Raw genomic sequence first — 55,111 nt, forward strand, 5'->3', positions numbered from 1 at the left:
GAAAAGTGCCGTTGGCCAGGGCGCGAAGCCAAGTGCGGGAATGGCCCCGCCGGGGCAGAAGCCGGAGATGCCCCAGCCCACGCCGAACAGGGCCGATCCGCCGATCAGCCGGGCGTCGATCGTGCGGGCGGTGGGGAGGTGGAATTTCGTGTCGAACAGCGGGGCCTGGCGGCGCCCGAAGATCACGCGGTATCCGATGAATGTGGTCATCAGCGCTCCGCCCATCACGAAGGCAAGGCTGGGGTCCCAGGTGCCGAGAGGGTCGAAGAAGTTCAGCACCTTGGCCGGATTGGCCATCCCCGACACGGCGATGCCGATCCCGAAGACGAGACCCGCGACAAGGGCAGACAGGATGCGGTTCATGGGATCAGTCTCCGAAGACGTGGCGCATCAGGGTGACGGTCAGAAAGGTCGTGGCCATGAACGTCAGCGTCGCGACCAGCGAGCGCGGCGACAGTCGGGCCAGACCGCAGACGCCATGCCCCGAGGTGCAGCCCGACCCGTAGGTCACGCCAACGCCGACAATGACCCCACCGATGGCCAGCAGCACGCCGGTCGTGGGCGAGGCGAAGGCGAACTCGGCCCCCATCAGCGTCGCGATCAGCGGGGCCACAATGGCTCCGGCCAGGAAGGCCAGACGCCACGGGCTGTCTGGGCTCCGCGGCTCCAGCACGCCGCCAAGCATGGCGGTCATGCCGGCGATGCGGCCGTTGAAGCCCATCAGAATCACGGCGCCGAGGCCGATCAGGACTCCGCCGATGAAAGAAGCGAACGGGGTGAATTCAGTAACCGTGCTCATGCGGACTCCGCGTTGTGGAAAGTGCTTCCGAAGATTGGCACCGCGCGCAATCTGGAGGATTTCAAACCCCGCGCAGGCGCTGCCCCTCGGGCAGTATGGGCCGCCGGGCTGCGGACCGGCAACTGCCAACAGTTGACCCCCGGATCATGGCTTGTCGACCGGGCGGGCCCGGATGCCGAAGGTCGCGCAGACCGGGCAGACACTGAACAGCGCCGTGCCAAGCATCATGACACCCACGGCTGCCACGGCGAATTTCGAGGCACCCCAGTCGGCAGGGACCCCAGACAGCGGCGGCACGAACGGGTATGCTACCACGACCGCCCCGAGGCCGAGGCGCAGTGTGCGGTCAAGGGACCCGGCGTATGTCATTCCTTTCCCCTTGCTCAGTAACAGCATTGCTTTGTACTTTCGAAAGTTCTAAAGCGTCAAGCATGGAAACTAACATCCTGGATGCAACAATCAACCCGATGGCGGCGAAGGCCGAGGAGGTTTCCGCCATGCTTTCGGCGATGGCCAACCCCAGGCGCCTGCTGGTGATGTGCACCCTGCTGGCGGGCGAAAAATCGGTCGGCGAACTGGCAGCCATCGTTCACCTCAGCCCGGCCGCGCTTTCGCAGCACCTGGGCAAGATGCGCGCCCTGCGTCTGGTGACGACGCGGCGCGACGGCCAGACCATCTACTATCGCCTGGCCAGCGCCGAGGTGGCGGCGGTGCTGGAAACGCTCTACCGGCTTTACTGCTCGCCCGACGGCTGATCCGGGGTCCGGTCCGGTATCTGTCCCGTCTGGACGCAGACCCCGGTCTGGCCAGATTATGGGCCGCGGGGCTGGCGCACGGGCTGCAAGGCGCCCGGACGACTGCGGCGATCAGCTCCATGCGCACTGTCGAGGAACGGTTGGCGGCGTGGCTCGCCAGTGGCAGGCCCTTGCCGCCCAAAGGCCAATGGCCAAGCCTTGCCGAGGCCCTGGGCGCCACCCGCGAGGCGCTGTATCGGGAACTGTCGAAGCGGCGTTTCGCCGGATAGGGCACAACGCAAGTCGTCAGCCGTTCCGCCAGACCTTCACGGACGACGCCCGCAGGATGGCCACAAGGACCGGCAGCAGCTTCGCCTCGGGCACGAGGCTCCGCCAGGGCCGATCAACCTGCCGAAAAGGCCGACGGCGGCCCCTACATGCCCCGTCCGACCCTGGGGCTGTTCCCGTCTTCATGTCCCCCGCGGCGCCCAAAGGATGATGGCGGCGCCGGTCAGGCAGACCAGGCTGCCGATCACGTCCCAGCGGTCGGGGCGCGCACCCTCGACCGCCCAAAGCCAGATCAGCGACGCGACGATGTAGATGCCGCCATAGATCGCATAGACCCGGCCCGCATGTTCCACATCAACGCGCGTCAGCAGCCAGGCAAAGGCGACCAGCGCCACCACACCGGGAACAAGCCACAGGGCAGACTGTCCCTGCCGCGCCCACATCCAGAAGGCAAAACACCCGGCGATTTCCAGAAGTGCCGTCAATGAGAAGATGACTATCGCGGTCAAGGGCTGCCCTCGCGGTGTGAACCGGCTTCAGTTGCCTGCGTCCCTGCCCTAGCGTCAATCGACGGCGCGGTCTGCGGATTTTTCTTTTGCGGATCTGGCTGCATTCGTCAGGGGTGATGCCGGAACCTGCGGCATCTTGACTGATCGCCTTATGCCGATTGACGCATGGATCGCCAGGGAGTATATGCGCAAAACAGCATATGCGTCCGAGGACATGATGCCCATTGCCCTTCTCTCTGCCCTTGCCGAACCGACCCGCCTTGGCGCGATGCAGATCCTTGCCGATGGTCAGGAGCATTGCGTCTGCCAGTTGATGGCGCGGCTTGATGCATCGCAAAGCCGGATGTCGCGGCACATGCAAACCTTGAAACAGGCGGGTCTGGTGGTGGACCGGCGCGATGCGCAATGGGTGCGCTATCGGCTGAACCCCGATCTGCCCGGGCCCGCCCGCGCCATTCTGGATGCGGTGCTGGCCGCCGCCGCAACCGAACAAAGGACCGCCGCATGAGCGCCGATATCTCCTCCCCCCGTCCGGCGCGCCCCGACTGGCTGTGGCACGCGGGGCTTGTCGCCTTTGTTGCCGTCTGGTGGCTCGTCTATCGCCAGCTCATCCCGCTGGCCGAAGGGATCACGTCGCTGTTCCCGGTGGACCGGCACAGCCACACCGGCGAGGCGCTGGCGTTCTTCTTCTACGACGTGCCCAAGGTGATGATGCTTCTGACGCTGATCGTCTTCGCGATGGGTGTGGTGCGCAGCTTCTTCTCGCCCGAACGCACCCGTGCCCTCCTGGCCGGCAAGCGCGAAGGCGTGGGCAATGTGCTGGCGGCGGGGCTTGGCGTGATGACGCCTTTCTGCTCCTGCTCGGCGGTGCCCTTGTTCATCGGGCTCGTGTCGGCGGGCGTGCCGCTGGGCGTCACGTTCTCCTTCCTGATCGCCGCGCCGATGGTGAACGAGGTGGCGCTGGCGCTCCTGTTCGGGCTGGTCGGCTGGCAGGTGGCGATGACCTATGCCGCCTTCGGTCTGGTCATCGCCATCGTCGCGGGATGGGTGATCGGCAGACTGCATCTGGAAGGCTGGTTGCAGGACTGGGTGCGTGACATCCATTCCGGCGCGACCGCCCCCGACGCCTCCGGTGACACGCCCCTGACGCTGGTGGACCGCTATCGCCTGGGGATCGAGGCCGTGCGCGAGATCTTCGGCCGAGTCTGGTTCTGGATCATCCTCGGCATTGGCATGGGCGCGCTGATCCACGGCTATGTGCCCGAAGACCTGATGGCCCGCATCATGGGCGCGGATGCCTGGTGGTCGGTTCCCGCCGCCGTGGTGATCGGCATCCCGATGTATACCAATGCCGCCGGAGTGATCCCGATCGTCGAGGCGCTGCTGGGCAAGGGTGCCGCGCTTGGCACCGTGCTGGCCTTCATGATGAGCGTGATCGCCCTGTCCCTGCCCGAGATGATCATCCTGAAACAGGTGCTGACCCTGCGCCTGATCGCGGTGTTCATCGGCGTGGTGGGCTCGGGCATTCTTGCCGTCGGCTATCTCTTCAACTTCCTGTTCTGAAAGGACAAGTCATGGAAATCAAGGTTCTCGGCCCGGGCTGCGCCAAGTGCAAGGCTACCGCCGACCTCATCACCCGCGTGGCGGCAGAGGCGGGCAAGGAAGTCACCATCGAGAAGATCGAGGACATGCGCCAGATCGTCGGCTTTGGCGTGATGACCACGCCCGCTGTCGTGGTGGGCGGCAAGGTCGTGCACAAGGGCTCCGTCCCGTCGCACGATCAGGTTCTGGCCTGGCTGAATTAAGGGAGATTGAGATGAACGAAACCGTCCAGAAAGAGCTGGCGCAAGCGCGCGAGGTGTGCCCCACCACCTCGCAACGGCTGTTGAAAGAGGGCGCGCTGCTGGTTGACGTGCGCGAGCCCGACGAGGTCGCGCAAGTGGGCTTTGCCGGCTGCGATGTGGTCAACATCCCGCTCAGCCAGTTCGAGGACCGCTGGCAGGAGGTGCCGCGCGACCGCGATGTAATCCTGGCCTGTGCCGTGGGCGCGCGCAGTCTGAAGGCCACCTATTTCCTGATGTATCAGGGCTATGATCGGGTGAGCAACATGCAGTACGGCATGACCCGCTGGGCCGCGAAGGGCTTTCCCGTCACCGGATCGGCCGAGGCGGCGGGGTCGGCCGAAGCAGCCTCCTCCTGCTGCGGCGGCGCGGCTGATGCGGCATCTGCCACCACGTCCTGCTGCGGCAGCGGCACAGCCGGGACGGGCAGCTGCTGCTGACATGGGCCCGGGCAGGATCGTGCGCGGCCCGGAAGGCTTTCAGCTGCGGCACCGTCATCTCTCTGCCCGCCGCAGCGACAACCCGGGTCCCGGGTGCGCGGGATGATCTTGATCGCCGATCGGATCGCCATGGACACTGACGGGACCAGGGCCTGGCTGGCGCTCTTGCACGGGAACCTGCAAGACGATGGCCCGATCCTCACCACAATGGCGGGCGCCACCGATCTTTCCGGCACCATCCGATTGAAGGACTGACACGATGGCCCACGATCACGCACACGCCCATATTCCCCCGGCAGATCTTGGCCCTGCCTTCCGCTGGGCGGTGGGACTGAACACCGGCTATGTCCTTTTCGAAGGGGCGGCAGGGGTGCTGACCGGCTCGCTGGCGCTTCTGGCCGATGCGGCGCACAACCTGACCGATGTGGCGGGGCTGTTGATCGCCTGGGGCGCGGCGGTGCTGGCCAAGCGGGCGGGCAGCGCCACCTACACCTTCGGCTATGGCCGTGCCACCATCCTGGCCGCGATGCTGAACGCGATTGCCATTCTGGTGGGCGTGGGGGTCGTGGTCTGGGAAGCTGCGCACCGGTTTCAGACCGTGGTCGAGGTGCCGGGGCTGACGATCCTTCTGGTGGCGTTGGTCGGCATCGGGGTGAACATCGGCTCGGCACTGCTGTTCATGAAATCGCAAAAGGATGACCTGAACGCCAAGGGCGCCTATCTGCACATGGCCGCCGATGCGGCGGTGTCGGGGGCGGTGGTGCTGGCGGCAGCCGGGATCATGCTGACCGGCTGGCAATGGCTCGACCCCGCCGTGGCCATCGCGGTCAGCCTGCTGATCGCCTGGACCAGTTGGGGCCTTCTGCGCGACGCGCTGCGGCTTGGGCTGGACGGGGTGCCGGAGGGCATCGACCGACAGGCGGTGGCGACCTTCATCGGCGACCAGCCCGGTGTGACCAATGTCCACGACCTGCACATCTGGGCCCTGTCCACCACGCGCACCGCGCTGGCCGCGCATGTGGTCTGGGACGGCCCCGACGCCGACGCCTTCCTCGACCATGTGACCGACGAGCTGGAGCATGACTTCGGCATCAGCCACGTCACCCTGCAGATTGAATCCGCCCCGTGCGAACGCGCGGGGGCCTGCCTGGCGGCGTGACGCGCCCCGTATCTCTGGATGACGCCGCTCTCTCTGCGGAAACCTCAAGCCTCAAGCGATCCCGTTTGTCGGCCTCACATCCGCACGGATCTTCAAGGCTCACCTGTCACGCCTGCCCCTGGGCCCTGCGGGCCAGCAGCAGGGAAAGCGTGATCTGGGCGGCGGCGAGCGCGGCGAGGTCGACCACGAACACAAGGTCGAAGAACAGTTCGAACCAGGTGGCCTTGCGGCCGTATTCTTGGGTCGGAACCAAGGAAGCCCTTGTCACGGTTCCTCCGGATGCCCGGCAAGGGACCGGGCCCTGCGCGGCTTGCGCGGGCCCGGACCGGTTTCGCTCAGCGCCCGAGCGTCTGGACGACGAGGTCCGCCGCCGCCCCGCCCGAGAACTGCTGCTGGCCGGTGATCAGGTTGCCGTCGCGGACGGCAAAGGCCTTGAACATCGAATTCACCACGAAGTTGGTGCCTTCCAGCTTCTTCGCCTCCTCCTCGATCCAGAAGGGCTGGATCTTCTGGCCCACCCAGGCGTCGGCGAACTGCTCTTCGCTGTTGGCAAAGCCGGTCCAGGTCTTGCCCTTGACCAGCAGATCGCCGTTCGAGAGGCGGGTTTTCAGCAGAATGCAGGTGCCGTGGCAGACGATCGACACGATCTTGCCCGCCTCATAGGCGCGGGCGACGAAGGCATGCAGCGCAGTATCGTCGATCATCGTGACCATGGGCGACTGGCCCCCGGCCAGGAACACCACGTCATAGGCGGTGGGGTCCACCTCGGCGATGGACTTGGTCGCCTTCAGCAGCGCCGCGTGCTTCTCGGATTTCTTGAAGCCCAGCGAGATCAGGTCATGCGCGGAATAGCCCGACGCATCCTCGGGGTCCGAGAAGCTGTCGGCCACCAGATCGCCGCCCTTGGGGCTCACGATCTCGACCTCATACCCCGCTTCCGAGAAGGTCCAGTAGGGGTGGGTCAGTTCGGCCCACCAGAAGCCCACCGGCCAGCCCGTGGTGGGCGAGGTGCCGGGGTTGGCGGCGATCATCAGGACTTTCTTCTTCGAATGCACGTCGATGGAGGCAGACATTTTCGTTTCCTTTCAGAGGGTTCTGGATTTCGGATAGATGAAGCGCGCGATCAGCGGGGTCAGGCGGGGCATGATGACGTAGGTCATCAGCCCGACCTGGATCGTCACGGTGACGAGCACCCGCAGGGCCAGGGGCCAGCCGGCCATCAGCAGCCCCAGCGTCAGGTTCAGGATCAGCACCAGCGTGAACACGACTGCGATCAGCACCAGCGCCATGCGGTGCGGACTGGGTTGCGGAACCTTCGTGCCGGGCGGCGGGTCGAACCAGAATTCAAGGCCCGTCATCCGCTCCCAGGCCGCATCGGCGGCAAACAGCGGCGTGGCCTCGGCCAGCATCCGCTGCCGGAAGTCCGACCGTTCGAAGGCGTCAAGGTGGTCGACGCTATCGAAACGGAAGACACTGCGGTATTCGCCCCCGACACTGGCAGGGCGGTGGAACTCGGCACCCAGATACCCTTGAAACTGCTCCACCGCCCCGCGTGTCAGGCGTTCCAGCCAGACCTCATAATCCTTCTCGCGCCCCGGTTTGACCTTTCGACGCACGACGATGGTGACGGGATCGGTCATGCGCTGACGGCCGCGAAGGCCCAGCTGCGGCCCTTGCCGCGGAACAGGGCCTGGTTGATCCAGACCATGCCGAAGGGCTCCAGCAGGCGGGATTTGGTGATGTCGCCTGCGTCCAGTGCCTCGAACCCGAGGTCGGTGAGCAGCGCCGCGACCTGCGCCTTGGCGCCCGCGTCGTCGCCTGCCATGAACATGACCGGGCGGTGCGGCAGATGGTCGTTCTTCGCCATGATCTCGGCGCCGACCTGGTTCAGCGTCTTGACGACATGCGCACCCGGCAGCCATCCCTGCACGATCTCTCCGCCAGAAGTGCTGTGCCCCCACGTCAGGCCGAGCGCGCCATCGACCATGCCCAGCGGGTTCATGCAGTCGATGACCGTCTTGCCTGTCAGCGGCCCAAGCGCCTTGACCGCAGATTCGGCCGCACCCCAAGGCAGGGCGAGGACGATGATGTCGGCCTCTGCCGCAGCCTCTGCGGGCAATTTCGGCGTCGCCCCCGTGGCGGCGGCCAGCGCTGCAAGATCGTCTGCCTGCGAGTCGCGCGCGCCCAGAAGCACAGTGTGACCCTTGCCCCTCAGCCCCCGGGCGATGGCGCTGCCGACATTGCCGGTGCCGATGATCGCAATGCGCATCGCTCATTCTCCTTGCTTCATTCGCTGCAACAGAGATATGCGGACAGTGAAAGCATTGAAAATGAAAAGGGATCATGTCTGAGTTAAGCACATCCGAACTCCGCCGTCTGGACCTGACCTTGCTTCTGGTCTTTCTGGGCCTCCTGCGGCATCGCAAGGCACTTGCTGTCGCGGCGGAACTGGGTCTGACCCAGTCCGCGATCAGCCAGTCCCTGCGTCGCCTGCGCGACATCTTCGGGGATGACCTGTTCCTGCGCCGCCCGCATGGGATGGAGCCGACCGCCACCGCACTGGCGCTGGAGGCTCCGGTTGCCGCCGCCGTTGATGCCTTGCGAGGGGCGCTGGGTGCAGCCCGCAGCTTCGACCCGGCGACGGCAACCGGATTGCTCCGCATCGCCGCGCTTGACGCCGAACAGGCCGTCGTGATCCCCCCGCTGGCCGCGCAGCTCAGCCGGCTGGCTCCCGGGCTGACCCTGTCGATCCTGCCGCTCGGGCGCGGCGCCGCGATGGAGGCCCTGGCCGAAGGGCGGGCCGATCTTGTGCTGGGCTATGTCTGGGACCTGCCAGAGACGATCTGCGCAGAGCCGCTCTACGATGAATCCTTTCTCGTGGCAGGTCGCCCCGAGGCGCTGCCGCAGGCCCCGCACATCGGCCTGGACGCCTACTGCGCTGCCGACCACGTTCTGATTTCCCCGGGCGGCGACCTGCGCGGAGTGGTGGATGGCCAACTGGAAGCCATGGGTCGCAGCCGCCGCGTGACCCTCGGCCTGCCGGCCTTCCTGCCGGCCCTTGCCGCCGTCGCGGCCTCTGGCGCGCTTGTGACCTTGCCCGCCCGCGTCGCGCGCGCCTTTGCACCCGGTTTCGGACTGGCGACAGCAGAGCCACCGATCCCGGTGCGAAAATTCCCGGTATCGGCCTTCTGGCACCGGCGCAATGAGTCCGACCCGAGGACGGCCTGGATCAGACAGCAACTGCGCGACATCAGGACCCATGCCCTTGCCCTTCAGGCATGAGAGCGCCACGCCTGCATCGGCATGGGCAGGTGCGGGTCCATTGGTCCCGAGAAAAATCCCCTTCCCTTCCCCGATTTCCCCCGTATAGTCCCGCCCCATGACCACGGGACCCCACATCCTTGCCATCGACAGGGCCGCCTGCCCTGCGCTGCCCCGTGGCCTTCTCCTTCTTAGCCGCCTCTGAGCGTGCCCCCGGGCGCGACCGCTCAGAGGTGACCAGCGCCCCGAAGGACCGCAAAGCTAAGACAAGGACCAGACCCATGACCCAAGACAAGGTCGTCATCTTCGACACCACGCTCCGCGACGGCGAACAAAGCCCGGGCGCGACCATGACTCACGAGGAAAAGCTCGAGATCGCCTCCCTCCTCGACGAGATGGGGGTGGACATCATCGAGGCGGGCTTCCCCATCGCCAGCGAAGGCGACTTTGCCGCCGTGACGGAAATCGCGAAACGGGCGAAGAACTCCACCATCTGCGGCCTCGCCCGGGCGAACTTCAAGGACATCGACCGCTGCTGGGAGGCCGTTCGCCACGCGAAATCGCCGCGCATCCACACCTTCATCGGCACCTCGCCGCTGCACCGCGCGATCCCGAACCTCGACATGGACCAGATGGCCGACCGCATCCACGAGACGGTCACCCATGCCCGCAACCTCTGCGACAACGTCCAGTGGTCGCCGATGGACGCGACGCGGACGGAACCCGACTATCTCTGCCGCGTGGTGGAAATCGCGATCAAGGCCGGGGCTACGACGATCAACATCCCCGACACGGTCGGCTACACCTACCCGATGGAGTCGGCGAAGATCATCCGCATGCTGCTGGAGCGGGTGCCCGGTGCCGACACCATCATCTTCGCCACCCACTGCCACAACGACCTCGGCATGGCGACGGCGAATGCTCTGGCGGCCGTCGAAGCGGGCGCCCGCCAGATCGAATGCACGATCAACGGCCTGGGCGAACGCGCGGGCAACACCGCGCTGGAAGAGGTCGTGATGGCAATGCGGGTCAGGAACGACATCCTGCCCTACCGGACGGGCATCGACACGACCAAGATCATGAACCTGTCGCGCCGGGTCAGCCAGGTGTCCGGCTTCCCGGTCCAGTTCAACAAGGCCATCGTCGGCAAGAACGCCTTCCTGCACGAAAGCGGCATCCATCAGGACGGCGTCCTGAAGAACGTCCAGACCTTCGAGATCATGCGGCCCGAGGATATCGGGCTGACCGCGAAGAACATCGCCATGGGCAAGCATTCCGGCCGGGCCGCGCTGCGGGCGAAGCTCAAGGAGCTGGGCTTCGATCTGGCCGACAACCAGCTGAACGATGTCTTCGTCCGCTTCAAGGCTCTGGCCGACCGCAAGAAGGAAGTCTATGATGACGACCTGATCGCGCTGGTCTCGGATGAACAGACCAACGATGCCTACGAATACCTGCAACTGAAGAAGCTGCGGGTCGTCTGCGGGACGGAAGGCCCGCAAGAGGCGGACATGATCCTGTCGATCGACGGCAAGGACCACCACATCGACGCGACCGGCGACGGGCCGGTGGATGCGGCCTTCAACTGCGTGAAGATGCTCTTCCCCCACAAGGCCCGCCTTCAGGTCTATCAGGTCCATGCTGTGACCGAGGGGACGGACGCGCAGGCCACGGTCAGCGTCCGGCTGGAGGAGGACGGGCGGATCGTCACCGGGTCCTCGGCCGATACCGACACCATCGTCGCCTCGACCCGGGCCTATATCAACGCGCTGAACCGCCTCATCATCCGGCGGCAGAAGACGGCGCCGGGCGAGGATGTGAAGACCGTCTCTTACCACGGCGAGTAAGCGATCGGCCCCGGTGCGCCGCGCGCGGCGGCTGGGGCCACCTTCATGAAATCAAGGACTTGTCTGCGGGCGTTCAGGGATCGTTAGCCATGATGCCCGCAAGCTAAAGCGAACCGAACCAACCCCTCAGTGCGTTGGCATGGGCGAAAAGCGCCGGGTCTTTCGACCAATGGTCAAGCAGGTCCGACCATCGCAGCGCCACGAAGGTCACGTCGTCGCCCTTCACCGCGCGGGCGAAGTCGGCGACCTCGGCCCGGTGGCGGGTGATGGCGTCCGGCGAGACCGGCTTGCCGCTGGCCCACTGGGCAGGCTCGGCATGGAGGTAGACCAGCACCGCCCCCCGCGCCCGTTTGACGCTTTGCGTCCGCAGACCGTAGGCGTGTTTCACCAGTTGCACCGCATCGAGATGCCGGTAGGTCTGCTTGCCATCCGCCAAGGCCCGGCGCATCGCGGTGAACCGGGCCATGCCATTGCCCCAGTCGCGGCTGTCACAGGCCTCGGAGAAACTGGCGGCCTTGCCGGGGCGGAAGGGTTCGTACCGCTTCGATTCCACCCCGACCAGGGTCGTCGGCGTGGTGATCACGGCATCGAGCCAGGGGTGGCGGCCCCCGGTCCAGGGAAAGCGCATCTCGGCCTCGATCTCCACCGCTTCCGGCTGGCCCATCGGCACGCCGGGCAGTGGCGGAAGGGCCTGCGGGCGGTTCAGGAACCAGCCGAAGGCGTTGGCGACAAGGGCTGCCGAGGACTCCGGGCTGTCGAACTTGCCCGAGGCCAGTTCGCTGGCGGGGGATCGCTTCAAGGCGGCCAGAACGGCCTCGGCGGGAACGCCGGGCAGGAAGGCGGCGTCCGTCATCCCTTCATCTCTTGCACCGTATTCCCGCCGTCCACAACCAGCATCGCCCCGGTGACATAGGAGGCTTCGTCCGAGGCGAGGAACAGCGCGCAGGCGGCGACTTCCTCGGGCCGGCCGGGGCGGCCGACCGGGGTGCGGGTTCCGGCGACGATCTCGTCCGGGCTGGAGCTTTCGGTGGCGATCCAGCCCGGCAGGACCGCGTTGCAGGTCACCCCGCGCGGCCCGTATTCCAGCGCGATCGACCGCGTCATGCCGGTGATCGCGGCCTTGGCGGTGGCATAGGCGGATGAGCCGTCGATGGTCACCACGGGCCCGGTGACGGAGGAGATGTTGACGATCCGGCCGAACCGTCGCGCGGCCATGCCGGGCAGCGCGGCGCGGCAGCAGTGGAAGGTGGTGTTGATGTTCAGCGCCATGTGATGCGCCCAGACCTCGTCGGTCCAGTCGGCCAGATGCCCGCGCGGCACGTCGAGGCCGGTCTGCACCATGCCCGCGTTGTTCACCAGAATCTCGACCGGGCCCAGCTGCGCCTCGACCGCCGCGAACAGGCCCGCGACCTGCGCCGGGTCGGTCAGGTCGGCGATGTGCGACATCGCGCCAAGCTCTTCCCCGCGGGCGTGGATACGTCCGGTCGTGGCCGTGACGCAGACCCTTGCACCCCCGGCCGCCAGCGCCCGGGCGATGGCGAAACCGATTCCCCCCGGCGCCCCGGCCCCCGTCACCAGTGCCACGCGCCCTGCCACCCCTGTCATCGCCGCCCCCATGTCTTTCGCCGATCCTTGCCACCATATCGGAAAACTGAAAGGTTGTCCGGCCGGAATAGCCAAAATCACGCGCAAAAGATCGGATTTCTGCAAGCACGCGGAAGTGTGCGGATTGCAGCCAGCGGGGCTTTCGCTTCCCTGCGCGCTGCCTCTATAAGAAGCAGCCCCGTCGGAAACTCCGAGTCGGGGCCAAAATCGTTGCTTGCCCCAGGACCACCAAAGGACCGCACATGTCGCTTTTCCCAAGCCTGTTCTCGTCTGACATGGCCATCGACCTCGGCACCGCGAACACGCTGGTCTATATCCGCGGCAAGGGGATCGTGCTGAACGAGCCCTCGGTGGTGGCCTATCACAACAAGGACGGCAAGAAGGTCGTTCTGGCCGTGGGCGAGGATGCCAAGCTGATGCTGGGCCGCACGCCCGGCACGATCGAGGCGATCAGGCCCATGCGCGACGGGGTCATCGCCGATTTCGAGGCGGCGGAAGAGATGATCAAGCATTTCATCCGCAAGGTGCACAAGCGGTCCACGATCAGCAAGCCCAAGATCATCGTCTGCGTGCCGCACGGGGCGACCCCGGTGGAAAAGCGGGCCATCCGGCAGTCGGTGCTGTCGGCGGGCGCAAAGCGGGCCGGGCTGATCGCCGAACCGATTGCGGCGGCCATCGGGGCGGGGATGCCGATCACCGAACCCACGGGGAACATGGTGGTGGACATCGGCGGCGGGACGACGGAAGTCGCGGTCCTGTCGCTGGGCGACATCGTCTATGCCCGGTCGGTGCGTGTGGGCGGCGACCGGATGGACGAGGCGATCGTCAGCTATCTGCGGCGCCACCAGAACCTGCTGATCGGGGAAAGCACTGCCGAACGGATCAAGACCTCGATCGGCACGGCCCGGATGCCTGACGACGGGCGCGGGTCCTCGATGACGATCCGGGGCCGCGACCTGCTGAACGGGGTGCCGAAGGAGACCGAGATCAACCAGGCCCAGGTGGCCGAAGCCTTGGCCGAACCGGTGCAGCAGATCTGCGACGCGGTGATGCAGGCGCTGGAGGCGACGCCGCCCGACCTTGCGGCGGATATCGTCGACCGGGGCGTGATGCTGACCGGCGGCGGGGCGCTGCTGGGCGAGCTGGACCTGAGCTTGCGCGAACAGACCGGGCTGTCGATCTCGGTGGCCAACGAGTCACTGAATTGTGTTGCCCTGGGGACCGGGAAAGCGCTGGAATATGAAAAGCAGCTTCGGCATGTGATCGATTACGACACCTGAGGCCCGCTGGCCGATGGCGATGGAAGGCTGACCCTTGGCCAGGAACCGCACCGCACCCGAGGACTATTCGCGCCCGCTGCGCAGGCTTCTGGTCTGGCTGGCAGTGCTGATGCTTTTGGGCTTGTTCATCCTGTGGCGGATCGACAGCCCGCGGGTGGAACGGTTCCGCGCGGCGCTGGTCGACGCGGTGGTGCCGAATTTCGACTGGGCGATGGCCCCGGTGACGGCGGTCGCGGGGATGATCGACGATTTCCAGTCCTACACGCGCATCTACGAACAGAACCAGGAGCTGAAGCGCGAGTTGCAGCAGATGAAGGCCTGGAAAGAGGCGGCGTTGCAGCTGGAGCAGAAGAACGCGCGGCTTCTGGACCTGAACAAGGTGCGGCTGGACCCGAAGCTGACCTATGTGACGGGCGTGGTGATGGCGGATTCCGGCTCGCCCTTCCGGCAGTCTGTCCTTCTGAACGTGGGCGCGCGGGATGGCATCCGTGACGGATGGGCGACGATGGACGGGATCGGTCTGGTGGGCCGGATTTCCGGGGTCGGGCCGCGGACCAGCCGGGTGATCCTTGTCACCGATTCGAACAGCCGGATCCCGGTGACGATCCAGCCGTCCGGGCAGAAGGCGCTGCTCTCGGGCGACAACTCGCCCCTGCCGCCGCTGGAGTTCATCGAGGACACCGACGAAGTCCGCCCGGGCGACCGGGTGGTGACTTCGGGCGATGGCGCGGTGTTCCCGGCCGGGCTTCTGGTCGGGCAGGTGGCGCTGGGGACCGACAAGCGGCTGCGGGTGGTGCTGGCGGCGGACTATCAGCGGCTGGAGTTCCTGCGCGTGCTGCGCAGCCACGAGCTGGAGCCGATCACCGATCCCGGCAGCCTGGTGGCTCCGCCGGCGGGTCAGCCCCTGCCCGACGGTTCGACCGGGGCGGCCGAGGCGGCAGCCGGAGCCCCGCCCACGGCAACCGAGGGCGGCAATGTCGAGGCCGCCGGGTCGGGCGATGCCGAGGGCCCGGTGACGGAGGCCGGCGATGGTTGAGTTCTGGCGGCAGGAGCACTGGATCTTCCGCGGGCTGTTCCTGGTCATCGCGCTGCTTCTCTTGTTCCTGCGACTTCTGCCGCTGGGCAACGCCCCTGGCGCGCTGCCGGGACCGGACATCCTGTTGTGCGTGACCCTTGCCTGGATCGTGCGGCGCCCCGATTTCCTGCCGATGCCGCTGATTCTGGCCGTCTTTCTGCTTGAGGACCTGATCCTGATCCGCCCCCCCGGCCTCTGGACCGCCATCGTGATCCTGGCGACAGAGTTCCTGCGCGGCCGCATCCAGCTGACGCGCGAGCTGAGCTTTCTGGTCGAATGGCTCCTGGTCTCGGGTCTCATGCTGGGCATGATGCTGGTCTATCGGATGACTCTGGGGCTGGCCTTCGTGCCGCAGGCGCCTTTCGGCTTTGCCATCGTGCAGGTCCTGTGGTCGATCGCGGTCTATCCGGTGGTCGTGGGCCTGTCGCGGCTGGCGCTTGACCTGCGCAAGCCCGCGACGGGCGAAGTGGACGATTTCGGGAGACGCTTGTGAGACGGACGGCCCGCGAGACCGAGGCAAGCAACCGCACGCTCAACCGCCGCACGCTGATGCTGGGCGGCGCGATGGGTGCCATGATCGCCGTTCTGGGCGCCCGGATGCGCTATCTTCAGGTGGACCAGGCCGACGAGTTCAAGCTACTGGCCGAGGAGAACCGGATCAACATCCGCCTGATCCCGCCCGAACGCGGCATCATCATGGATCGCAACGGCAAGGTCATCGCCGGCAACGAACAGAACTACCGCGTCGTCATCACCCGCGAGGCGGCGGGCGATGTCGATCTGGTGATGCGCCGCCTGGCCACCATCATTCCGATGACCGCCGAGGAGATGCAGGCCAGCATCGACGCGGTAAAGGCCGTCCGCGCCTTCGTGCCGGTCACGGTTGCCGAGCGCCTGTCCTGGGAGGATTTCTCGAAAGTCGCGGTCAACGCCCCCGCCCTGCCCGGCGTGGTGCCCGAAGTGGGCCAGTCCCGCCGCTATCCGCTGGACACCGATTTCGCCCATGTCGTGGGCTATGTCGGCCCGGTCAGCGAGAAGGACCTCGAGGGGTTGGAGAACCCCGATCCGCTGCTGCGCATCCCCAAGTTCCAGATCGGCAAGATCGGCGTCGAGAAATGGATGGAGGACACGCTGCGCGGCCATGCCGGGACCAAGCGGATCGAGGTCAACTCGGCCGGGCGGGTCATGCGGGAACTGGAGCGGCAGGAGGGTCAACCCGGGTCGGATATCCGGCTGACCATCGACGCCGATATCCAGAACTTTGCCCAGGCGCGGCTGGGCGAGGAAAGCGCGGCGGTCGTGGTGATCGACGTGACCAACGGCGACATCATCTGCTGCGCCTCGTCGCCCTCGTTCGACCCGAACCTCTTCGTGCGCGGGATCAGCCACGCCGAGTACAAGCTGCTGACCGAAAACGATCACCGGCCACTGGCGAACAAGACGGTGTCCGGGGCCTATCCCCCGGGATCGACCTTCAAGATGGTGACGGCCCTGGCGGCGCTTGAGGCCGGGGTGGTGAACGCCGATACCAAGGTCAGCTGCCCCGGCTATATCGAATTCGGCGGGCGGCGGTTCCACTGCTGGAAGCGTTCCGGCCATGGCACGGTGCGGCTGGCGCGCAGCCTGGCGGAAAGCTGCGACGTCTATTTCTACGAGATCGCGCAGAAGGTCGGCATCGACAAGATCGCCGAGATGGGCCGCAAGCTGGGCCTTGGCCACAAGTTCGAGCTTCCCATGTCCGCCGTGACCGAGGGCAACATGCCCGACAAGGCCTGGAAACTGACCCGGCACAAGCAGGAATGGCGGATCGGCGACACGATCAACGCCTCGATCGGACAGGGCTATGTGCTGACCTCGCCCCTGCAACTGGCGGTGATGACCGCCCGGATCGCCAGCGGTCGCGCCGTGGCACCCCGGCTGGTGCGGATGATCGACAACCAGGAACTGCCGGTGGCCGAGGCCCCGCCGCTGGAGGTCTCGCCCGAATACCTGGCCGCGGTCCGGTCCGGGATGCACGAGGTGGTGAACGGAGAGCACGGCACCGCCAAGTCCAGCCGCATCGTGGACCCGACGATGGTGATGGCGGGCAAGACCGGCACCAGCCAGGTGCGCAACATTTCCAAGGCCGAGCGCGAGGCCGGGGTGATCTCGAACGACGACCTGCCCTGGAACCGCCGCGACCATGCGCTGTTCGTGGGCTTTGCGCCCTATGATGCGCCGCGCTATGCGGTGGCTGTGGTGGTCGAACACGGCGGGGGCGGCTCGACCGCTGCGGCCCCCATCGCCCGCGACGTGATCCTGCGCGCGATGTCGGACGGCCTGCCGTCGCTGGATGCCTATCCCGCCAGCCAGCGCGGCCGGATCGAGACCATGCTGAAAGAACTGCCGCTGCGCGATCCGGTGACGGGCCGGCCGCAGGACAAGACCGCGACATAGGGGCCGGACGATGAGCTTTCTGGAATACCGCGTCAAGCAGGCTCCGACCGGGCTGCGCAAGGTCCTTTATCTCAACTGGCCGCTGGTGATCCTGGTGACTGCCGTCGCCTCGGTCGGGTTCCTGATGCTCTATTCCATCGCGGGCGGGAACCTCGACACCTGGGCCAGGCCCCAGATGGAGCGGTTCGGCGTCGGCATGGTGCTGATGTTCATCGTGGCTCTGACGCCGATCTGGTTCTGGCGGTCGATGTCGGGGGTGGCCTATGCCGTGGCCTTCCTGCTTCTGATCGTGGTGGAACTGTTCGGCACAGTGGGCATGGGCGCACAGCGCTGGATCGACCTGGGGTTCATCCGCCTGCAACCGTCCGAGATGATGAAATTCACGCTCGTGATGCTGCTGGCGGTCTATTACGACTGGCTGGACCCCAAGCTGGTGTCGCGGCCGCTGTATGTGCTGATCCCGGTGGTGATGATCGTGGCGCCGACGGTTCTGGTGCTGATGCAGCCGAACCTTGGCACCTCGTTGATGCTGATCCTCGCCGGGGCCACGGTGATGTTCGTCGCCGGTGTGTCGCTGTGGTATTTCGGCGCGGTCCTCGCGCTGGGGGTATCGGCGATCGTGGGCGTCTTCACGCTGCGCGGCACGCCCTGGCAGTTCCTGCACGACTACCAGTACAAGCGGATCGACACGTTCCTCGACCCCTCGGCCGATCCGCTGGGCGCAGGCTACAACATCATCCAGGCCAAGATCGCGCTGGGGTCCGGCGGGTGGAGCGGCAAGGGCTTCATGCAGGGCACGCAGAGCCGCCTAAACTTCCTGCCGGAAAAGCACACCGACTTCATCTTCACCACTTTGGCCGAGGAATTCGGCTTTGTCGGGGCCTTCTCGCTTCTGGCGCTTTATGCGCTGATCATCGGGTTCTGCCTGGTGGCGGCATTCCAGAACCGCGACCGGTTCTCGGCGCTGCTTATCATCGGTGTGGCGGCGAACTTCTTCTTCTACATCGCGGTGAACCTGTCGATGGTGATGGGCATGGCCCCGGTGGTTGGCGTGCCCTTGCCGCTGCTGAGCTATGGCGGGTCGGCGATGATGGTGCTGCTGGTCGGCTTCGGCCTGGTGCAGAGCGCGCATGTGCACAGGCCGCGCTGAATGAACCTTCTCCGGCGCCACGGACGGTTTCTGCTGTCCTTCTGCCTTGGGCTCGGCGCCGGACTGGGTGGCTGGGCCCTGTCCTTCCCCCCCGTCTTTGCCCTGCTTGCGGGGGCGGATGTCCTGTTCCTGACCTACCTCCTCCTCACCGCCCGGATCGTCGGTCAGACCAGCGCGGATGACCTGCGCCGCCATGCCGAGGAGGAGGACGAGGGCGTGGCCCTGATCCTGTTTCTGGCGGGGTTTGCGGTGCTGGCCAGCGTGGCGGCGATCACCATCGTGCTGAACGCCGACGAAAGCAGCCTGTACGCACGGCTGGCCGCGTTGGTCAGCCTGCCGCTTGGCTGGGCTACCGTCCACTCGCTGATGGCCTTCCATTACGCCTACCTGCATTACCGCTCTGCGCCCCCGGGAGAAGGCCTGGACTTCCCGGGCAAGGGCGATCCCGACGCATGGGATTTCCTGTATGCCAGCTTCACCATAGGCATGACCGCCCAGGTTTCCGATGTCGAGGTCACCACCCGCCCGCTGCGCCGGGCGGTTCTGGTGCATGGCGTGGCAAGTTTCTTCTACAACACCGGTATCCTTGCGCTCGCGGTGAACGCCGCCGTGACGGCCGGTCCGTAGCGCCGATTTCTTCGCAGAAATCGGACCGGAGCCTTTGAAGGCTCCGAACCGGAATTTTGGAAAATTCCGGCGCGCGCCCGGACATGGGCGCAACGGAACAGGGTTGACAATCGCTGAATGTCCACGGCCAACCTGTTGAAAATCCTTGCCCCGAAATCCTGCCCACGCGTGGGCACCCCGAAAGCCTCACCCATGCTGACCGTCCTCTTCGCCGCCCCCGCGCTCTGGCCCGAATACGAACCCCACCTGCCCGCCGCCCTGGCCGAGGCCGGTCTCACCGCCCGGATCGTCACCGAGGCCGCCCCGGCCGAGGTCGACTACATCATCTACGCCCCCGCCTCGCCCTTGCAGGACTTCACCCCTTACACCCGCACGAAGGCCGTCCTGAACCTCTGGGCCGGGGTCGAGAAGATCGTGGGCAACCCGACCCTGACCCAGCCCCTCTGCCGCATGGTCGACCCCGGCCTGACCGAGGGGATGGTGGAGTGGGTGGTCGGTCACACCCTGCGCCACCACCTCGGCATGGACCGCCACATCGTGAACCCGGGCCATGTCTGGGACCCGACCTGCCCGCCGCTGGCCCGCGAACGTCCCGTGACGATCCTTGGCATGGGCGCGCTGGGATCGGCCTGCGCCGAGGCGCTGCGGGCGCTCAACTTTCCGGTCACAGGCTGGAGCCGCACCGAAAAGCCCGGCCAGCTGCACGGCGCGCAGGGGCTGCGCCAGGCGCTGTCCACTGCGCAGATCCTCGTCACGCTTCTGCCGAAGACGCCCGAGACCGAGAACCTGCTTGACGCCGACCGCCTTGCCCTGCTTCCCAGGGGCGCGGTGATCCTGAATCCCGGCCGGGGAGCCCTGATCGACGATCAGGCCCTGCTGGCGGCGCTTGACGCAGGCCAGATCGGCCATGCCACGCTGGACGTCTTCCGTGTGGAACCCCTGCCGCAGGACCACCCCTTCTGGTCACACCCGAAGGTCACCGTCACCCCCCACATCGCCGCCGATACGCGGGCCGTCACATCGTCCCGCGTGATCGCCGAGAACATCCGGCGGGGCGAGGCGGGCGAGCCCTTCCTGCATCTGGTGGACCGCGCGCGCGGCTACTGATCCCGCTCATCGCCGCCGACCGGCAGGAAGGGGTTGCGGAAACGCCGTGACCTGTGAATGATTGATCAAATTCACGGGCGGCAATTCCCGTGACGGGGAGATCATCGCATGCGGTCAGAGCCGCAGGATACGGAAGGCGGCCCCTGCTGGCCGCGCAAGCCCGAGTTCGGCGGAGCGTCGGCGGTCTCTCGCCTTCGACGCCGGGGCAAGGCCCCGATCCCCGACCGACAAACTCAGGAAAGAGGCACGACATGCCCGGTAATCTGACCCTTGACGAATTGAGAAAGGCCGTGAAGGCCGGAGAGATCGACACCGTGATCGCGGCCGGCATCGACATGCAGGGCCGCCTGATGGGCAAGCGCTTTCACGCGCAGTTCTTCGTGGACGGCGGCTGGGAAGAAACCCATTGCTGCAACTACCTTCTTACCGTGGACATGGAGATGACCACGGTACAGGGCTACAAGTCCTCAAGCTGGGAAACCGGCTATGGCGACTATGTGCTGAAGCCCGACCTGCGCACGCTGCGCAGCATCCCCTGGCTGCCGGGCACGGCGCTGGTGCTGGGCGACACGCAGGACCATGCGACGCATGCCGACGTCCCCCACGCGCCGCGCTCGATCCTGAAGCGGCAGGTGGAACGCGCCCGTGCGATGGGCTTCGAGCCGATGATGGCGACGGAGCTGGAGTTCTATCTGTTCGAGAACAGCTACGAGAACCTGCGCGACGGGGGGCTGAACGCCCTGCGGACCGTGGGCGGCTACAACGAGGATTACCACATCTTCCAGACCACCAAGGAAGAGGACGTGATGCGCGCGGTCCGCAACGGGCTTCATGGCGCGGGGATCCCGGTGGAGAATTCGAAGGGCGAGGCCGAAGCGGGGCAGGAAGAGATCAACTACCGCTATTCCGACGCGCTGGATACGGCCGACAACCACGTCATCATCAAGAACGCGATCAAGGAGATCGCCTGGGCCAAGGGCAAGTCGGTGACATTCATGGCCAAATACGACCACCGCCGCGCGGGGTCGTCGAGCCATATCCACCAGTCGCTCTGGTCGCTGGACGGGAAGGCGAGCTTTGCCGACAAGAAGGACAGCCACGGCATGTCGGACCTGATGAAGCATTATCTGGCGGGTCAGTTGCACCATGCCCGCGACATCACCGCCTTCCTCGCGCCCTATGTGAACAGCTACAAGCGCTTCACCGTGGGGATGTTCGCACCGACCAAGGCGGTCTGGAGTGCCGACAACCGCACGGCGGGCTTCCGCGTCTGCGGGGTGCACACCAAGGCGGTACGGGTGGAATGCCGGATTCCGGGGTCGGACGTGAACCCCTATCTGGCCTGTGCGGCGCTTCTGGCGGCGGGGCTGGACGGGATCGAGAAGAAGATGGAGCTGGAGCCGGAGATGCGCGGCGACATGTATTCGGCCAAGGGCATCCGGGAAATTCCGAAGACCCTGCGCGAGGCGGCAGAGCTGATGCACCGGTCCACGATGCTGCGGCAGGCCTTCGGCGACGATGTGATCGACCACTACCACCACGCCGCCCAGTGGGAGATTTCCGAGACCGACCGCGTGGTCACGGATTTCGAACGCGAGCGGCTGCTGGAACGCGCATGACCGTAGGGTGCGCATTCATGGCGCACCTTCCACACCGAACGGTGCGCCATGAATGCGCACCCTACGAGGACTGACATGAAACCCATTCAACTGATTTCCCCCGTTGACGGCCGGGTCTACGCCGAACGGATGCCGCTGACGCCCGAGGCCGCCGAGGCCGTCGTCGCCCGCGCGAAGGCCGCGCAGAAACCCTGGGCCGCGCGGCCCCTGGAAGAGCGGATCGCGCTGGTCAAGGCCGGGGTCGCCAAGCTGAACGCCATGTCCGAGGTCGTGGTCGAGGAGCTGGCCTGGCAGATGGGCCGCCCCACCCGCTATGGCGGCGAGTTCGGGGGCGTGAACGCCCGCACCGACTACATGGCCAGTATCGCGGCAAAGACGCTGGCGCCCGAGATGGTGGAGGACAGCGCCCAGTTCCGCCGTTTCCTCGCCCGCGAGCCCGTGGGCGTGGTCTTCATCATCGCGCCGTGGAACTACCCTTACCTCACCACGATCAACACGCTGGTCCCCGCGCTGATCGCCGGGAACACGGTGGTGCTGAAGCACGCGAGCCAGACCCTGCTGGTGGGCGAGCGGCTGGCCGAGGCCTTCCATGCCGCAGGGGTGCCCGAGGACGTGTTCCAGAACGTCGTCCTCGACCACGCCACCACCGAGGCCCTGATCGCCCGGCGCAGCTTCGGCTTTGTCAACTTCACCGGCTCGGTCGCGGGCGGGCAGGCCATCGAGCGTGCCGCTGCGGGGACCTTCACGCCGCTGGGGCTGGAGCTTGGCGGCAAGGACCCGGGCTATGTGCGCGAGGATGCCAACCTCGACGTGGCGGTGGACGTGCTGATGGACGGGGCGATGTACAACGCCGGCCAATGCTGCTGCGGGATCGAGCGGATCTATGTGCATGAGAAGCTCTTCGACAGCTTCGTCGAGAAATCCGTGGCCTGGGTCGGCCAGCTGAAACTGGGCAACCCCTTCGACGCCTCGACCACGCTTGGCCCCATGGCGCACAAGCGCTTCGCCCAGGTGGTGCGCGACCAGACGGCCGAGGCCATTGCGAAGGGGGCGAAGCCGCTGCTCGATCCGAAGAATTTCGCCGATGACGGCGGCGCCTATCTCGCGCCGCAGATCCTGGTGAACGTCGATCATTCGATGCGGGTGATGCGCGAGGAATCCTTCGGCCCCGTGGTCGGCATCATGCCGGTGAAGACAGACGAGGAAGCGATCCGGCTGATGAACGACAGCCCCTATGGCCTGACCGCCAGCATCTGGACCGAGGACTATGCCACCGCCGAACGGATCGGCGCGCAGATCGAGACGGGGACGGTGTTCATGAACCGGGCCGATTACCTGGACCCGGCACTGACCTGGACCGGGGTCAAGGACACCGGGCGCGGCACCTCTCTGAGCTATCTCGGGTTCCATTCCGTGACCCGGCCGAAATCCTATCACCTCAAGAAAGTCTGACGCCATGAGCCACAACGTTCCCAGCCGGAACTGGTCCTATCCCACCGCGATCAAGTTCGGCGTCGGCCGGATTTCAGAGCTGGCCGACCACGCCAAATCCATCGGCCTGCAAAAGCCGCTGTTCGTCACCGACAAGGCGCTGGCAAGCCTGCCGATCACCCAGAACGCGCTGGACGTGCTGGAGGCCGGAGGTCTGGGCCGCGCGCTGTTTTCGGAGGTGGACCCGAACCCGACCGAGAAGAACATGGAGGCCGGGATCGCCGTCTATCTGGCGGGCGGCCATGACGGGGTGATCTGCTTCGGCGGCGGCTCGGCGCTGGATCTGGGCAAGATGATCGCGCTGATGGCGCATCAGCCGAAGAAGCTGAAGGTCTGGCAGCTGGAGGACATCGACGACTGGTGGACGCGCGCCGATGCCTCGAAGATCGCGCCGATCATCGCGGTGCCGACCACGGCCGGGACGGGCTCGGAAGTGGGCCGGGCGGGGGTGCTGACCAACAGCGAGACGCACAAGAAGAAGATCATCTTCCATCCGAAGCTGATGCCCGCGATCACGATCTGCGACCCGGCGCTGACCGTGGGGATGCCGAAGTTCATCACCGCAGGCACCGGCATGGATGCGCTGGCGCATTGCCTTGAAGCCTATTCCAGCCCCTTCTATCACCCGATGTCCCAGGGCATCGCGCTGGAAGGGATGCGGCTGGTGTTCGAGAACCTGCCGAAGGTCTATGCCGACCCCAATGATCTTGACGCCCGGGCGCACATGATGTCGGCGGCGGCGATGGGGGCGGTGGCGTTCCAGAAGGGGCTGGGGGCGATCCATGCCTTGTCCCACCCGATCGGGGCGGTCTACAACACCCACCACGGCACCACGAACGCCGTGGTGATGCCGATGGTGCTGGACTTCAACCGCAAGGCGGTGAAGGACAAGCTGGCCAGTGCGGCGGCCTATTGCGGGATCAAGGGCGGTTACAAGGGGTTCTATCAGCGCATCCTCGACCTGCGGGCCACGCTCGACATCCCGGAGAACCTGACGAAGCTGGGGGTCAAGGACCCCGATCTGGACATGCTGACGAAGATGGCGCTGGAGGATCCGTCCTGCGGCGGCAACCCGGTGAAGATGACGAAGAAGAACACCCGGGCGCTGTTCGAGGCCTGTCTGTAGGGTGCGCTACAGCGCACCATCCGCCGGTGCGCCTTGGCGCACCCTGCGAACGGCTTGCCATGTTGACCCGTGAGACGACCGATATTGCCGTGATCGGGGCCGGGGTCATCGGCCTGACCATCGCGCTGGAGCTGATCGACCAGGGCCACGAGGTGGCGCTGGTCGATCCCGGTCCGCCGGGCATGGGCGCCAGCTACGGCAACGCTGGCACCATCGCCGGATATGCGACCAGCCCCGTGGGCACCCCCGCCGTGCTGCGGTCGCTGCCCTCGCTCCTGTTCTCCCGGACCTCTCCGCTGGCGATCCGCCACCGCGCGCTGCCGTCGCTGGTGCCCTGGCTCCTCCGCTTTCTCTGGCAGTCGTTGCCCGCGCAGACCGAACGCAATGCCCGCAGCCTTGCCGCGCTGCTGGCCGGGGCGGCGGAGCTGTGGGACGATCTGGCGCTGCGGGTGCAGGCCGCGGGCATCCTGCAAAGGCGGGGCTGCCTCTATCTCTACGAGACGCCGCAGGCCTTCACCCAGGCCTGGGCCGAACTTGACCGGCGCCGAAAACTTGGGGTCGAGGTCGATCTGATCGGCCCTGACCGGCTGGCCGCGCTGGAGCCGAACCTGCCTCCGGGCCTGGGCGGGGCGGCGCATTTCACCGGGGCGACCTTTCTGGACGATCCCGGCCGGATGATGCGCCTGATTGCGGCGGCCGTGCTGGAGAAGGCACGCCTGATCCCCACGCGCGCCGAGCGGCTGGAGCGGCGCCCGGATGGCGTGGTGATCGAGGGGGTGGGGCTGCATCTGCATGCGCGACGGGTGGTCATCGCGGCAGGTGCCCATTCCCGGGCCCTGGCCGCACAGGCGGGCGACCGCATCCCCCTGGACACCGAACGCGGCTATCACGTCGAATGGGACATGGCCGAGCCGCTGCTGAACCGCCCGGCCTGCCCCACGGCGCGGGGGTTCTATTTCTGCCCGATGGCAGGCCGACTGCGGGTCGCGGGCACGGTGGAACTGGGGGGCATGCACCTGCCGCCCTCGCCCCACCGCATCGCCAGGCTGGTCGAGGGCGCACGGGCCTTCTTTCCCGACCTGCCGCAGCCGGACCGGGAGTGGATGGGCTTTCGCCCCTCGATCCCCGACAGCCTGCCGGTCATCGGCCCCTCGCGCGGCGGGGCCGAGGTGATCCTGGCCTTCGGGCACGGCCATCTGGGGGTGACGCTGGCACCGATCACCGCGCGGATGGTGGCGGGGTGGATCGACGGCCATGCGGCAGGGCCGGACCCCGCCCCCTTCCTGCCGACGCGGTTCTGATCCGGAAAATCCACGCGCCCCCTTGACCTTCCCATCATGGGAAGCCCCATATGCCATCACGTCCCTGACCGACAGGAGGCGGAGAATGACGGCACCTCTGAAAGACCTGACCCCCAAGACCTTGACGGTCGACCTGCCCATCGAGGGCATGACCTGCGCCTCGTGTGCAGGGCGGGTGGAGCGCGCGCTGAAGGCGGTGCCGGGGGTGACGGCGGCGCGGGTGAACCTGGCGACGGAACGGGCAGAGGTCGAGGGCACCGCCGCGCCCGAGGCGCTGATCGGCGCGGTGGAACGGGTGGGCTACAAGGTCCCCGCCCCGGCGCAGGAGCTGGCGATCGAGGGCATGACCTGTGCGTCATGTGTCGCGCGGGTGGAACGCGCGCTGAAGGCCGTGCCGGGGGTGACGGGGGCGACGGTGAACCTGGCGACCGAAAGCGCGCGGGTCGAGGGCGTGGCGGACAGCGCGGCGCTGATCGCGGCGGTGCAGGGCGCGGGCTATGCGGCGCGGCTGGCCTCGGCCACAGTCGAGTCCCCGGCGCAGCGGCAGGCGCAGGAAGCGAAGGGCCTGGCCCGCGACCTGACCCTCGCCGCCCTGCTGACGCTGCCGGTCTTCGTGCTGGAAATGGGCGGGCATATGGTTCCGGCGTTCCACCACTGGGTGATGACGACCATCGGGCAGGGCACAAGCTGGCTGATCCAGTTCCTGCTCACGACGCTGGTGCTTGCCGGTCCCGGGCGGCGGTTCTTTGCGCGCGGGATCCCGGCGCTGCTGAAGGCGGCGCCGGACATGTCCTCGCTGGTGGCGGTGGGGTCGGGCGCGGCCTGGGGCTATTCGACGCTCGCCACCTTCCTGCCGGGGCTGATGCCGCCGGGCACCGTGGCGGTCTATTTCGAGGCCGCGGCGATGATCGTGACGCTGATCCTGCTGGGCCGTCTGCTGGAAGCCCGCGCCAAGGGCCGGTCCTCGCAGGCGATCGCGCGGCTGGTCGCGCTGCAACCCGCCGTGGCGCATGTCCGGCGGGAGGGGCGCGTCGTCGATCTGCCCGTGGCCGAGGTCCGGCCCGGCGACCTGCTGGAGCTTCGGCCCGGCGAGCGGGTGCCTGTCGATGGCCGCGTGGCCGAGGGCGCAAGCTGGATCGACGAAAGCATGGTCACGGGCGAGCCGCTGCCGGTCGAGAAACACGCCGGTGCCCGGGTCATCGGCGGCACGGTGAACCAGACCGGCGCGCTGGTGGTCGAGGCGGTGGCGGTGGGCGCGGACACGATGCTGGCGCGCATCATCCGCATGGTCGAGGCGGCGCAGGGCGGGAAGCTGCCGATCCAGGCGCTGGTGGACCGGGTGACGCTGTGGTTCGTGCCGATGGTGATGGCGCTGGCGGCGCTGACCTTCCTCGTCTGGCTGGCCTTCGGTCCGGCGCCTGCGCTGCCAATGGCGCTGGTCAACGGGGTTGCGGTCCTCATCATTGCCTGCCCCTGCGCGATGGGGCTGGCGACGCCCGTGTCGATTCTGGTCGGCACGGGGCGGGGGGCGGAACTGGGGGTGCTGTTCCGCAAGGGCGAGGCCTTGCAGGCGCTGCACGACGTCAAGGTCGTGGCCTTCGACAAGACCGGCACGCTGACCGAGGGCAAGCCGGTGCTGACCAGCTTCCTACACGCGCCGGGCGAGACGCGGGAGGCGCTCTTGCCCCTGCTCGCCGCCGTCGAGGCGCAGTCCGAACATCCCGTCGCCCGCGCCATCGTGGCGGCGGCCGAGGGGATGGCCCTGCCGTCCGTCGAGGGGTTCCAGGCCCGGCCCGGGCATGGCGTTTCGGCCCGGGTCGGGGGGATGGAGATCGCGCTGGGGTCGGCGCGCGAGATGGACAGGCGCGGGGTGGACATCGCGGCCTTCGCGGCCGAGGCGGAGCGGCTGGCCGACCGGGGCGAAACCCCGCTTTATGCCGCGCGGGACGGAAAGGCCGTGGCGCTGCTGGCGGTGGCCGACCGGGTGAAGGACACGACCCCGGCGGCGATCGCCGCGCTGAAGGCGATGGGCCTCAGGCTGGCGATGATCTCGGGCGACAACGCGCGGACGGCGCGGGCCATCGCGCGCGATCTGGGGATCGACGAGGTGGTGGCCGAGGTCACGCCGGAGGGCAAGGTCGAGGCGATCCGCACGCTGAAGGCGCAGGGCGCGCTGGCCTTCGCGGGCGACGGGATCAACGATGCCCCGGCGCTGGCCGAGGCCGATGTCGGCATCGCCATGGGCACCGGCACAGACATCGCCATCGAGGCGGCGGATGTGGTGCTGGTCTCGGGCCGCCTGCCGGTGCTGGCCGATGCCATCGGCCTGTCCCGCGCCACGATGCGCAACATCCGGCAGAACCTGTTCTGGGCTTTTGCCTACAATGCCGCCCTGATCCCGGTGGCGGCGGGAGTGCTGTATCCGGCCTTCGGCATCCTGTTGTCCCCGGTCCTGGCCGCCGGGGCGATGGCGCTGTCCTCGGTCTTTGTCCTGACCAATGCCCTGCGGCTGAAACGCTATGGAGCGCGCAGATGATGACCATCGGTGAAGCCGCCGTCGCCAGCGGGGTCTCGGCCAAGATGATCCGCTATTACGAGGAAACCGGCCTGATCCCGCCCGCCGGGCGCACGGCCTCGGGCTACCGGACCTATGGCCCGAAGGAGGTGCAGATCCTGCGCTTTGTCCGCCGGGCGCGCGATCTGGGGTTCCCGATGGACAAGGTCGCGGATCTTCTGGCGCTCTGGCGCGACCGGACGCGCGCCAGCGCCGATGTCCGCCGCCTGGCCGAGGCGCAGATCGCCGCGCTGGAGGCGCGCATCCGCGAAATGGAGGCGATGAAGGCCACGCTTTCCCATCTGGTCCAGGCCTGCGCCGGGGACGAGCGGCCGGATTGTCCCATCCTGGACGAGCTGGGCGGCAGCCCCTGCCGCAGCGCCGGGGGCTGAGCCCGGCCCCGCTTGCACCGCAGCGCGCAAGCGGCCAAGCTGGCCCGGCAGGACAGGACCGCACCGCATGACGCATCGCATAGCCGCCGAGGGCATCCGTTTCGACTTCCTCCCGCGCGGGGGGGTGCTGGACGGTCTGACCGTCCGGGATCAGGGACGCGACATCGCGCCCTTGCACCGCGCGCCCTGGACCGAGGCCGAGGTTCCCGCCGATGCCCCGCCGCATCAGGCATGGCTTCGGGGCGATTTCCTGGCGGCACCGATGGGCGCCTCGGAGCAGGGGTTGCACGGGCTGAGCGCGAATGGCGACTGGCAGGTGCTGCCATCGCCCGAGGGCTGCCTGCGCGCGGTGCTCGGCGGCGCGGGGCAGGGGGCGACGGTGGTCAAGGAACTGTCGGTCAGCGACGGCCATCCCTTCGTCTATCAGCGTCACCTGTTCATCGGCGGCTCGGGCGCGCTGCCGGTGGCGAACCATGCCATGGTCTCGGTTCCGAACGGGGCGAAACTGTCCTTCTCGCGCAAGCGCTGGTGGGAGACGCTGGCCGAACCGCTGGAGACGGTGCGGGGCCGCTCGGCCCTGGCCTATCCGCGCCGGGCCGAGGATGCGGCCGAGTTTCCGGGGGCGGATGGCGGGACGGTGAACCTGCACCGCTATCCCTGGGGCGGTAGCCACGAGGATTTCGTTGCGGGGGTGGAGGACCCGGCCTCGCGCCTGGGCTGGACTGCCGTCGTGCGGCCAAAGGAGGGCGATCTGTTCCTGTCGCTGCGCAACCCGGCGCAGCTGCCGATGACCATGCTGTGGCATTCGAACGGCGGGCGCGACCATGCGCCGTGGAACGGACGGCACCGGGGCTGTCTGGGGGTCGAGGAAGGCGCGGCCCTGCCGATGCTGGGACTGTCCTCGCGTGAAACACCCGATCCCCTGTCCGCCGCCGGGCAGCCGCCGCTGCTGCGGCTGGACCCGCAGGGCACGGTCGAGGTCCGCCACATCATCGGCTGCATCGCCTGGCCGGAAGGGCAGTCGGTCGCGGGCGTGATGCTGGAGGGCGATCAGTTGACGATCACCGGCGACTGGGGGGCGGAACGCAAGGTGCCGTTGCGGGGCGGCTGGCTGGGTGGTCCTGCGCCCGAGGCCGTGGCGCCGAAGAAACCGTCCCTCGACTGGGACTTGTAAGCTATTCCGCAAAGCCCGGCTTCTGCGCCCAGGCCCAGGCATCGCCGATCATCTGCCGCAGGGTGGACCGGGTCGGCTCCCAGCCCAGGTCGTTGATCGCATGGGTCGAGGAGGAGACCAGCGCCGCCGCATCGCCGGGGCGCCGGGCACCGATCACCACCGGCACCTCGCGGTTGGTGACAAGACGGCTTGCCTCGATCACCTCGCGCACCGAAAAGCCGCGTCCCGTGCCCAGGCAATAGACGCCGTTCCCCCGCCCGGACAACAGACGCTGCAAACCCAGCACATGCGCATCGGCCAGGTCCGAGACATGCACATAATCCCGCACGCAGGTCCCGTCGGGCGTGGGGTAATCGGTGCCGAACACCGTCAGCGCCGGGCGCTTGCCCGTGACCGCATCCAGCATCAGCGGGATAAGATGGGTCTCGGGCACATGCTGTTCGCCGATCTCGCCTTCGGGGTCGGCGCCGGCAACGTTGAAATATCGAAAGATCACATGCGAAATACCGGCGGAAACCCCGAAATCGCGCAGCATTTGTTCAATTGCCAGTTTCGAGCCGCCGTAGGCGTTTATCGGGCGCTGCGGCGTGTCCTCGGTCAGAAGCACGCCGTCCTGATCGCCATAGGTCGCGCAGGTCGAGGAAAAGACGAAGTTCCTGACCCCTGCCGCCGCACAAGCCTCGAGGAGGTTCAGCGCCCCGGTGACGTTCACCCGCCAGTATTTCCCGGGGTCCTGCATCGAGTCGCCGACCAGCGAGAGGGCGGCGAAATGCATCACGGCGACGGGGCGATGTTCGGCCAACGCCGCGTCGATCGAGGCGCGGTCCATCAGGTCGCCCCGAACCAGCGGGCCCCATTTCACCGCTCCAGACCAGCCGGTGGACAGGTTGTCGAACACCACCGGCAAGAACCCCGCCCGCGCCAGCGCCTTGCAGGCATGCGATCCGATATAGCCCGCGCCGCCCGTCACCAGGATCCGATCTGTCATCGTGTGTCGCCTCACGCCCGTCACGCCCGGGCAGAGGTTTGCGTTGAAAGCTCCGGCGATGTCCAGCGCATTTCCGGGTATGCCGCGGGCGCGGTCAGACCAGCAGGAGATCGCCGAAGGCCAGCGTGCCGCCCTCGTCCAGACTGAACAGCGCAATGGCATTGGCCGAGGACCCGCCGTCGAGATCCAGGAACAGCGCGCGGAAATTGGTGTCGTAGTAAAGCACCGGCCCGCTGCCGAAGCTGCCCGGAAGTCCGGCCCCTGTCTGCCACATCCCGGCCAGGGTCGCCCCCACCGCTATGCCCAGCGCCGCCCGGTCCAGCACCACCCGGTCGGTGCCCGAGGTGAAATCGAGGAAGTAATCCTCGGCATCGGTGCTGTCGATGACGAAGTGGTCCGCCCCTGCCCCGCCGTGATAGACATCGCGGCCCACCCCGCCACGAAGCCAGTCGTCGCCGTCGCCCCCGTCCAGATGGTCGGCGCCATTGCCGCCGTACAGAAGATCGTTGCCCTCCTGCCCGTAAAGCCAGTCGTCGCCCGCCCCGCCAGACAGCGTGTCGTCGCCAATGCCCCCGTCCAGGTTGTCGCCGCCGTCGCCGCCATCCAGAAGATCGTTGCCCTCTTGCCCGAAAAGCGCGTCGGTCTCGGTCCCGCCGTAAAGCGAATCGTCGCCGAAGGAGCCATAGAGCCAGTCCACTCCCTGCCCGCCGTAAAGCAGGTCGTTCCCATAGCCGCCGTCCAGATTGTCGCCACCGTTGTCCCCGAACAGCGTATCGTTGCCGAAGCCGCCAAACAGCGCATCGGTGTCGTCGCCGCCCTCCGACCGGTCGTCGCCATCGCCGCCGAACAGCCAGTCGATCCCGGCGCCGCCGTAGAGACGGTCGTTGCCCACCTCGCCCTGAAGGTTGTCGCCGCCGGTGTCGCCGTAGAGGATGTCGTCGCCCGTCCCTCCCCAGAGCGCATCGGTGTCGTCCCCGCCATAAAGCAGATCGTTGCCCGCATCGCCGTAAAGCCAGTCGAGCCCCGCGCCGCCGTACAGCGTGTCGTTTCCTGCCCCCGCCGCGATCGTGTTGTCCAACGTGTTGCCGGTCCCGGTGACGCTGAAACCCGAGGTGAAGACCAGGATCTCGAGGTTGGCGCCCAGCGTGTAGCCGGCCAGCGACGTCCGCACCATGTCGGTGCCCGCACCCGCGGCCTCGACAACGACGTCGCCCGTGCTGTCGACGACATAGGTGTCATTGCCAGGCCCGCCTTCCATCCGGTCCGACCCCGCCCCGCCATCCAGCCAGTCGTCGCCATCCCCGCCATAGAGCGTGTCGTTGCCAAGCCCTCCCTCCAGCCGGTCGTGCTCGGCCTCGCCGTAGAGAAGATCGTTGGCGTCGCCACCATAAAGCGTGTCGTTGCCCGTCCCGCCCTCCAGCCGGTCGTTGCCCGTGCCACCGTCCAGAAGGTCGTCGCCGTCGCCGCCATAAAGCGTGTCGAGCCCGTCGCCCCCCTGGAGCGTGTCGTTGCCTGCCCGCCCTTCCAGCCGGTCGTTGCCCAGCCCGCCGATCAGCAGGTTCGCCTGCCCGTCGCCCTGCAGCGTATCCGCCCCGGAGCCTCCCAGCAGCCCCTCGATTCCGACGAACAGGTCCCCCGCCGCCTCGCCGGTGGACAGCGACGGCGTCTCCATGTCGACCCGCAGGCCCGTGCTTTCGGCATAAGAGGCGATGTCGAACCCCGCCCCGCCATACAGCAGGTCGGTGCCCGTGCCCCCCATGAGCGTGTCGTCGCCGTCCCCGCCGTACAGCGTGTCGTTGCCCGCCCGCCCGAAGAGGGCATCGTTGCCGCCCAGCCCGAAAAGCCGGTTCGCCCCGGCATCGCCCCGCAGGATGTCGGCGAAACCGGAGCCCTCCAGATCCTCGATCGAGACATAGACGTCGCCCAGCGCGTCGCCGGTGTTCAGGCTGGGGGTCGCGAGATCGGCGGTCAGTCCCGCCGTCGCGTCGGCATGGCTGACCAGATCGGTGCCCGCCCCGCCCTCATGCCGGTCTGCGCCCGCGCCGCCGATCAGCGTGTCATCGCCATCCCCGCCGTACAGCGAATCGTTCCCGGCACCGCCGGACAGAAGATCGTTACCCCCCCATCCCCGACAAGCTGTCGTTTCCCGCCCCGCCAAAGACCTGCTCGCCCAGGTTCGAGCCCGAAAACGTGTCGGCAAAGCCGCTGAGGATGAACCCCTCTATCGAGATGAACGTGTCGCCCAGCGCTTCGCCCAGGTTCTGGCTGGGGGTGACAAGGTCAATACGGACGGCACTTGTTGCCGTCTCGTAGCTGGCAAAGTCGATGCCATTGCCGCCGTCCAGCCTGTCGCTGCCTTCGCCGCCGATCAGCGTATCGTTTCCTTCGCCGCCATACAGGCTGTCAGCCCCGCCGCGACCATCCACCCGGTCGTTGCCCTCCAGCCCGAGGATGTTGTTGGCCTGCGCGTCGCCCGCCAGAGTGTCGTTGTAGCCGGATCCTTCCAGGTCCTCGATCGAGACATAGCTGTCGCCGGCCGCCTCGCCCGTGTTGGCCGCCGGATTTGCCAGATCCGCGACCAGACCGGTCACCGACTCGCGATAGCTGGCCCGGTCGCGGCCGATCCCGCCATCCAGCAGATCCGCCCCGAGGCCGCCCAGCAGCGTGTCGTTGCCGTTGCCGCCGAAAAGGCTGTCATTGCCCGCTGCGCCAGAGAGCTTGTCGTTGCCGTCCAGCCCCTCGATCCGGTTGGCGGCGGAAGTTCCGGTCAGAGTGTCCGAGAAATACGATCCGATGATGCCTTCGATCGAGATGTAGGTCTGCCCCGCCGCGATGCCGGTGTTCTGGTTCAGCGCTTCCAGGCTGACGCGGACCGCGCCCGTCGCGCCGGTCAGGACGATGGTGTCGAACCCCGCGCCGCCATCGATCGTGTCGGCTCCGACAGAGACGAGGAACATGTCGTCGCCACTGGTCCCGACCAGAAAGTCGATCTGGTTGGTGCCATAGCGCAGGTTCGGGGGGTCGGGTGGCGTGGGCATCGCGTGCCACAAGCCGATGAAATCGGTCAGCTGGAAATTGCCCGGAACCAGAGGCACCCCGTTCGGCGTGACCAGCTCCAGCACTTCGTCGCCATAGGTAATGATCGCGCCGGTCAGGGTCGCGGTGATGGTCAGGGCGGCGAGCGAATGGATCCGGCCCCAGGCCGACAGGTCGATCTTGTCGATGCCGAACTGGTAATCCGCGATGACGTCGAACTGGCCATCGGCGCCCAGCACGAAGATATCCGCCCCCGCGCCGCCGAAGATCGTGTCGCCGCCCCCGCCATCCGCCAGAATGTCGTTGCCCGCCCCGCCTTCGATCAGCTCGGACCCGTCGCCGCCGATGATCATGTCGCCACCCGCCGAGCCGGTCAGCGTGGCGTCCGACAGATTGCCGGTCAGGATCGGCGACAGGGTCCCCGGGTCGATCTGCAACCGCGTGATCCCGGCGCCTTCGGTGGCGATGAAAAGCTCGATCACGCCGCCCACGACGCGGGCGGTCAGCGCGGTGATGTTGTCGATCGGCAGGCCCGGTCCGCCCGGAAGCTGCCCGCAGGCCAGCAGCCGCCCGTCCGGCATCAGGGTCATCACCGTCAGGCCGTCATCGCCGCCGCCCGTGATGACGAAGACCCGGTCGCCGACCTGCGCCGTCGCCACCGCCTGCGTGGCCTGAAACCTGGTGTCCAGCGTGTCGATCACATGGTCGGTGACAAACATCGTGCCATCCGCCGTCAGCCCGATGACGCTGATCGACGACGAATTGGTCGAGGCGACGATGAGGTAGGTCGTCCCGCCCATCTCGACCACCCGGACCGCCGAAGGTTCGTTGATCCCCAGCCCCTGCGGTGCGCCCATCGCCGTGGCATTGCCCAGCGCGCCGTTCGCGCCTACCGGAAAGGCCCGCACGACATCGGCCTCCAGCGACAGGCTGACCAGGAACTTCTGGCTGCCCACCGTGACCGGGATCATGCTGCCGATGTCGACGCCGGGATGGGGGCCGTCCAGCACCTTGCTGCCCACCAGCGTCATCGTGCCGTTGGCCGCGACCGAATAGGTGTAGATGGTGCTTTCGCCCATCCGGGCGGCGTAGAAATAGGTGGCGCTGCCAAGCTGCATCACCGCCTGGGCCGAGATCGCGCCGGACAGGCTGCCGGGCAGCTGAATCGGGCTGTTCAGCGCCCCGGTCGCCGTGATGGCGAAGGCATTGACCCCGGCCTGGTTCGCCCCGGTGACGATCAGATGGGGCGTGCCGTTGATGGTCACCGTCTCGATCGTGGCTTCGGCTGGCAGCGACACTCCGGGCGCGATGTTTTCCTGGTCCAGCAGCGTCATGGTGCTGCCGATTTCCAGCGCCAGCACTCCGCCGCCCGCGCGGGTCGCGGTGTAAAGCAGCGTCTTGCCACCCTGGACCACGATCTCGAAGTCGCAGATACCCGAGATCACGTTCAACGGCGCGGCCGCAAACGTTTCCACCACCAGAAAGTTTATCACTTCCGGCCCCACACACACCCAATTACCCAAGGGTGAGGATGCGGCACGAAGTCCTAATGCGCGATGAGCCGATCAGGGCACAATCGGGGCGATTGGTCGGGATTTTCGGAAAAGTCCTGCGGAAGGGCGCGCAGAAGGTCAGCGACCGACCCCCACATAGGCGGTAAAGCCTGCCTCTCGGACTTCGGCCGGATCGTAGATGTTGCGCAGGTCGGCCATCTGCGGCACCGCCATCTTGCGGGCAAGTTTGGCCAGATCAAGACCGCGGAATTCGTTCCATTCGGTCAGAAGCACCAGAAGATCGGCATCGTTGGCCGCCTGATAGGGGTTCTCGACCCATTTGACGCCGGGAAGCAGCGCTTCGCCCTCGTGGCGGCCCTGCGGATCGCTGACCCGGACCCTGGCGCCCGCCCCCACAAGGGCAGGGATGATGGTCAATGAGGGCGCCTCGCGCATGTCGTCGGTATTTGGCTTGAAGGTCACGCCCAGAACCGCAATCGTCTTGTCGCGCACCGATCCGCCGCAGAGATCGACGATCTTCTCGATCATCCGGCGCTTCACTTCCTCGTTGACCTTGATGACCGTCTCGACGATCTGCATCGGCGTGGCATGTTCCTGACCGATCCGGGCCAGAGCCTTGGTATCCTTGGGGAAACAGCTGCCGCCGTAACCGGGGCCTGCATGCAGGAACTTTTCGCCGATGCGCCCGTCCATGCCCATGCCCTTGGCCACCGTCTTCACATCCGCGCCGACTTTTTCGCACAGGGCGGCAATCTCGTTGATGAAGGTGATCTTGGTCGCAAGGAAGGCATTCGCCGCGTATTTTATCATCTCGGCGCTTTCAAGCCCGGTGTAGACCATCGGAAACTCGCGCAAGCTGAGCGGCCGGTAAAGCTCGGCCATCACCTTGCGGGCCTTCGGCGTCTCGGCCCCCACCACCACCCGGTCGGGACGCATGAAATCGTCGATCGCAGCCCCCTCGCGCAGAAACTCGGGGTTCGAGGCGACATCGAATTCGGCCTTGGGGTTCGCGTCGCGAATCGCCTCGGCCACCTTGCGATTGGTCCCGACCGGCACGGTGGACTTGGTCACCACCACGGCATAGCCGGTCAGTGCGCGCCCGATCTCGGCCGCAGCTGCCATCACATAGGTCAGGTCGGCATGTCCGTCCCCGCGCCGGGTGGGCGTGCCGACCGCAATGAACACCGCCTCCGCCCCATCTACCGCGGCCTTCAGGTCCGTCGTGAAAGTAAGCCGCCCGGCGGCGGAGTTCTTGGCGATCAGCGCCTCCAGACCGGGCTCGAAGATCGGGACTTCGCCGCGGTTCAGCCGATCGATCTTGTCGGCATCCCTGTCGACGCAGACCACGTCATGGCCGAAGTCGGAAAAGCAGGCCCCAGAGACCAGCCCCACATACCCCGTCCCGATCATCGCGATGCGCATTGTGCCGCCCCTTCAAAGCTGGCCGCATGTCTATGCAGCAGCCGAAAGGGTGTCAAATCCCGCGCTTGTCACCTTGCCGCCTTCTGCAAGCAGGGCCACCACGTCTGGCGGGCCCCGCTCTGGTGTCAGGCGCGCTCGGGCTTCGGGAACCGCGCCTTCACCGCGGCCACGGCGGCCAGCCAGTCCTCCCGGCTTGCCTCGTCGCGCTGCCACTTGAAGAACAGCGGATCGGCCTCTGCCGCAAGGGCGAGCCGAAGGGCCTCGTCGCGGGCGATCAGTGCCGCCTGATACTCTGCCTCGCGCTGCGCCGCGCTATCCTCGGGCGAGGGATCGACCTCCGCCGCCGGTGGACGAGCAACCCATTTCCCGCGCGAGGTGCGTCGATGCGTTGCCAGAAACTCGACCGTAAGGCCCTCGACCGATTCGCTGCCCTCGCGCGGGTCGCTGCCGATCCAGCCGGGGACGCCATCCTTGGTGAACAGAACGTGCAGGGTCATGTCAGTAGTCGCTTTCGATATAAAGGCTCATGGTCGCAAAGCCGATCACCGAGGACGTGCCGCCCACGCTCATGTAGCCATAGGGCGTCAGCAGCGTCGTGGTGGCCGGGATGTCGGTGGTGACGATGCCCGTTGCGACCGCGCCAGTCACCAGGTTCGTCACCTCATAGCCAAGGGTCTGCGTCGTCCCCGGAGGCGCGAAAAGCGCGATCTCATAGACTGCGGTGAGATCGGTGCCGGGCTTCGGAAAGCCGGACCCGAGGTCGATCTTCGTGGCCGTGCCCGCGCCGTCGTTGTGCATGAACTGGATGTTGGTGTCGGCGCTGTCGTAACCCATGCCGAACATGTTCGTCAGCGTGGACGGGTTGACATCCGTCGGCGCGGCGGTCGTGTTGCGCATGCCCACAAAGGCCCGGTGCGTCGCGGTTGCCACGCCGGTCGCCGGTCCCCACCGCCAGACCAGATGGAACCCGCCCAGGCCTGCGGATGGACCGCCCAGGGTCCATTGCAGGGCGCCACCCCGCAGGCCAGCAACGGCGGTGGTCGAGGCCGTCGTCACCCGCCACGACCGCCGCCGCATGTAGTTGTGCAGGTTTGTCGTGGCCACGCTTTCCGTCGTTGCCGTGCCCGTCGCGCTGACCGCGATCCCGACCTGCGCGTCCGCCCCGCCGTTCCCGGCCGGAAGGAACAGCCCCATCTTGTTGCGCGCGAAAGACGGCTGCAACGAACTGTCCAGACCGCTCGGCCCCATGAAGGCGGGCATCACCCGACCGGCGACCTTGCGGCCGAACAGCTTCAAGCCGTCCGCCGCAGGCGCTGCCGGGGTCGCAATCGCCGGAAGGCGAAGCTGCCCGCCCTCGATCTGGACATCCGCCGCGCCGCCGAAGCTGCCCGCGTTGTTGAATTGCACCTCGCCCGAGGCCCCGCCGGGGGACCCGCCGCCGCCGCCGCCAAGCCCCGACACAAGCGCCTTCTTGAGATTGCCCCCGTCCGACGTATCGCTGATCAGCACATAATCCGCACCGTCCGGCGTGACAGTCGCCTTCCCGGTTATCGCGGTCTTGTCCAGCGACGTGGTGCCGTCGCCGGTGCTGGTGACATCGCCGGTATGGTCGGGGTGGACATAGTTGTTCGCCCCCGCAGCGACTCCGTCCAGCTTGGTCTTGTCCGCCGCCGACATGAAGCCTGCAACCGAAGCGGTCGCCGCCGCATGCAGGGCGCCCCCTGCGCGCGCCCCATGCGCCGCATCGTCAAACGCCGCCGCTGGCAGCGTGCCCGTGGTCAGGTCGCTCGCCGACCCGCTGGTGGCCACCGCCGCAAGCCCGGTGATCGTCGCCGCCGGCTGCGTCCCCGTATGCGTCGCCCGGTCGCGCAGCGCCGCATCCGAGGCATTCGCCGTCGCCCCGTCCGCCACGTTCAGGATCGCGCGCGCCTGCGCGGGCGTCAGCACCTCGGGCGACCCCGTGCCCGCCGTGTCGCGGCCAAGGAAGCTGTCCGTCGCCATGTCGGCCAGCTTGTCCAGCGTCACCGCTCCCGCGTCGATGGTCCAGACCGTCCCCGAACCCGACACCGTGATGTCGCCCTTGTCGCCGTCGCTGACGCCGCCACTGCCGCCCCCACCACCGACCACCTGCGTGACGCCGGCGCTGCGCACCTTGACTTCTCCGGTCGTGGCGTTCAGCCACAGCGTTCCGTCTGCCGGGCTAAGCGGATCCCCCGCCTGTCCGCCCAGATGCACGGGCTGCGGCAGCAGCACCTCGCCCGTCGCGCCATCGGCCTCCAGGGCCGTGAACCAGGCGCTGCCATCCGCGCTGACCTTGACCGAGAAATCGTCAGACCCCGCCGTCCCCATTTCGGCCCGGCCCGAAAAGCCGGTCTGGAACAGAAGGCTGGCGGTATCCGAGGCTACCGCCTTGTTCAGCTTCAGCTGATGCCCCGACCCGGCGTGGTTCAGCAAGGTCGCGGGCGACGAGACCGCCAGCCGGTTCGTGGCATCGGGAGTGGCAGAAACCCCCAGCTGTCCCACCGTGAACGGCCCGTCCGACAGGGCGATCCAGGTCAGCCCGTTGTAAAAGGCCATCTGGCTTTCCGCCATCACATAGGCCTGCCAGCCGGGCAGCGGCTGGGTGAACTGCCACCCCGCCTCGGTGAACATCGCAATCCGCCCCGCCTGCCCGACCCAGGGGCCGGTGGCACCTGCCGCCACGATGTGCCGGTCACCGATGGCGGGCAGCGAGGGCGGCGTGGTCAGGGTCCGGTTGATGACCGCAAGCTGCACAATCAGGTCCAGCTTCACCAGGGCCTCGTTGTGGGTGACATGCTTCTGCGCCTGCGCCGGAAGGATCAGGGGCAGCGACAGGATCGTCGTATCGTCGGGCATCAGAAACCTCCGGGGATCGCCTTGGCCCGCGACCCTAGGAAAAGTCTGTCAACAGCCACTCACCAGCCCGCGCGCACGCCCTGCCGGTCGCGCAACGGCAACCCCGGACTTGCGCTTTTCCGAAATACTCCCGCCGGAGGCTCTCCCGCAAACCATCCCGCCCTGCCGCTGCCGTCACGCTCGCTCGTAGGGTGGGCCATCTGCCCACCCTACGCTCAGGGCTCCTCGACCAGCGCCGGGGCCAGCCGGTCCCGCCGCGCCTCGACCCAGGTGTTGGCGCTGATCGCCAGGATGATGAGGGCGCCCCCGGCCATCACCCAGGCCTCCACCGGCTCGCCAAAGGCCAGCGCCCCCAGAAGTGCGGCCCAGATCAACTGAAGGAAGGTCACCGGCTGCGTCACCGCCAGGGGGGCGGCCCGGAACGCCCGGGCCATCGCGTAATGCCCCAGCGTCGCCAGCGCCGCGACCGCCGCAAGCCAGGCGCACTGCTCCCAGCGCACCGGCTGCCATTGCCACAGCGCCAGCGGCATCAGCCCCAGAGTGACCGTGACCGACAACATGGCCACGATCACCGAGGCAGGGGCCTCCCGGCTCAGCCGCTTGGCGATGATGTAGCTCAGCGAAAAGAACACCGTGGCGCCCAGTTGCGACAGGTGCCCGAGCGACAGGTCCCGCATCCCCGGCCGCAACACGATCAATCCGCCCGCAATGGCCACCAGCACAGCCATCACCCGCCGCGCGCCAAGCCCCTCGCCCAGCAGCAAGCCCCCGATCACCAGAACGATCACCGGCCCCAGAAAACCAATCGCCGCCATCTCGGCCACTGGCACCCGCGCCATGGCATAGAACCACAGGACCACCGCCACCACATGCAGCCCGCCGCGCCCCAGGAACAACCGCCCGACCTCGGGCCCGATCCGCATCCCCCGCATCGTCCACAGCGCCGGAAGCAGGAACAGCAGACCAAAGCCGAATCGTATGAACGCCGACTGCGCTGCGGGAAGTTCGGTGCCCAGGTAGCGGACAATTCCGTTCACCCCCACGAAGGAAAGCCCCGCCCCCGCCATCCACAAGGCCCCTTCCAGAGGCCGGCCAAGATCAGACACCCGGTGCATGGCCGGGACTGAACCGGAAAGCCCGGGCAATGGCAAGCTCTCCCCGTCCGACTGAACAGGACCACTCCACCCCCCTGCCCCACGCGCAGCGGCACAATCATTCCGCGGGATCATATCCGCACACCTCTACCTGCGTTACCCGTCAGGCAAAGCTGTCGATCGTGCGGATCGCGCCCTCCAGCGCCCTGCCCTCTTCGTCCCGAAGAGCAGCCTCACGCAGGCGACGGCACCAGTCGGCAGCATCTTCGCGGGTCGAGACACGGGCCGTCGCGGCAAGCACACGATCAAACTTCGACTGCCCCCGGGCGTGCGTGTCGGAATAGCCCTTTATCAGGCGGCGACAGCGGATCAGCTCGACCGCAAGGTCGTAATTGCTCTGCACTTCTGCCAGTGCCGTCTCCAGCCAACGCGCCAGATGGGCCTGTTCCCGGGCGTGGCGTAGCGTGCGGCGACGCCAGCGCTTCATCCCGCCCAGGAAATAAAGCGCAACGAATGCAGGCAGACTGTCGGTCCGCAGCCGACGACCCCTGTCGAACCACCGGGTCAGGCGGGCCATCCATTTCGGATCTGCCTCCAGCCGCGCACCAAGGCGGGCGGGAAACATGCCGACGATCTCTGCCGCGCGGGGGTGGAAGAACTCGGTCAGGTGCAGGACGTTCGCCTCTTTCACCCCCATCTCGCTGCGGATGCGATCAAGTCGGCGGGCGCTGGTCTTCAGGTCGGCAACCCGGATGATGTCGTCATAAGCCATTGCATTGGCGATGTATTTCGCCGCCTCGCGGGACAGTGCCCAGCCATGCGCCGCAGCATCGCGCGTCATCACCCCGGCCAGTCGGTCCAGATACTCCACGCCATAGGCAAGATCCTGGAACTCCACCACCTTGCGCAGACCGGGCAGCGCAAGCTCGGCCACCGGGGCGGGGAGGGCCGACGCGCGGGCCGCAAGCCTTTCCCATTCCGCGACCAGACGCGCGGGGCCTTGCGCCTTCGGCTCGGGCTTGGCCTGCGTCGCGGGTGCAGCTTCTGGCGCAGGGTTGGCGGCGACATCGAAGGCCGCAGCAAAGGCCCGCAACGATGCCTCCGCCCCCTTGCCACCGGCCCTGATCGCGGTCTCGAAGGCCTCGCGCGGGAAGGGCAGCACCCCCGCCCCGGCTAGCGCGCCGAACAGCGAGGCCGAGATGACCGAGCCGCTCTGGATCGCCAGTGCGTCGAAGTCGGCGGCGATCACACGGCGCGCAGCGATCCCGGCTGCGGCCATCACCTCTTCGGACGAGGCGATGCCGTCGCCTGGCACCATCTTTTCCGACACCGCCAGCGCGCGGTGGGTCGAGGTGATGAGGGTGGTGCGGTCCGGCGTCACGAAGCCGCGGATTATGGCACGCCCGGCCTCCATCATCTCGGCGGCAATCATGATGTCGACATCGCCAGGCGCAGGCATCAGAGAGAAGACCGGAACCGGGTCGCCGGGCCTTATCGGGGCCATTTCCACATAATAGACCGTCGCCCCGGTGCGCTGCGACACGCCCGCGACGCTGGTCGCCTGCGCGGCGTAACCCTGCGCGCGGGCCAGGTCCTCGATCCAGCCGGTCAGCACGCCGCCGCCCTGCCCGCCGACCGCAAGGATCGCCAGTTTGATGATCCCCGACAGCCGCGGATCAGCCTGCCTTGCGTCCAGTTCCGAGCCAATGGCATCCTGCAAGGTCATGGCGTATCCTCGAACACCAGCCGTCGCGCAGCGCGGCGGGATTGCAACCAGCCGATCACCCGGGCGCGGAAAGCAGCCACCCACGCCTCCCATTTCGACGGGTTGTGGACGACGTCGGCGCGGTAGAAGGACGGGCAGAGAACGGCGGCATCCGCCACCTCGCCGCAGTTGCCGCAGCCGACGCAGCTTTGGTCGATCGACGCCACCGGGTCGTCGCGCAGGGGGTCGTCCAGTTTCTTCAACGACAGCGACGGGCAGCCCGACAGCCGGATGCAGGCATGGTCGCCGGTGCAGACATCCTCATCCACGCCAAAGCGCGGCACCTCGATGCGGCGGCCTTCCCTGATCGCCTTCTGCGCCAGGGGCTTCTCGCGCCGCTGCTTGTTCAGCATGCATTCCGACGAGGCGACGATGACCTTCGGGCCGGGCGTGTCGGTCGTCAGCGCCTCGCGCAGCACGTCGCGCATCCGGCCCACGTCATAGGTGCGATCCACCTGCCGCACCCAGTCGATGCCGATGCCCTTCAGCGCCTTGGCAATCGGATGTTTCGTCGCCTTCGTCGGGTTGTCGGCGCGGCTGGACATGATGTCCTGCCCCCCCGTCGCGGCCGAGTAATAGTTGTCCACGATCACCGCCACGCCGTCCGACCTGTTGAAGGCCATGTTGGTAAAGCTGGACGACAGCCCGTTGTGCCAGAACCCGCCGTCGCCGATGATCGACACCGGGCGCCGTTCCCCGCCCCCGTCGAAGGCGGCGTTGGCCGCGGGGCCAAGGCCATAGCCCATCGTGGCACCCCCCACCTCGAACGGAGGCAGCGCGCCGAACAGATGGCAGCCGATGTCCGCCGAGATCTGAAGCTTCCCCGTCTCCTTCTGCACCAGCTTGATCGCGGCGAAGATCGGGCGCTCCGGGCAGCCGGTGCAGAAACCGGGCGGGCGGATCGGGACGGTCCTGGTCAGGTCGGGGATCTGCGGTCGATCCTCGTTCGGCGCGCGGACGAGGGCTGGCAGCATCTGCGGCGCGGCCTCTTTCAGAAAGGCCGTGATCCCGTCCAGCATCACCTGCCCGGTGTATTCCCCGGCCATCGGCAAAAGGCCCTTGCCCCGCAGCCTCACCTGCGACCCTGCACGGTAAAGGAAGGTGGACAGCTGCTGTTCGATGAACTCGGGCTGGCCTTCCTCGATCACCAGCACCTGATCCTTGCCCGCGCAGAATTCCAGAAACTCGGACGAAATCAGCGGATAGGTCACGTTCAGGACGTAAAGCGGCACCTGCGAGTTGCCCCAGAGATCCGCCAGTCCCAACCGTTGCAACGCCCGGATCACCCCGTTGTACATGCCGCCTTGCAGGACGATGCCGACCGGGGCGGTCTTTGGCCCGAACACCTCGTTCAAGCCGCGTTCGCGAATGAACGTCTCGGCCGCAGGCCAGCGGTTTCTGACCTTGTCCTGCTCATGCGCATAGGACATCGGTGGCAGCACGACGCGCGCGAAATCCGACTGCGGGTTCGACAGCGCGTCCTTGACCGAAAGCTTCGGGCGCTGGTTGTCGCGGGTCTGGAAGCTGCCGGTGACATGGCAGGATCGGATGCGGACCATCAGCATGACCGGGCTGTTCGACGCCTCGGACAGCTCGAATCCGTCCTTCACCGCCTTGACGATGCTGGGCAGGTTGGGGCGCGGGTCCAGAAGCCAGAACTGCGACTTCATCGCAAAGGCGTGGCTGCGCTCCTGCATGATGCTGGAACCCTCGCCGTAATCCTCGCCCACGATGATGAGCGCCCCACCGTTCACCCCGGAAGACGCGAGGTTCGCCAGCGCATCCGACGCCACGTTCACGCCCACCGAGCCCTTGAACGTCACCGCCCCCCGGATCGGGTAATGGACGCTTGCCGCCAGCATCGCCGCCGCAGCCGCTTCGTTCGCATTGGCCTCGAACCGGATGCCCAGCTCGGCCATCAGGTCCTCGGCATCGGCCAGCACGTCCATCAGGTGGCTGATCGGCGCGCCCTGATAGCCGCCGACGTAGCCCACGCCGTTTTCCAGAAGCGCCTTGGTGATCGCAAGGATGCCTTCGCCGGTGAAGGTATCCCCCTCGCCCTTGCGCAGGTGTTCGACTTCGGCCTTGAAGGAACGTTCGGCCATGTCAGATCTCGTGCTTGCGGATGTTGGTCAGCATCTTCTGCAGCGTCCCCACGAAGGCGCGCCGCTCCTCGGCCCCGATGCCTCGGAACATGCGCTCCTGCGCCTCGGCCATGCGGGGCCAGAGCGTCTCGAAAAGCGCGCGTCCCGCGTCGGTGATATGGATCCGCGTGGCGCGGCTGTCCGCCTGGTCCGTCTCGCGCCGGATCAGCCCGTCGGCAGCCAACTGGTCAAGCGCGCGCGACAGGGTGGACTGTTCGACCACCGAATAGACCGCCAATTCCCGGATCAGCGGCCCCTCGATCACCGACAACACCGCCAGCGCCCGCATTTTCGGCGTGGTCAGGCCCAGCCCTGCCATCTCGTCGCGCAGGCTTGCGTTATAGCGCCCCATGATCCGGTTCATCAGGTAGGGCGCATAATTGCTCAGGCCGATCTCTCCCAGCCGGGGCAGGGCCTCGGGTGCCTTCTCCGGGGGGGACTGATCGGTCATGCGCCCAACCTCTTTGCTGCAAGGACACCCGACCCGCCACGGCGGTTATCTCTGACGAGAGTCACGCCCCGCATGCAGCCGCCGTTGACCAAGGGCGCCCCAGCCGGCGAGGCCATGAGCAAAGCCCGGGCCGCAGCCACCAGGTCACGCCTGCAACCGGGAAGCCTGATCTTGTCGGTCCGGCCGCGGCCGTCGCAAACAGCCTCACGTCGCGGGGGCAGACTGCGGCCACCTTTCGGGGGCGGCATCGTCCCGGCGACCAGCGTGTTGTTCCCACTGCCGATGATGACGTGATCCGGGCGCATCCTACCCGCGCGGAACCAGCGCCAGCGCTCGGATGGGCGAGCCGGTGCCCTGCTTGATCTTCAGAGGCGCGGCAATCAGGATCGCCCCTTTCGCGGGCAGCTTGTCCAGGTTCGCCAGCGATGCCAATCCAAAGCAGTTGTTCTTGTGCAGAAGATTATGCGCCGGAAACGGCGGAGTCATCCCCCCGGCCTGCCCCGCATCGGTCCCGATGCACTGACTGCCCCAGCCGACAATGCCCTTGCCGATCAGATATTCGATCACCTCGGCGGTCGGCCCCGGCGTGTGCGGCCCGGTCTCGTTCGCATTCAGAAAAAGGTTTTCATCATGCGCCCGCTTGTCCCAGTCCGACCGCAGCACGACCCATTCGCCCTTGCCGATTGCGCCGTGCTTCGCCTCCCAGGCCTTCACATGGTCGATTGTCAGAAGAAAATCCGGGTCCGCCGCGCATTCGGCGCTGAAATCCAGCACGTTGACCGGGGCCACCAGCCGCTGAACGTCCAGCGTGTCGGTATAGCCGTCCGGATAGTCCTTCCCGGTGATCCAGTGGTGCGGCGCGTCGAAATGAGTGCCGGAGTGTTCTCCCAGCTCCAGCCAGTTCCAGGCCCAGAACGGGCCGTCCTTGTCGTATTCGCTGATCCGGTGGATCTTGATCGGCGGCGTGTCCTTGGCGAAATCCGGCGGCAGTTTCAGAAGCGGCGTCTCCGGCCCCAGAACCCCTGAACAATCCACCACCTCGATCGCGCCCGAAGCGATCATCCACGCCACCGAGTGCAGAACACTTGCTGAAGTCATCAGTCTCTCCCTGTTGGACGGGCGTCCCGGCAAGAGGCGCCGGATGTTTCCGGTCGTCATGAACCACGCTAGACAGAATTAGATGTATTCGCAATTATCCTCGCATCTGTCCGGCGGGAAGCATGGCCGATACCCTTGACGCAGTCCGAATCGGGGCGGCCCATAACACGCTTGCCGCGGCACTTCATCTGGACGCCAAGGGCTGAAAGGTCGGCGTTTTCGGACAGGCCGCCACGGCAGGCGGGGTGGCGACGACCGGGGGGCATACCCTTACCGGCTTCCGCCACGACTGGGCGGCAATGAACCTGTCGCTATTTGCCGGAAGCCCTTTTTCAAAGCGTATGGCACGGAACTGGCCCGCTGCGCCTGCGAAAATGTCCGGAGGACCGGCTGCTCTCCTCATCCTTCGTCGATGGCAGATAGGCGGGCGTTTCGACCCTGGGCGACCAACCCCTCGCCACCTTCCGTGCGCTCTCGCCCAGGGACGCCGCGACCTTCCAGGACATGACCAGCCGTTTCGGGGCCAAGGCTCCGCGCCTCTTCGGGCTTCTCGGGTCCGAGATGCAGATTCGTGCATTTGCATATTTCATGCTCAAAACATTGCGCGCCAAGGGCTTGGCGGGCTCGATGGACAGGGTCCGGTTCCTGCTGTCGCAACCCCGTTCCTGGCTTGAAGAAACGTTCGAGCACCCGCACATCCGTGCGCTGCCCGGCGCCTGGGGGATGCGCCTGGACTTCGCCCCCGATGTCGCGGGCGGCCGGGGACGATGGGGCGCGAGATCCTGCCCAACGTCCTGCCGACCATCACCGACCTTCTGACCCTTGAAATGGGCATCGCGGTCATCGTCGAGGCCATCCCGTCCTGTGTGATCCTCTCCATCTCCACCGACGACCCCACCTTGGGCGGCATGATCGCCGAAGGCCGCTCCTCGATCCACCAGGCCTGGTGGATCCTTGACTTACCGCTCGTCACCCTGCTCATCACCGTCCTCTCCTTCACTCAACTCGGCGAAGGCTTGAAGGACCGTTTCGACCCGGTGCTGCGATGAGTTACCTCGCCATCCGCAACCTCTCGGTCCGGCTGCGCAAGGGCCCGACCCCCTGCGCCGAGTATCCCTTGACGTGGCCAGGGGCGGGGTGCGGGGGCTGGTGGGAGTATCCGGCGAGGGCAAGTCGATGACCGGCAAGGCGGTGCTGGGCATCCTGCCGCCCTCCGTCGAAGTGACCGAGGGCGAAATCCTGCTCGACGGGACCGATCTTCTCAAGCTGCCCCTCAAAGACCGCCGCCGCAGCATCGGAGCCGTGGCGGCGCTGATCCCGCAGGACCCGCTGACTGCGCTGAACCCCAGCCACCGCATCGCCACGCAGATCACCGATCGGCTCGTCGACAGCCTCGGGTGGAGCGGAACATCGTCGCTGGCTGGAACAAGCCCGAGTATGCGGCGCTTGGCCTGACGCTGCCCGACGACCACGAACCCCGCTGCGCCTATGCGCAGGAATGGTTCGACCTGGTGCGCAAGCTCTGGACCTCGGACGACCATTTCGATTGGAACGGAACCTATTTCAAGGCCCGGCGAGTGAAAGGTGACCCCAAGCCCCTGCGCGGGACGATTCCGATCATCAACGCCGCGGGCAGCCCCGAGGGCCGCGAGTTTGCAACCGACAACGCCAACTTCCTGTTCACTCCGGCCATCGACCTTGACCGGTCCAGGGGCGAAATCGCCGAGCTGAAGGAACAGGCCCGCGCCAAGGGCCGCGAGGTGAACGTTTTGACCTTCTCCCATGTCATCTGCCGCCCGACCGAGGCCGAAGCCAAGGCCTTCGCCGACGACACCACCGTGCAGAACGCCGACACCGAAGCGGTGGACATGCTGAAACACCGGGGCCGGACGCCGGGGCCGACCTGTCAGCCACCGCAACGCTTACGTCCCAAGCGCCAGCCCAAAGGCAAGCGCCCACATCGTCACCCCGACGCCGACCTCCAGCCAGACCCAGGCCGAGGCCTTCGCAAAGACCGGACCCAGCGACCGTGCCCCGAACCCCAGCGCGGTGAAGAAGCTCAGCGACGCGCAAGCCGCCGCCACGCCGAACACCGCCTGATGCGGCGCATGTTGGGCCGAGATCGACCCGATCAGCACCACCGTATCCAGATAGACATGCGGGTTGGCCCAGGTCAGCACCAGACAGGTCGCCAGCACCGTCCCCAGCGGCGCCGATCCCGCACCGGACGGCCGCAATGCCTCACCACCCTGCCAGGCGGCCCGGAACCGCAGCGCGCCATAGACCAGCAGGAACGCCACCCCCAGCCAGCGCATCGCCTCACCGAACCACGGCACCGCCGCGCTCAGCGACCCGAACCCTGCCACGCCCGCGCCGATCAGCACCGCATCCGAGATCGCACAGACCGCCACCACCGGCCCCACATGCTCGCGCCGCAAACCCTGCCGCAGCACGAAGGCATTCTGCGCCCCGATCGCAAGGATCAGGCTCAGCGCGACCAGATAGCCGTTGACCGCCGCCTCAAGCACCCGACAGCCCCCGCAACGCCGCCATCGCGTCCTCCCGCCGTTCCCAAGGCACGAACAGGTGGTCGTGGTGATAGCCCGCAATCACGTTGCAGCTGATCCCCTCGCGGCCCAGCGCCTCGGCAAAGGCCGCCGTCAGTCCCACCGCCGCCAGGTCCGATTGCACCGTCAGACTGATCCGCGCCCAAGGGTCCGAGGCGATCCCCGCGGCCTGCATCTCGGCAAGCCGGGCAATCAGGGTCGGCCCTTCATCCTCGGCCACCGTGGCGAAGGGCTGGAACGCCAGCGCCCCACCCGGCCAGACGGCATAGCCGTAGGGCTCGGAATGCAGCACCGGCTCCATCGACCGCAACAGCACGCCCAGATCCGTCTCCGCCATCCCGACCTCCCTGCCTTTTCCCTTGACCTACGGACCTGCCTTGCCAAACTCCAGTTAATCTTCCTGTCGTCGATTAAGCACAGCTAATGCTGGACCCCGCGCATCTCGCCACCCTTGCCGCCGTTCATCGCCGCGGGTCCTTTGACCTTGCGGCAGCCGAACTGCACCTCACGGCCTCCGCCATCTCCCAGCGGATCAAGGCCCTGGAGGAGCGGACCGGCGCGCTTCTCATCCGTCGCGGCACCCCCTGCACCGCGACCGAGACCGGGCTGCGTCTGATCCGCCACCATGACGAGATCGCCCTCCTTGAACGCGCGCTGGACCAGGAGCTTGGCCTTGCCGCCGGCCCCGCCACCCTGCGCATCGCGGTCAATGCCGACAGCCTTGCGACCTTCGTGATCCCCGCGCTGGCCGCGACCGACGGGCTGCTCTTCGACCTCGTCATCGACGACCAGGACGTCAGCCAGGACTGGCTGCGGCGCGGCGAGGTCGTGGCGGCCATCACCGCGCATCCCGGCCCGCTGCAAGGCTGCGACACGATCCCCCTGGGCGCCCTGCGCTACCGCGCTACCGCCTCGCCCGCCTATGTCCGGCGCTGGTTTTCCGATGGCGTGACCGCCGAGGCGATGGCAGCAGCGCCCGCCCTGACCTTTTCCGACAAGGACCGGCTGCAAACCCGCTGGGCCGCTGCGCGGGTCCCCGGCCTGACCCGCCCGCTACTGCCCACGCATCGCATGGCCTCGTCCCACGCCTTCGTCGACGCCTGCCGGGCGGGCCTTGGCTGGGCCATGAATCCCGAACCCCTCGTCACGCGCCTGCTGGCCGACGGCAACCTGGTAGAGCTGATCCCCGACACACCCCTTGACGTGGCGCTTTACTGGCAATTCACCCGGCTTTCGGCCCCGTCCCTTGCCCCTGTGACCGAGGCGATCCGCCGGGCGGCACGGGCAAGTCTGGTGGCCTGAAACGGATCGGGCCGGGACTGACGCCAGCCCCGGCCCGTGACATCAGACAGGGTCGGCAATCCGCCGACGGCTCCGTCAAAGCTGCGCGGCCACGTCCTCGGGCACGTCGAAGTTATGCGTCACGGTCTGGACGTCGTCGTCCTCTTCCAGAAGATCGATCAACCGCATCAGCTTCTGCGCGGTCTCCAGATCCACCTCGGTGCGCGACTGCGGCCGCCAGACCAGCTTGGATTCCGTCGATTCCCCCAGCGTCTTTTCCAGCGCGTCCGACACTTCGGACAGGTTCTCGACCTTGCAATAGATCCAGTGGCCGTCCTCGTCCGAATCCACATCGTCCGCCCCGGCTTCCAGCGCCGCCATCATCACGTCATCGGCCGAGCCGACCGAGGCCGGATAGGAAATCTCGCCCACCCGGTCGAAACTGTGGCTGACCGAGCCGGTCGTGCCAAGGTTCCCGCCGCATTTGGTGAAATAGCTCCGCACATTCGACGCGGTGCGGTTCAGGTTGTCGGTCATCGCCTCGACGATGATCGCGATGCCGTTCACGCCGTACCCCTCATAGCGGATTTCCGTGTAATCCGCCCCCTCGCCCATCTGCGACTTCTTGATCGCGCGGTCGATCACGTCCTTCGGCATCGAGGCCGCTTTCGCCGCCTTCACCGCCAGACGCAGGCGCGGGTTCATGTCAGGGTCGGGCATCCCCATCTTGGCCGCGACGGTGATTTCCTTCGACAGCTTGGAAAACATCTTGGACCGCAGCTTGTCCTGCTTGCCCTTGCGATGCTGGATGTTCGCCCATTTCGAATGGCCTGCCATGGCCCTACCCTCGGTCCCGTTTCGGTGATGCGTCCCTCTACACCCGCCGCCGACGAAAGAGCAACCCCGCCCCGCCACGGCGAAGCCTTCCCCCAAGGATTGTTCCGGGCACAACCTTTGGCTTTGCCTTGGCCAAGATGCCCTGTATGCCGGGTCCATGGTCAAGGCTCCGACCGCGAAAGCGCTGTTTCCTCTGTCCAAGGCTGCGGAACTGCCCCGCTGGCGGCGCCCCGAGGCGCTTCTTTTCCTCATGGCCGCCGCGCAGCCGATCAGCTTTGCGACCTGGACCGCGCTTCTGAACAACTTCGTCATCGAGGTCGCGGGCTTCACCGGGAAAGAGATCGGCTGGCTGCACACCGTGCGCGAGGTGCCGGGGCTTCTGGCTGTCGGGGCGATCCTGGTGCTTCTGGTGCTGCGCGAACAGGTCCTTGCGCTGGTGGCTCTTGCCCTTCTGGGGGCCGCGACGGCCTTCACCGCCTGGTTTCCGTCCTACATGGGTATCCTGGTCATGACACTCCTGTCCTCGATCGGGTTCCACTACTTCGAGACCGCGAACCAGTCGTTGCAGATGCAGTGGATCGAAAAGGCGGACGCGCCGCGCGTGCTGGGCCGGATCGTCGCGGCCGGGGCGGGGGCCTCGCTTCTGGCCTATGGGGCGATCGTGCTTCTCTGGAACCGGCTCGGCCTCGACTACAACACCGTCTACATGGCGGCGGGCGGCCTGACGCTATTGATCGTGGTGTTCGCGGCCCTCGCCTATCCGCAGTTCCAGGGCGATCACGTCCAGCACAAGCACATGGTCCTGCGCCGTCGCTACTGGCTTTACTATGCGCTTCAGTTGATGGCCGGGGCGCGGCGGCAGATCTTCGTCGTCTTCGCGGGCTTTATGATGGTCGAGAAGTTCGGGATGCGCGTCAGCGAGATGACCGGGCTGTTGCTGGTGAACTACCTGATCAACATGCTGGTCGCCCCCTCGATGGGCCGCGCCCTGGGCAAATATGGCGAACGCAACGTGATGGGCTTTGAGTACATCGGCCTCACCATCGTGTTCCTGGCCTATGGCGGGCTCTACTGGTTCGGCTGGGGGATCGTGATCGCGGGGATACTCTACATACTCGACCAGCTGTTCTTCGCCCTGTCCTTCAGCCTGAAGACCTATTTCCAGAAGATCGGCGATCCCAGGGACATGGCGCCGACCTCGGCGGTGGCCTTCACGATCAACCATATCGCGGCCGTCTTCCTGCCGGCGGCGCTGGGTTACATGTGGGCCAGGTCGCCGGATCATGTGTTCCTGCTCGGGGCCGGGATGGCCGTTTTCGCCTTTCTCCTGGTCTGCCTGATCCCCCGGCATCCCGGGCCGGGCAACGAAACGGTCTTCTCGCGTGGGCTTCCTGTTCCGGCCGAATAGCGGCGCGCAGTCAATGCGGGGTGAACCCGCTGTAACCTGCATTGGGATTTCGCGCGCATCGCCTATATTGCGATGCACAAACGGAGGTCCCCCATGTTCTTCACCCGCAAGTCGATGGAAATGGTCACGCCGGACAAGGCCCTGCCCGGCCGGGCCGAGCCCCTGCCCACGGCCGAGACGCATTTCCTGTCGGGCATCCCGCTGAAATCCACTGTGCCCGAGGGGATGGAACAGGCGATGTTCGGCATGGGCTGCTTCTGGGGGGTAGAGCGGAAGTTCTGGCAGACCCCCGGCGTCTGGCTGACCATGGTGGGCTATGCCGGCGGCTACACGCCGAACCCGACCTACAAGGAAACCTGCACCCAGTTGACCGGCCACAACGAAGTGGTCCGCTTGATCTACGACCCCGCCCGCGTCTCCTACGAGGACCTGCTCAAGGTCTTCTGGGAAGGCCATGACCCGACGCAGGGAATGCGGCAGGGCAATGATGTGGGCTCGACCTATCGCTCGGGCATCTACACCTACACCGATGAACAACTCGCCGCCGCCAAAGCGTCGAAAGAGGTCTATGCCCGGGCGCTGAAGGCGGCCGGGATGGGTCCGATCACCACCGAGATCCTCCCTGCCCCGACCTTCTACTTCGCCGAGGACTACCACCAGCAATACCTGGCCAAGAACCCGGGCGGCTATTGCGGCCTGGGCGGCACCGGCGTCAGCTGCCCCATCGGAACCGGCGTCCGCGCTTGACCCGGGCAGGGCCGGAGACTATCCGGCCCTGAACCCCGGAGATCGCCCATGCCCACCTATTCCGCCCTCACCACCCTTCCCGGAGAAGAGGCCGCGCAGTCCCTCGCCTCCGCCATGGAGCGGATGACCCCCGAACCCACCGGCGTCGGCGTCTTCGAGATCGAGGACGGCTCGGGCCTGTGGGAAGTCGGCGCCTATTTCCTCGAGGCGCCCGATGAAGTGATGCTGGAAGTCCTGGCCACCGCCTTCGGCGCGAAACCCTTCGCCCTGTCCGAACTGCCCGAGGTGGACTGGGTCGCCCATGTCCGCCGCGAACTCTCGCCCGTGGATGCCGGCCGGTTCTTCGTCTTCGGCAGCCATGACGCGGACAAGGTCCCCCCCGGTCGCGTGCCCCTCCAGATCGAGGCGACGGTCGCCTTCGGCACCGGCCACCACGGCACGACGCTGGGCTGCCTTCTGGCCTTCGACCGGCTGCTGACCGACGGCTGGCGCCCTGCGAGGGTGGCCGACATCGGTTGCGGGACCGCGGTCCTCGCCATGGCCGCCGCATCCACCCTGCCCGATGCGCTGGTCATCGCCAGCGACATCGACCGCGTGGCGGTGGACGTGGCCGAGGCCAATGTCGCCATCAACAACCTGCAAGGCCGGGTCGAATGCCTTGAAGCAGCCGGCCTCGATCACGACCGAATCAGGGCAGCCGCGCCCTACGATCTGATCTTCGCCAACATCCTGAAGGGCCCGCTGATCGACCTTGCCCCCGCCATTGCGACTCACCTCGCAACCGGGGGTAGAGCCATCCTTTCGGGTTTACTCGCTGTGCAAGCAGATTCGGTGACGGCGGCTTACGTAGAGGCAGGGCTTTGTCTGCAAAGTCGTGACGATATCGGCGAATGGTCGACGCTTGTTCTACAAAAGGTTTGAAATAGTGGACAATCCTTGACTGGAAGCCCCTTAGTCCACACCCTGAGTCAGGCGCCGCAATTTCGCCATAAGCATGCGGCAGAAATTAAGCGTCAGAGCTGCTACTCTGGGTGAAAGATATGTGGGTCGATCCTAATCTTAATGACTTTTACAGCCGCGTTGCGCGGATCGAGAAGTCCCATGCCAAAGGCTACGGGTTCGAAGCGCCGGGAACGGTCAGCCGCAAGGTGGCCGGTCGCGGCGGAAGCCGGTTGCTGAAACTGGCCAAGCCGGTCGTGCTGGTCCTTGCGATGGGGATCGGCTTGAAGGCGGTGATCCACTACTTCGTCGGGGCCCAGACCTACGAAAACCGTGTCAGCGCCCTTGCGGCGGGCGACGGGTTCGATCCGGTCGGCGCCTGGCTGATGCAGGCCGACCCGGTCACCCTGTGGCTCTCTGGTCAGATGCAGTCCGTTCTTCCGCGTTGACCCCAAGCGAATAGTTGCTGCCAGTTCATTGAAGAAGGGCCGCATCTTTCGATGCGGCCCGTTTTCCGGTTTATTCAGGTCACGTCGCGGCCAGGCTTTCGGCCGGGGTCCGGCTCAGCGGCCGATATCGGCGATGTCACCGCGGCACAGACCGATATCGTCCAGCTCGCGATCCGAAAGTTTGCTCAGCGCCTTGCGCGTCACTCGGGCGTCATTCCAGGCCCGGAACGTGCGAACGACGTTCGACAGGCCATTGATGGCACGATAGGTGGTGATGGCGCCAAAGGGCGCCGGGCGGGTCGTCTCGACAGCGGCCATGGCTTTCATCCTTGTTCTCATACTGCACAGATCGGAGGCTCATTCCTCCATACGCCGCGAAATAGTTGTGCTGCATGTGCAAAGCAAGCCAACAACGAACAAGGCCGCCATGCAGCCGCTGCATGGCGCGCGTCAGAATTTTGTCATCTTTTTCATAACCTTCCAGCGTGGCTTCTGGAAAGTGTCGCAATACTTGCGCAGAAGGTCGCTTTCTGCAAGTGCAAAATTCAGCGGCCAGAGACCGGGCTCTGCCGGAAACCCATTGGCGGATGTTCCCTTTTCGTGCTAGCCCTTGTGGCAAGAATGACGACGGGGGCAAGATGCGGGTCATCGGCATCGATCCGGGGCTGCGGAACCTGGGCTG

At 66.8% G+C, this 55,111-nt stretch carries 58 protein-coding genes and 1 pseudogene (2 of these 59 cut by a window edge); 34 read left to right on the forward strand and 25 right to left on the reverse strand.

Annotated elements, in window-relative coordinates; translation table 11 throughout:
• From D5084_RS07925 to D5084_RS07935, 3 genes are all read right to left on the reverse strand, one after another.
• Positions 1-363, reverse strand: partial view of a DUF6691 family protein gene (locus tag D5084_RS07925; RefSeq protein ID WP_128514990.1) — the 5' portion only. 72 nt of this gene lie to the left of the window's left edge; only the first 363 of its 435 coding nucleotides appear in the window; the start codon lies at positions 361-363; its stop codon lies beyond the left edge, outside the window.
• Between the two features lie 4 nt (positions 364-367).
• Positions 368-799, reverse strand: coding sequence for a YeeE/YedE family protein (locus tag D5084_RS07930; RefSeq protein WP_128514991.1), 432 nt, complete (start codon positions 797-799; stop codon positions 368-370).
• Between the two features lie 144 nt (positions 800-943).
• Positions 944-1,168 carry a YgaP family membrane protein gene (locus tag D5084_RS07935; protein WP_162302403.1) on the reverse strand — a complete coding sequence of 75 codons (225 nt, stop codon included), beginning with the start codon at positions 1,166-1,168 and terminating at the stop codon, positions 944-946.
• Positions 1,169-1,230: 62 nt separating this feature from the next.
• On the opposite strand from D5084_RS07935, the gene D5084_RS07940 reads away from it, so the two are divergent.
• Positions 1,231-1,554: an ArsR/SmtB family transcription factor gene (locus D5084_RS07940; RefSeq protein ID WP_128514993.1), complete on the forward strand. Its 324-nt coding sequence runs from the start codon at positions 1,231-1,233 to the stop codon at positions 1,552-1,554.
• Positions 1,555-1,673: 119 nt separating this feature from the next.
• Positions 1,674-1,823, forward strand: a complete 150-nt coding sequence (locus tag D5084_RS18340; RefSeq protein ID WP_155523108.1) for a cyclic nucleotide-binding domain-containing protein — start codon at positions 1,674-1,676, stop codon at positions 1,821-1,823.
• A 180-nt stretch (positions 1,824-2,003) separates the two neighbouring features.
• On the opposite strand, the gene D5084_RS07945 is transcribed toward D5084_RS18340, so the two are convergent.
• Positions 2,004-2,330: a YnfA family protein gene (locus D5084_RS07945; RefSeq protein ID WP_128514994.1), complete on the reverse strand. Its 327-nt coding sequence runs from the start codon at positions 2,328-2,330 to the stop codon at positions 2,004-2,006.
• Positions 2,331-2,547: 217 nt separating this feature from the next.
• On the opposite strand from D5084_RS07945, the gene D5084_RS07950 reads away from it, so the two are divergent.
• The 6 genes from D5084_RS07950 to D5084_RS07970 all read left to right on the forward strand — a co-directional run bounded on the left by D5084_RS07950 (position 2,548) and on the right by D5084_RS07970 (position 5,770).
• On the forward strand, positions 2,548-2,838 hold the full coding sequence (locus D5084_RS07950; protein WP_128515040.1) for an ArsR/SmtB family transcription factor: 291 nt from the start codon (positions 2,548-2,550) through the stop codon (positions 2,836-2,838).
• On the forward strand, positions 2,835-3,893 hold the full coding sequence (locus D5084_RS07955; RefSeq protein ID WP_128514995.1) for a permease: 1,059 nt from the start codon (positions 2,835-2,837) through the stop codon (positions 3,891-3,893). Before D5084_RS07950 ends, D5084_RS07955 begins: the two co-directional genes overlap by 4 nt.
• Before the next feature lie 11 nt (positions 3,894-3,904).
• A complete protein-coding gene (locus tag D5084_RS07960; RefSeq protein ID WP_128514996.1) occupies positions 3,905-4,135 on the forward strand; it encodes a thioredoxin family protein in 231 nt (76 codons plus the stop codon).
• A gap of 11 nt (positions 4,136-4,146) precedes the next feature.
• The gene (locus D5084_RS07965; protein WP_128514997.1) at positions 4,147-4,611 is read left to right on the forward strand and encodes a rhodanese-like domain-containing protein; all 465 of its coding nucleotides are present in this window, start codon (positions 4,147-4,149) and stop codon (positions 4,609-4,611) included.
• A gap of 102 nt (positions 4,612-4,713) precedes the next feature.
• On the forward strand, positions 4,714-4,866 hold the full coding sequence (locus D5084_RS18345) for a hypothetical protein (RefSeq protein ID WP_155523109.1): 153 nt from the start codon (positions 4,714-4,716) through the stop codon (positions 4,864-4,866).
• Positions 4,867-4,870: 4 nt separating this feature from the next.
• Positions 4,871-5,770 (forward strand): cation diffusion facilitator family transporter, encoded by a 900-nt coding sequence (locus D5084_RS07970; protein ID WP_128514998.1) that lies wholly within the window; start codon positions 4,871-4,873, stop codon positions 5,768-5,770.
• Between the two features lie 106 nt (positions 5,771-5,876).
• On the opposite strand, the gene D5084_RS18350 is transcribed toward D5084_RS07970, so the two are convergent.
• From D5084_RS18350 to D5084_RS07985, 4 genes are all read right to left on the reverse strand, one after another.
• On the reverse strand, positions 5,877-6,023 hold the full coding sequence (locus tag D5084_RS18350) for a hypothetical protein (RefSeq protein WP_155523110.1): 147 nt from the start codon (positions 6,021-6,023) through the stop codon (positions 5,877-5,879).
• Between the two features lie 82 nt (positions 6,024-6,105).
• Entirely contained in the window at positions 6,106-6,843 is a 738-nt protein-coding gene (locus tag D5084_RS07975; protein WP_128514999.1) for a type 1 glutamine amidotransferase domain-containing protein, read from the reverse strand.
• A 12-nt stretch (positions 6,844-6,855) separates the two neighbouring features.
• Entirely contained in the window at positions 6,856-7,410 is a 555-nt protein-coding gene (locus D5084_RS07980; protein WP_128515000.1) for an antibiotic biosynthesis monooxygenase, read from the reverse strand.
• A complete protein-coding gene (locus tag D5084_RS07985) occupies positions 7,407-8,039 on the reverse strand; it encodes an NADPH-dependent F420 reductase (RefSeq protein ID WP_128515001.1) in 633 nt (210 codons plus the stop codon). The genes D5084_RS07980 and D5084_RS07985 overlap by 4 nt, the downstream gene beginning before the upstream one ends.
• A gap of 74 nt (positions 8,040-8,113) precedes the next feature.
• Between D5084_RS07985 and D5084_RS07990 the strand changes: the two genes are divergently transcribed.
• Together D5084_RS07990 and D5084_RS07995 are read left to right on the forward strand one after the other, a co-directional pair.
• On the forward strand, positions 8,114-9,052 hold the full coding sequence (locus D5084_RS07990) for a LysR family transcriptional regulator (RefSeq protein ID WP_128515002.1): 939 nt from the start codon (positions 8,114-8,116) through the stop codon (positions 9,050-9,052).
• A gap of 260 nt (positions 9,053-9,312) precedes the next feature.
• Positions 9,313-10,875 (forward strand): 2-isopropylmalate synthase, encoded by a 1,563-nt coding sequence (locus D5084_RS07995; RefSeq protein ID WP_128515003.1) that lies wholly within the window; start codon positions 9,313-9,315, stop codon positions 10,873-10,875.
• Positions 10,876-10,978: 103 nt separating this feature from the next.
• Here D5084_RS07995 and D5084_RS08000 read toward each other — a convergent pair whose 3' ends face one another.
• Both D5084_RS08000 and D5084_RS08005 read right to left on the reverse strand, forming a co-directional pair.
• A complete protein-coding gene (locus D5084_RS08000; protein ID WP_128515004.1) occupies positions 10,979-11,728 on the reverse strand; it encodes a PGN_0703 family putative restriction endonuclease in 750 nt (249 codons plus the stop codon).
• Positions 11,725-12,480, reverse strand: a complete 756-nt coding sequence (locus D5084_RS08005; RefSeq protein WP_202910040.1) for an SDR family NAD(P)-dependent oxidoreductase — start codon at positions 12,478-12,480, stop codon at positions 11,725-11,727. The genes D5084_RS08000 and D5084_RS08005 overlap by 4 nt, the downstream gene beginning before the upstream one ends.
• A 242-nt stretch (positions 12,481-12,722) precedes the next feature.
• On the opposite strand from D5084_RS08005, the gene D5084_RS08010 reads away from it, so the two are divergent.
• From D5084_RS08010 to D5084_RS08075, 14 genes are all read left to right on the forward strand, one after another.
• Positions 12,723-13,760, forward strand: coding sequence for a rod shape-determining protein (locus D5084_RS08010; RefSeq protein WP_128515005.1), 1,038 nt, complete (start codon positions 12,723-12,725; stop codon positions 13,758-13,760).
• A 34-nt stretch (positions 13,761-13,794) separates the two neighbouring features.
• Positions 13,795-14,796 (forward strand): rod shape-determining protein MreC, encoded by a 1,002-nt coding sequence (gene mreC, locus D5084_RS08015; RefSeq protein ID WP_128515006.1) that lies wholly within the window; start codon positions 13,795-13,797, stop codon positions 14,794-14,796.
• Complete coding sequence (locus D5084_RS08020) at positions 14,789-15,328, forward strand: rod shape-determining protein MreD (protein ID WP_128515007.1); 540 nt, start codon at positions 14,789-14,791, stop codon at positions 15,326-15,328. The genes mreC and D5084_RS08020 overlap by 8 nt, the downstream gene beginning before the upstream one ends.
• Positions 15,325-17,271: a penicillin-binding protein 2 gene (gene mrdA / locus D5084_RS08025; RefSeq protein ID WP_128515008.1), complete on the forward strand. Its 1,947-nt coding sequence runs from the start codon at positions 15,325-15,327 to the stop codon at positions 17,269-17,271. Before D5084_RS08020 ends, mrdA begins: the two co-directional genes overlap by 4 nt.
• Before the next feature lie 10 nt (positions 17,272-17,281).
• Complete coding sequence (rodA, locus tag D5084_RS08030) at positions 17,282-18,421, forward strand: rod shape-determining protein RodA (RefSeq protein WP_128515009.1); 1,140 nt, start codon at positions 17,282-17,284, stop codon at positions 18,419-18,421.
• Positions 18,422-19,048: a DUF1345 domain-containing protein gene (locus tag D5084_RS08035; protein ID WP_128515010.1), complete on the forward strand. Its 627-nt coding sequence runs from the start codon at positions 18,422-18,424 to the stop codon at positions 19,046-19,048. It abuts the gene before it with no gap.
• A gap of 192 nt (positions 19,049-19,240) precedes the next feature.
• Positions 19,241-20,155, forward strand: a complete 915-nt coding sequence (locus D5084_RS08040) for a 2-hydroxyacid dehydrogenase (RefSeq protein ID WP_128515011.1) — start codon at positions 19,241-19,243, stop codon at positions 20,153-20,155.
• 251 nt (positions 20,156-20,406) lie between these two features.
• Entirely contained in the window at positions 20,407-21,774 is a 1,368-nt protein-coding gene (locus D5084_RS08045; RefSeq protein WP_128515012.1) for a glutamine synthetase family protein, read from the forward strand.
• Positions 21,775-21,849: 75 nt separating this feature from the next.
• Positions 21,850-23,226, forward strand: a complete 1,377-nt coding sequence (locus tag D5084_RS08050) for an aldehyde dehydrogenase family protein (RefSeq protein WP_128515013.1) — start codon at positions 21,850-21,852, stop codon at positions 23,224-23,226.
• 4 nt (positions 23,227-23,230) lie between these two features.
• Positions 23,231-24,391, forward strand: a complete 1,161-nt coding sequence (locus D5084_RS08055) for an iron-containing alcohol dehydrogenase (protein ID WP_128515014.1) — start codon at positions 23,231-23,233, stop codon at positions 24,389-24,391.
• 59 nt (positions 24,392-24,450) lie between these two features.
• Positions 24,451-25,692: an NAD(P)/FAD-dependent oxidoreductase gene (locus D5084_RS08060; protein ID WP_128515015.1), complete on the forward strand. Its 1,242-nt coding sequence runs from the start codon at positions 24,451-24,453 to the stop codon at positions 25,690-25,692.
• An 85-nt stretch (positions 25,693-25,777) separates the two neighbouring features.
• The gene (locus D5084_RS08065; RefSeq protein WP_128515016.1) at positions 25,778-28,228 is read left to right on the forward strand and encodes a heavy metal translocating P-type ATPase; all 2,451 of its coding nucleotides are present in this window, start codon (positions 25,778-25,780) and stop codon (positions 28,226-28,228) included.
• Positions 28,225-28,638 carry a Cu(I)-responsive transcriptional regulator gene (gene cueR, locus D5084_RS08070; RefSeq protein WP_435532668.1) on the forward strand — a complete coding sequence of 138 codons (414 nt, stop codon included), beginning with the start codon at positions 28,225-28,227 and terminating at the stop codon, positions 28,636-28,638. Before D5084_RS08065 ends, cueR begins: the two co-directional genes overlap by 4 nt.
• Positions 28,639-28,705: 67 nt before the next feature.
• Positions 28,706-29,812, forward strand: coding sequence for a hypothetical protein (locus tag D5084_RS08075; RefSeq protein ID WP_128515017.1), 1,107 nt, complete (start codon positions 28,706-28,708; stop codon positions 29,810-29,812).
• 1 nt (position 29,813) lies between these two features.
• Here D5084_RS08075 and galE read toward each other — a convergent pair whose 3' ends face one another.
• From galE to D5084_RS08130, 11 genes are all read right to left on the reverse strand, one after another.
• A complete protein-coding gene (galE, locus tag D5084_RS08080; RefSeq protein ID WP_128515018.1) occupies positions 29,814-30,800 on the reverse strand; it encodes a UDP-glucose 4-epimerase GalE in 987 nt (328 codons plus the stop codon).
• Positions 30,801-30,894: 94 nt separating this feature from the next.
• Entirely contained in the window at positions 30,895-32,958 is a 2,064-nt protein-coding gene (locus D5084_RS08085) for a calcium-binding protein (RefSeq protein WP_162302404.1), read from the reverse strand.
• A complete protein-coding gene (locus D5084_RS18850; protein WP_155523111.1) occupies positions 32,915-35,314 on the reverse strand; it encodes a calcium-binding protein in 2,400 nt (799 codons plus the stop codon). The genes D5084_RS08085 and D5084_RS18850 overlap by 44 nt, the downstream gene beginning before the upstream one ends.
• Before the next feature lie 153 nt (positions 35,315-35,467).
• Positions 35,468-36,772 carry a UDP-glucose dehydrogenase family protein gene (locus D5084_RS08095; RefSeq protein WP_128515021.1) on the reverse strand — a complete coding sequence of 435 codons (1,305 nt, stop codon included), beginning with the start codon at positions 36,770-36,772 and terminating at the stop codon, positions 35,468-35,470.
• A 125-nt stretch (positions 36,773-36,897) separates the two neighbouring features.
• Positions 36,898-37,269: a hypothetical protein gene (locus D5084_RS08100; RefSeq protein WP_128515022.1), complete on the reverse strand. Its 372-nt coding sequence runs from the start codon at positions 37,267-37,269 to the stop codon at positions 36,898-36,900.
• A gap of 1 nt (position 37,270) precedes the next feature.
• Positions 37,271-39,649, reverse strand: a complete 2,379-nt coding sequence (locus tag D5084_RS18535; RefSeq protein ID WP_202910041.1) for a DUF2793 domain-containing protein — start codon at positions 39,647-39,649, stop codon at positions 37,271-37,273.
• Positions 39,650-39,864: 215 nt separating this feature from the next.
• Positions 39,865-40,764 carry a DMT family transporter gene (locus D5084_RS08110; RefSeq protein ID WP_238382569.1) on the reverse strand — a complete coding sequence of 300 codons (900 nt, stop codon included), beginning with the start codon at positions 40,762-40,764 and terminating at the stop codon, positions 39,865-39,867.
• Positions 40,765-40,906: 142 nt separating this feature from the next.
• A complete protein-coding gene (locus D5084_RS08115; RefSeq protein ID WP_128515023.1) occupies positions 40,907-42,469 on the reverse strand; it encodes an indolepyruvate oxidoreductase subunit beta family protein in 1,563 nt (520 codons plus the stop codon).
• Positions 42,466-44,613, reverse strand: a complete 2,148-nt coding sequence (locus D5084_RS08120; RefSeq protein WP_128515024.1) for a thiamine pyrophosphate-dependent enzyme — start codon at positions 44,611-44,613, stop codon at positions 42,466-42,468. The genes D5084_RS08115 and D5084_RS08120 overlap by 4 nt, the downstream gene beginning before the upstream one ends.
• A 1-nt stretch (position 44,614) precedes the next feature.
• On the reverse strand, positions 44,615-45,103 hold the full coding sequence (locus D5084_RS08125) for a MarR family winged helix-turn-helix transcriptional regulator (RefSeq protein WP_128515025.1): 489 nt from the start codon (positions 45,101-45,103) through the stop codon (positions 44,615-44,617).
• Between the two features lie 306 nt (positions 45,104-45,409).
• A complete protein-coding gene (locus D5084_RS08130; protein WP_128515026.1) occupies positions 45,410-46,201 on the reverse strand; it encodes a cyclase family protein in 792 nt (263 codons plus the stop codon).
• 767 nt (positions 46,202-46,968) lie between these two features.
• Here D5084_RS08130 and D5084_RS08135 point away from each other — a divergent pair.
• From D5084_RS08135 to D5084_RS18695, 3 genes and pseudogenes are all read left to right on the forward strand, one after another.
• Positions 46,969-47,250 carry a hypothetical protein gene (locus D5084_RS08135; RefSeq protein WP_238382570.1) on the forward strand — a complete coding sequence of 94 codons (282 nt, stop codon included), beginning with the start codon at positions 46,969-46,971 and terminating at the stop codon, positions 47,248-47,250.
• A 100-nt stretch (positions 47,251-47,350) separates the two neighbouring features.
• The gene (locus tag D5084_RS18690) at positions 47,351-47,656 is read left to right on the forward strand and encodes an ATP-binding cassette domain-containing protein (protein WP_238382573.1); all 306 of its coding nucleotides are present in this window, start codon (positions 47,351-47,353) and stop codon (positions 47,654-47,656) included.
• Positions 47,599-48,030 (forward strand): annotated as a pseudogene (locus D5084_RS18695) (LLM class flavin-dependent oxidoreductase); the annotation flags it as partial. The gene D5084_RS18690 and the pseudogene D5084_RS18695, both read left to right, overlap by 58 nt.
• Before the next feature lie 93 nt (positions 48,031-48,123).
• Here D5084_RS18695 and D5084_RS08145 read toward each other — a convergent pair.
• Positions 48,124-48,729, reverse strand: a complete 606-nt coding sequence (locus D5084_RS08145; RefSeq protein WP_128515027.1) for a LysE/ArgO family amino acid transporter — start codon at positions 48,727-48,729, stop codon at positions 48,124-48,126.
• Positions 48,722-49,105: an ACT domain-containing protein gene (locus tag D5084_RS08150; RefSeq protein WP_128515028.1), complete on the reverse strand. Its 384-nt coding sequence runs from the start codon at positions 49,103-49,105 to the stop codon at positions 48,722-48,724. The genes D5084_RS08145 and D5084_RS08150 overlap by 8 nt, the downstream gene beginning before the upstream one ends.
• Positions 49,106-49,191: 86 nt before the next feature.
• On the opposite strand from D5084_RS08150, the gene D5084_RS08155 reads away from it, so the two are divergent.
• A complete protein-coding gene (locus D5084_RS08155) occupies positions 49,192-50,070 on the forward strand; it encodes a LysR family transcriptional regulator ArgP (protein WP_128515029.1) in 879 nt (292 codons plus the stop codon).
• A 75-nt stretch (positions 50,071-50,145) separates the two neighbouring features.
• Here the strand turns inward: D5084_RS08155 and D5084_RS08160 are convergent, their stop codons facing one another.
• On the reverse strand, positions 50,146-50,886 hold the full coding sequence (locus D5084_RS08160; protein ID WP_128515030.1) for a YebC/PmpR family DNA-binding transcriptional regulator: 741 nt from the start codon (positions 50,884-50,886) through the stop codon (positions 50,146-50,148).
• 157 nt (positions 50,887-51,043) lie between these two features.
• On the opposite strand from D5084_RS08160, the gene D5084_RS08165 reads away from it, so the two are divergent.
• The 4 genes from D5084_RS08165 to D5084_RS08180 all read left to right on the forward strand — a co-directional run bounded on the left by D5084_RS08165 (position 51,044) and on the right by D5084_RS08180 (position 54,429).
• Entirely contained in the window at positions 51,044-52,294 is a 1,251-nt protein-coding gene (locus tag D5084_RS08165) for an MFS transporter (RefSeq protein WP_128515031.1), read from the forward strand.
• Between the two features lie 93 nt (positions 52,295-52,387).
• On the forward strand, positions 52,388-53,041 hold the full coding sequence (gene msrA / locus D5084_RS08170) for a peptide-methionine (S)-S-oxide reductase MsrA (protein ID WP_128515032.1): 654 nt from the start codon (positions 52,388-52,390) through the stop codon (positions 53,039-53,041).
• Positions 53,042-53,089: 48 nt separating this feature from the next.
• Entirely contained in the window at positions 53,090-53,962 is an 873-nt protein-coding gene (locus tag D5084_RS08175) for a 50S ribosomal protein L11 methyltransferase (RefSeq protein WP_128515033.1), read from the forward strand.
• Between the two features lie 119 nt (positions 53,963-54,081).
• Positions 54,082-54,429, forward strand: a complete 348-nt coding sequence (locus D5084_RS08180) for a hypothetical protein (RefSeq protein ID WP_435532669.1) — start codon at positions 54,082-54,084, stop codon at positions 54,427-54,429.
• 114 nt (positions 54,430-54,543) lie between these two features.
• Here D5084_RS08180 and D5084_RS08185 read toward each other — a convergent pair whose 3' ends face one another.
• Positions 54,544-54,747 carry a DUF1127 domain-containing protein gene (locus D5084_RS08185; protein ID WP_128515035.1) on the reverse strand — a complete coding sequence of 68 codons (204 nt, stop codon included), beginning with the start codon at positions 54,745-54,747 and terminating at the stop codon, positions 54,544-54,546.
• On the opposite strand from D5084_RS08185, the gene D5084_RS08190 reads away from it, so the two are divergent.
• Both D5084_RS08190 and ruvC read left to right on the forward strand, forming a co-directional pair.
• A complete protein-coding gene (locus D5084_RS08190; protein WP_128515036.1) occupies positions 54,746-55,036 on the forward strand; it encodes a hypothetical protein in 291 nt (96 codons plus the stop codon). The two genes, D5084_RS08185 and D5084_RS08190, sit on opposite strands and share 2 nt — an antisense overlap.
• 31 nt (positions 55,037-55,067) lie before the next feature.
• Positions 55,068-55,111, forward strand: the 5' portion of a protein-coding gene (gene ruvC / locus D5084_RS08195) for a crossover junction endodeoxyribonuclease RuvC (protein ID WP_128515037.1). 466 nt of this gene lie beyond the right edge of the window; the window shows 44 of its 510 coding nt (coding positions 1-44); its start codon is at positions 55,068-55,070; the stop codon falls past the right edge of the window.

The sequence above is a fragment of the Tabrizicola thermarum genome, from assembly GCF_003574395.1.
Classification (GTDB): Bacteria; Pseudomonadota; Alphaproteobacteria; order Rhodobacterales; family Rhodobacteraceae; genus Tabrizicola; species Tabrizicola thermarum.

Bases quoted from the DNA above. Each gene is read 5' to 3' on its own strand.
- D5084_RS07930 (WP_128514991.1), bottom strand. From the start codon at position 799: ATGAGCACGGTTACTGAATTCACCCCGTTCGCTTCTTTCATCGGCGGA.
- D5084_RS07935 (WP_162302403.1), bottom strand. From the start codon at position 1,168: ATGACATACGCCGGGTCCCTTGACCGCACACTGCGCCTCGGCCTCGGG.
- D5084_RS07940 (WP_128514993.1), top strand. From the start codon at position 1,231: ATGGAAACTAACATCCTGGATGCAACAATCAACCCGATGGCGGCGAAG.
- D5084_RS18340 (WP_155523108.1), top strand. From the start codon at position 1,674: ATGCGCACTGTCGAGGAACGGTTGGCGGCGTGGCTCGCCAGTGGCAGG.
- D5084_RS07950 (WP_128515040.1), top strand. From the start codon at position 2,548: ATGCCCATTGCCCTTCTCTCTGCCCTTGCCGAACCGACCCGCCTTGGC.
- D5084_RS07955 (WP_128514995.1), top strand. From the start codon at position 2,835: ATGAGCGCCGATATCTCCTCCCCCCGTCCGGCGCGCCCCGACTGGCTG.
- D5084_RS07960 (WP_128514996.1), top strand. From the start codon at position 3,905: ATGGAAATCAAGGTTCTCGGCCCGGGCTGCGCCAAGTGCAAGGCTACC.
- D5084_RS07965 (WP_128514997.1), top strand. From the start codon at position 4,147: ATGAACGAAACCGTCCAGAAAGAGCTGGCGCAAGCGCGCGAGGTGTGC.
- D5084_RS18345 (WP_155523109.1), top strand. From the start codon at position 4,714: ATGATCTTGATCGCCGATCGGATCGCCATGGACACTGACGGGACCAGG.
- D5084_RS07970 (WP_128514998.1), top strand. From the start codon at position 4,871: ATGGCCCACGATCACGCACACGCCCATATTCCCCCGGCAGATCTTGGC.
- D5084_RS07975 (WP_128514999.1), bottom strand. From the start codon at position 6,843: ATGTCTGCCTCCATCGACGTGCATTCGAAGAAGAAAGTCCTGATGATC.
- D5084_RS07980 (WP_128515000.1), bottom strand. From the start codon at position 7,410: ATGACCGATCCCGTCACCATCGTCGTGCGTCGAAAGGTCAAACCGGGG.
- D5084_RS07985 (WP_128515001.1), bottom strand. From the start codon at position 8,039: ATGCGCATTGCGATCATCGGCACCGGCAATGTCGGCAGCGCCATCGCC.
- D5084_RS07990 (WP_128515002.1), top strand. From the start codon at position 8,114: ATGTCTGAGTTAAGCACATCCGAACTCCGCCGTCTGGACCTGACCTTG.
- D5084_RS07995 (WP_128515003.1), top strand. From the start codon at position 9,313: ATGACCCAAGACAAGGTCGTCATCTTCGACACCACGCTCCGCGACGGC.
- D5084_RS08000 (WP_128515004.1), bottom strand. From the start codon at position 11,728: ATGACGGACGCCGCCTTCCTGCCCGGCGTTCCCGCCGAGGCCGTTCTG.
- D5084_RS08005 (WP_202910040.1), bottom strand. From the start codon at position 12,480: ATGACAGGGGTGGCAGGGCGCGTGGCACTGGTGACGGGGGCCGGGGCG.
- D5084_RS08010 (WP_128515005.1), top strand. From the start codon at position 12,723: ATGTCGCTTTTCCCAAGCCTGTTCTCGTCTGACATGGCCATCGACCTC.
- D5084_RS08020 (WP_128515007.1), top strand. From the start codon at position 14,789: ATGGTTGAGTTCTGGCGGCAGGAGCACTGGATCTTCCGCGGGCTGTTC.
- rodA (WP_128515009.1), top strand. From the start codon at position 17,282: ATGAGCTTTCTGGAATACCGCGTCAAGCAGGCTCCGACCGGGCTGCGC.
- D5084_RS08035 (WP_128515010.1), top strand. From the start codon at position 18,422: ATGAACCTTCTCCGGCGCCACGGACGGTTTCTGCTGTCCTTCTGCCTT.
- D5084_RS08040 (WP_128515011.1), top strand. From the start codon at position 19,241: ATGCTGACCGTCCTCTTCGCCGCCCCCGCGCTCTGGCCCGAATACGAA.
- D5084_RS08045 (WP_128515012.1), top strand. From the start codon at position 20,407: ATGCCCGGTAATCTGACCCTTGACGAATTGAGAAAGGCCGTGAAGGCC.
- D5084_RS08050 (WP_128515013.1), top strand. From the start codon at position 21,850: ATGAAACCCATTCAACTGATTTCCCCCGTTGACGGCCGGGTCTACGCC.
- D5084_RS08055 (WP_128515014.1), top strand. From the start codon at position 23,231: ATGAGCCACAACGTTCCCAGCCGGAACTGGTCCTATCCCACCGCGATC.
- D5084_RS08060 (WP_128515015.1), top strand. From the start codon at position 24,451: ATGTTGACCCGTGAGACGACCGATATTGCCGTGATCGGGGCCGGGGTC.
- D5084_RS08065 (WP_128515016.1), top strand. From the start codon at position 25,778: ATGACGGCACCTCTGAAAGACCTGACCCCCAAGACCTTGACGGTCGAC.
- cueR (WP_435532668.1), top strand. From the start codon at position 28,225: ATGATGACCATCGGTGAAGCCGCCGTCGCCAGCGGGGTCTCGGCCAAG.
- D5084_RS08075 (WP_128515017.1), top strand. From the start codon at position 28,706: ATGACGCATCGCATAGCCGCCGAGGGCATCCGTTTCGACTTCCTCCCG.
- galE (WP_128515018.1), bottom strand. From the start codon at position 30,800: ATGACAGATCGGATCCTGGTGACGGGCGGCGCGGGCTATATCGGATCG.
- D5084_RS08095 (WP_128515021.1), bottom strand. From the start codon at position 36,772: ATGCGCATCGCGATGATCGGGACGGGGTATGTGGGGCTGGTCTCTGGG.
- D5084_RS08100 (WP_128515022.1), bottom strand. From the start codon at position 37,269: ATGACCCTGCACGTTCTGTTCACCAAGGATGGCGTCCCCGGCTGGATC.
- D5084_RS18535 (WP_202910041.1), bottom strand. From the start codon at position 39,649: ATGCCCGACGATACGACGATCCTGTCGCTGCCCCTGATCCTTCCGGCG.
- D5084_RS08110 (WP_238382569.1), bottom strand. From the start codon at position 40,764: ATGCACCGGGTGTCTGATCTTGGCCGGCCTCTGGAAGGGGCCTTGTGG.
- D5084_RS08115 (WP_128515023.1), bottom strand. From the start codon at position 42,469: ATGACCTTGCAGGATGCCATTGGCTCGGAACTGGACGCAAGGCAGGCT.
- D5084_RS08120 (WP_128515024.1), bottom strand. From the start codon at position 44,613: ATGGCCGAACGTTCCTTCAAGGCCGAAGTCGAACACCTGCGCAAGGGC.
- D5084_RS08125 (WP_128515025.1), bottom strand. From the start codon at position 45,103: ATGACCGATCAGTCCCCCCCGGAGAAGGCACCCGAGGCCCTGCCCCGG.
- D5084_RS08130 (WP_128515026.1), bottom strand. From the start codon at position 46,201: ATGACTTCAGCAAGTGTTCTGCACTCGGTGGCGTGGATGATCGCTTCG.
- D5084_RS08135 (WP_238382570.1), top strand. From the start codon at position 46,969: ATGGGGCGCGAGATCCTGCCCAACGTCCTGCCGACCATCACCGACCTT.
- D5084_RS08150 (WP_128515028.1), bottom strand. From the start codon at position 49,105: ATGGCGGAGACGGATCTGGGCGTGCTGTTGCGGTCGATGGAGCCGGTG.
- D5084_RS08155 (WP_128515029.1), top strand. From the start codon at position 49,192: ATGCTGGACCCCGCGCATCTCGCCACCCTTGCCGCCGTTCATCGCCGC.
- D5084_RS08160 (WP_128515030.1), bottom strand. From the start codon at position 50,886: ATGGCAGGCCATTCGAAATGGGCGAACATCCAGCATCGCAAGGGCAAG.
- D5084_RS08165 (WP_128515031.1), top strand. From the start codon at position 51,044: ATGGTCAAGGCTCCGACCGCGAAAGCGCTGTTTCCTCTGTCCAAGGCT.
- msrA (WP_128515032.1), top strand. From the start codon at position 52,388: ATGTTCTTCACCCGCAAGTCGATGGAAATGGTCACGCCGGACAAGGCC.
- D5084_RS08175 (WP_128515033.1), top strand. From the start codon at position 53,090: ATGCCCACCTATTCCGCCCTCACCACCCTTCCCGGAGAAGAGGCCGCG.
- D5084_RS08180 (WP_435532669.1), top strand. From the start codon at position 54,082: ATGTGGGTCGATCCTAATCTTAATGACTTTTACAGCCGCGTTGCGCGG.
- D5084_RS08190 (WP_128515036.1), top strand. From the start codon at position 54,746: ATGGCTTTCATCCTTGTTCTCATACTGCACAGATCGGAGGCTCATTCC.
- D5084_RS08185 (WP_128515035.1), bottom strand. From the start codon at position 54,747: ATGGCCGCTGTCGAGACGACCCGCCCGGCGCCCTTTGGCGCCATCACC.